This is a genomic window from Streptomyces sp. SirexAA-E (genome assembly GCF_000177195.2).
In the GTDB taxonomy this organism is placed as follows: domain Bacteria; phylum Actinomycetota; class Actinomycetes; order Streptomycetales; family Streptomycetaceae; genus Streptomyces; species Streptomyces flavovirens.
This window is the reverse complement of sequence record NC_015953.1, coordinates 4,680,539-4,737,664: the sequence shown is the minus strand read 5'-3', so window position 1 is coordinate 4,737,664 and position 57,126 is coordinate 4,680,539. Positions and strand designations below refer to the sequence as shown.

The following is a 57,126-nucleotide window of genomic DNA, read 5'->3' as shown; positions in this document are numbered from 1 at the left end:
CGCTGGGCGTCTCGGAGGGCGTCTCGCTCGGCGTCTCGGCCGGGGAGGACTCCCCGTCGCCCGGTGTCGTGCTGGGGCTCCCGGAGGGCGTCTCGGAGGGCGTCCTGCTCGGCGTCTCGGACGGGGACGTGGACTCCGACGGCGTGGTGGAGGGGGACCGCGTCACCGGCGGCGCCTCGCCGTGCTCCACGCCCTCCAGGTCGAAGGTGGCGTCGGAGCCGCCGCCGAGCGCGCCCAGCGTGTAGTCGGCCCAGATCCTCGCGGGGAAGCCGCCGCCGTTGGCCCGGCCGGAGTTGGCCGTACCGGTCAGGGTGACCTGGCCGCCGCCGTCCTTCGTGGACTCGCCGTAGAGGGCGACCACCGTGGAGAGTTCGGGCGTGTAGGCGGCGAACCAGGCGGCCTTGTTGTTCTCCGAGGTGCCGGTCTTGCCGGCGGCGTCGTAGGCGGAGGTGTCGGCCTCGTGGCCGGAGCCGAGGTCGACGACCTCGGTCAGCGCCTTCGTCACGGTGTCGGCCGACGCCCGGCTGATCACCTGGCCGCCGGTGCCGTCGACCGGCTCCATGGTGCGGTCGCGGTGCTCGGCGGACTTGACGATGGTCGGGGTGACCTTCTTGCCGTGGTTGTCGAGGGTGGCGTACACGCCGGCCATGTCCCAGGTGGAGGCGTTCATCGTGCCCAGGGTGATCGCGGGGCGCTCGGGGAAGTTCTTGTCCGGTACGCCCAGTTCGAGCGCGGTCTTCTTGACGGCCTTCGGGGTGACGTCCACGACCATCTGAGCGAAGACGGAGTTGATCGACTTGTCCATCGCGGTCTGGACGGTGGGGCGGTCGTAGCTGATGTCGTCCTCGTTCTGCGGGGCGAACGGGGTGTCGCTGCCGACCACGGGCCGCTTGCTGGTGCCGTCGTAGACCGTGTCGAGGCCGATCAGGTTGCCGTCCTGGGTCTTCGACCCGTTCTCCAGCGCGGAGGCGAGCACCAGCGGCTTGAAGGTGGAGGCGGGCTGGTAGTCCTGGCGGGTGGCGTTGGATATCCAGTGCTCGGTGGCCCCGACACCGCCGTACATGGCGACGACCTTGCCGGTCTTCGGGTCCACGGAGGTGGCGCCCGCCTGGACGGTCGCGTCGGTCTTGTTGTTCTTCCGGTCGAGCTGGCTCTCCAGCTCGCGGTCGACCGACTTCTCCAGCTGCTTCTGCTTCTTCCTGTCGATGTTGAGGGTGATGGTCCAGCCGCCGGCCTCGCGCATCTCCTCGGTGACGCCCTGCCGTGCCATCTCCTGGTTGGCGGCCTCGACGAGGTAACCGGTCTGGCCCTCCATGCCGGGGGCGGCCTTGGGCGACTGCGGGGCGGGGAAGGTCAGCTTGTCGCGTTCGGCCTTGCCGAGCCATCCCTCGTCGACCATGTTGTCCAGCGTGTAGCCCCAGCGCTCCTTGACGAGCTTCTTGCCCGTCGGGGAGGCGACCGCCCAGTCGTACTGGCTGGGGGCCTGGAGCAGGGCGGCGAGATAGGCGCCCTGGGCGACGTCGAGGTCCTTGGCGTCGACCCCGTAGTAGGCCTGTGCCGCCGCCTGGATGCCGCTCGCGCCGCGCCCGTAGTACACGGTGTTGAGGTACCCGGCGAGGATGTCGTCCTTCTTCATCCCCTGGTCGACCTTGAGCGAGATCACCAGTTCCTTCAGCTTGCGGCTGACGGTCTGGTCCTGCGTCAGGTAGTAGTTCTTGACGTACTGCTGGGTGATCGTCGAGCCGCCCTGCTTGCCCTTGCCCGAGAGGGTGTTGAGCAGACCGCGGGCGGTGCCCTTGAGGTCGACGCCCTGGTCCCGGTAGAAGGACTTGTTCTCGGCGGCGACGAAGGCGTGCTGGACCTTCTTGGGCACGACGGCGAGATCGACTATCTCCCGGTTGACCCCGGAGCCGGTGCGGGCGAGGAGGGTGCCGTCGCTGTACTTGTAGACGTTGCTCTGCTTCTCCGCCTGGGCGTTGGCCGCGGGCACGTCCACGTAGACGTAGAGCGCCGCGAAGGCGCCCATCACCAGCAGGCAGAGCCCGAAGAACGTGCCCAGCATCTTCCGCCAGGTGAAGAGCCCGCGTATGCCGCCGCTCCTGGCAGCCCGACGCGCATCCGCTCGACCCATCGCTGTGGTGCTCCTGTTCCTCTGCTCGAACCCGCTCCGGTCAGATCCGCCGGCTCACTCAGACCTGCCAGCTAACACCGAAAGCCTGGACAAAAGACAAGTGATCCGGTCTTTTCAGGACGTGAGAATCAGCACCCACCCCCTGGGGAACCGACGCGCGAGGGGTGCGCATGGTTGTGAGGACGAGTAATGTGTAATCACATTGCTAGCGCGGTGATAAGCCGCAGGAACGGGGGATCCATGTCCGTACCGCACGAGCGTCCCGACACCACCGACGCCGGCCCCGACCTCACACCGGACACGCCCGAGATGCCGGCTCCGCAGGTCAGGGAGGTGACGGCGCACTCCATCCCCGGCGGGCTGGGACTGCTGCTGACCGTCCTGGGGGTGATCCTCGGCGTCGGCCTGGCCATCCTGGGAGGCGTCGTCGGGTCGAACGGGAACAACGCCGTCGGCATCCCGGTCTGCCTCTTCGGGGTGCTGCTCGCCATCGTCTCGTTCTTCTGCATGTCCGGTGTGAAAATGGTCGCTCCGGGCGAGGCCCGGGTCATCCAGCTCTTCGGCAGGTACGTCGGCACGATCCGCTCGGACGGTCTGCGCTGGATCAACCCGCTGACCTCCAGCCGCAAGATCTCCACCCGCGTCCGCAACCACGAGACGGCGGTCCTGAAGGTCAACGACGCCTACGGCAACCCCATCGAGCTGGCCGCGATCGTCGTCTGGAAGGTGGAGGACACCGCGCAGGCGCTCTTCGAGGTCGACGACTTCCTGGAGTTCGTGGCCACCCAGACCGAGGCGGCCGTCCGGCACATCGCGATCGAGTATCCGTACGACGCCCATGACGAGGGCGGTCTCTCGCTGCGCGGGAACGCGGAGGAGATCACCGAGAAGCTCGCGGTCGAGCTCACGGCACGGGTCCAGGCGGCCGGCGTCACGATCATCGAGTCGCGTTTCAGCCACCTCGCCTACGCCCCCGAGATCGCCTCGGCGATGCTCCAGCGGCAGCAGGCCGGGGCGGTCGTCGCGGCCCGCCAGCAGATCGTCGAGGGTGCGGTGGGCATGGTCGAGATGGCGCTGACCCGCATCGCGGAGCAGGACATCGTGGAGCTGGACCCGGAGCGCAAGGCGGCCATGGTCAGCAATCTGATGGTGGTGCTGTGCGGTGACCGCGCGGCTCAGCCGGTCCTGAACACGGGCTCCCTCTACCAGTGACCGACCAGGACACGCCGTCGCCGGGCGCCACCGGGGACGAGGGGGCCGCCGCCGGGCCCCCTCGGTCCGGTGGCGCCGCCCGGCGGCAGCGCAAACAGACGCTGCTGCGACTCGACCCCTCGGTGCACGACGCGCTGGCCCGGTGGGCGGCGGACGAACTGCGCAGCGCGAACGCGCAGATCGAGTTCCTGCTGCGGCGGGCACTGGCGGAGGCGGGGCGCCTGCCGCGGGGGGCGGGGCCGATCCCCCGCCGCGGGCGGCCGCCGAAGGACGGGGCCGACGGGGCGGAGTGACCCGGCACCCGGGCCGCCCCACCTCCCGGGCCAGGGCACGGGCACGGGCACGGGCACGGGCACGGCCCGGTATACATGCGAGGTATACACACCATGTACAGTGCTCCGCATGTCAATCGGTCACACCCTGCTCGGACTCCTGGAGTCCGGCCCGCGCCACGGCTACGACCTCAAGCGCGCCTTCGACGAGAAGTTCGGCCACGACCGCCCCCTGCACTACGGGCAGGTCTACGCGACCATGTCCCGGCTGCTCAAGAACGGCCTGGTCGAGGTGGACGGCGTCGAGAGCGACGGCGGCCCGGAGCGCAAGCGCTACGCCATCACCGACGCCGGTATCACGGACGTCTCGGCCTGGCTGGAACAGCCCGAGAAGCCCGAGCCGTACCTCCAGTCGACCCTGTACACCAAAGTCGTCCTGGCCCTGCTCACCGGACGCAGCGCCGCCGATCTGCTGGACAACCAGCGCTCCGAGCACCTGCGTCTCATGCGTACCCTCACCGACCGCAAGCGCAAGGGCGACCTCGCCGACCAGCTGATCTGCGACCACGCGCTCTTCCACCTCGAAGCCGACCTCCGCTGGCTGGAAATGACCGCCGCGCGCCTGGACCAGCTCGCCGAGGTGGTCGCCCCGTGACCCCCGACGGCTCCCTGCTCGTCGCGCAGGATCTACACAAGACCTACGGTTCGACGCCCGCGCTCGACGGCGCCTCGTTCTCCGTCCACCCCGGCGAGGTCGTCGCCGTCATGGGCCCCTCCGGCTCCGGCAAGTCGACCCTGCTGCACTGCCTCGCCGGGATCGTCACCCCGGACGCGGGCACCATCACCTACGCCGGCCGTGAGATCTCCTCGATGTCGGACGCCCAGCGCAGCGCGCTGCGGCGCAGCGACTTCGGCTTCGTGTTCCAGTTCGGCCAGCTCGTACCCGAGCTCACCTGTCTGGAGAACACCGCGCTGCCGCTCCGCCTCAACGGCGTCCGGCGCAAGGCCGCCGAGCGCACCGCCCGTGAGTGGCTGGAGCGTCTGGAGGTGGACGACATCGCCGCCCAGCGGCCCGGTGAGGTCTCGGGCGGCCAGGGACAGCGCGTCGCCGTCGCCCGCGCCCTGGTCGCCTCCCCGAAGGTGGTCTTCGCCGACGAGCCGACCGGCGCGCTGGACTCCCTGAACGGCGAGCGGGTCATGGAACTGCTCACCGAGTCCGCCCGGTCCGCGAACACCGCCGTCGTCCTCGTGACCCACGAGGCACGCGTCGCCGCCTACTCCGACCGCGACATCGTCGTACGCGACGGCCGGGCCCGGGATCTGGAGTACGTCGTATGACCTGGCTGCGCGACCTGGGCCTGGGGATACGGTTCGCCGCCGCGGGCGGACGCGAGGGCTGGGCGCGGACCGCGCTCACCGCCGTCGGCGTCGGGCTGGGCGTGGCGCTGCTGCTGGTCGCCTCGTCCGTGCCCCACCTGCTGGACGAACGGTCCGCACGCGGCGATGCCCGCTACGAGGCGACGGACTCGCTGGAAGCGGAGTCGGCGAAGAAGTCGGACACCAGCGTCCTGCGGATCGACGCGGAGACCGAGTACCGCGGCCACACCGTCGGCGGGTACGTGATGCGCGCGGAGGGGGAGCACCCGCTCACCCCGCCCGGCGTCGCGGAGTTCCCCGGCCCGGGCGAGATGGTCGTCTCCCCCGCGCTCCAGGACCTGCTGGCCTCCTCCGAAGGGAAGCTCCTCAAGGAACGGCTGCCCTACCGGATCACCGGGACGATCGCCGACGCCGGCCTGCTCTCGCCCGGCGAGCTGTACTTCTACGTGGGCAGCGACACCCTCACCCAGGCCGCCGGCGGCCACCGGCTGACCGGGTACGGGATCGACCCCGAGCCCGAACAGATCTCGCCCGTCCTGGTCGTGCTGATCATCATCATCTGCGTGGTGCTGCTGGTACCGGTGGCCATCTTCATCGCCACCGCCGTGCGGTTCGGCGGCGAACGCCGGGACCGCCGGCTGGCCGCGCTGCGACTGGTCGGCACCGACATCCGGCAGACGCGCCGGATCGCGGCGGGCGAGGCCCTGTTCGGCTCGGTGGTCGGGCTGCTGGTCGGCGGGGCCCTCTTCCTGGTGGGCCGCAGGTTCGTGGGTGCGGTGGAGCTGTGGAACCACAGCGCCTTCCCGGCCGACCTGACGCCGGCCCCCTGGCTGGCCGTGCTGGTCGTCGTCGCCGTGCCGCTGTCCGCGGTGCTCGTCACGCTGGCCGCCATGCGCTCGGTGGTCGTCGAACCGCTCGGCGTCGTACGCCACGCGGGCGGCCGCAAGCGGCGGCTGTGGTGGCGGCTGCTGGTGCCCGTCGCCGGGCTCGCGGTACTGGGTTCGACGGGCCAGGTCGGGGAGTTCGACCCCGTCAACCCCTACCCCATCGCGGGGGGCGCCGTACTGGTCCTGTTCGGGCTGGCGCTGCTGCTGCCCTGGCTGGTGGAGGCGGCGGTGAAGCGGCTGCGCGGCGGCCCGCTGCCCTGGCAGCTCGCCGTGCGGCGGCTCCAGCTGAACAGTGGTGCGGCCTCCCGCGCGGTCAGCGGGATCACCGTCGCGGTCGCCGGCGCGGTGGCCCTCCAGATGCTGTTCGCGGCCATCGGCGACGAGTTCGACGAGAGTACGGGGCAGGACCCTTCCCGGGCCCAGTTCCACACCTACTCCCAAGTGGTCGACGGCGACGCGGCCGCGCGCACCATCGAGGCGTTCCGGGCGACCGAAGGGGTCCAGGCCGTCATCGGCACGGTCGAGACGTACGCGTTGAAGCCGGGCAGGCCGAAGGACCCCGACGACATGCAGCCCGTCACCTCCCTGACCATCGGCGACTGCGCCACCCTGAAGGAACTGGCCGACATCGGCTCCTGCCGGGACGGAGACGTCTTCGTCGCCCACCCCAGGAACGACAAGGAGCAGGCCGACTGGGTCGACGAGACCGCCCGCAAGGGCAAGGAGGTCGAGCTCAACTCCGAGTACGCGGACGTGCCGGGCGCCAAGTCCCAGCTCTGGACGCTGCCGGCCGACGCCCGCACGGTGCTGGCCGACCGCGATCCGCTCGGCACCGAGCGCTGGGGCATCCTGGCCACGGTCGGGGCGCTCGACCCCCGTACGCTGCCCTCCGCGCAGACGGTCGCGCAGATCCGGATCGACGAGAGCGTCCCGGACGCGGCCGAGCACGTGCGGAACACGGCGGCCAGGATCGACCCGGGGATGGAGGTCTCCACCGTGATCTCGTTCACCCGCGACCGGCAGTACGCGAGCGTGCAGACCGGGCTGCGGCTCGGCGCGGCGGCGACGCTCGCACTGATCGCCCTGTCGATGCTGGTCAGCCAGCTGGAGCAACTGCGTGAACGCAAGCGGCTGTTGTCGGTCCTGGTCGCCTTCGGCACCAGGCGCGTCACGCTGGGCTGGTCGGTGCTGTGGCAGACCGCCGTGCCGGTGGTCGTCGGCCTTCTGGTCGCGATCGCGGGCGGGATCGGGCTGGGCGTCGTCCTGACGTGGATGCTGGACAAGTCGGTGACCGAGTGGTGGCTGTTCCTGCCGCTGGCCGGGGTGGGCGGAGGGCTCATCGTGGCCGTCACCCTGCTCTCGCTGCCGCTGCTGTGGCGGCTGATGCGCCCGGACGGCCTGCGCACGGAGTGACACCCGGCGGGGTGGGCGCGTACCGGTCACCGCCGGGCCGTGCCCACCCCTTCGGCGTCCCGGTCACCACCGGGCCGCGCTCACTTCTGCGGCGTCCCGCCCTCGGGCGCCTCGCGCGATGTGCGCACGGGCAGGGCCTCCATCGCCTCGCGCAGGGCCGCCGCGAACTCCTCGAACTCCGCGTGCCGCGCGGTGCCCGCCCGCACCGCGAGTGCCACCCGCCGGGAGGGCGCCGGGTCGCTGAAGTACCCGGTGACCAGCGACTCGTTGCGCGCGGTCTCGACCGTCACCGCCGTACGCGGGAGCAGGGTCACCCCGAGTCCGCCCGCGACCAGCTGCACCAGGGTGGAGAGGCCGGCGGCGGTCGTCGTCACCGGAGCGCCCTGGGTGCGGCCCGCCTCCCGGCAGATGTCCAGTGCCTGGTCGCGCAGGCAGTGTCCTTCGTCGAGCAGCAGCAGCGGGAGGTCCCGGAGCGTCTCCCGAGGGATGTCCTTGCGCCCGCCCAGCTCGTGCCCCCGCTCCATGACCAGCACGAAGTCCTCGTCGAAAAGGGGTAGTTCGATGACCCCGGGCACTCCGAGCGGGACGGCGAGCAGCAGCAGGTCCAGCCGGCCGGCCGCCAGCCCCTCCAGCAGTGAGGAGGTCTGCTCCTCATGGACCTGGAGGTCGAGCTCCGGATAGCGCTCGTGGACCAGCCTGAGCACGGTCGGCAGCAGATAGGGGGCGACGGTCGGGATCACGCCGAGCCTGAGCACGCCGGTGAACGGCGCCCGCACCGCCTCGGCCTCCTCCATCAGCTCGCCCACCGCCTCCAGCACGGCCTCCGCCCGCACCGCGAGCCGCTCCCCGGCGGGCGACAGCAGCACCTTGCGCGTCGTACGCTCGATGAGCTGGACACCCAGTGCCACCTCCAGCGCGGACACGGCCCCGGAGAGCGCCGGCTGACTCATCCCGATTGACGCCGCCGCGTCCCGGAAGTGCAGATGCTCCGCCACGGCCGCGAAGGCGCGCAGCTGCGACAGGCTGGGCTGCTTGGCCTTGTTCGCCTGATTTACATACCCCACTGATAGGCACCTCCGATCACCACGCGCAAGTGTAGCTATTTCCGTGATCAATGCACTCTGTGCCAAGGTGGGCCCAGTCCAACCCTCAGGAAAACCCCCAAAAAGGGCCTTCCTATCCAGCAAGGAGTGCGCGTGCTCACTGTCGGTGACAAGTTCCCCGAGTTCGACCTGACCGCTTGTGTGTCGCTGGAGAGCGGCAAGGAGTTCGAGCAGATCAACCACAAGACCTACGAGGGCAAGTGGAAGATCGTCTTCGCGTGGCCGAAGGACTTCACCTTCGTGTGCCCCACGGAGATCGCCGCCTTCGGCAAGCTGAACGACGAGTTCGCCGACCGTGACGCCCAGATCCTCGGTTTCTCCGGCGACTCCGAGTTCGTGCACCACGCCTGGCGCAAGGACCACCCGGACCTGACCGACCTGCCCTTCCCGATGCTGGCCGACTCGAAGCACGAGCTCATGCGTGACCTCGGCATCGAGGGCGAGGACGGCTTCGCCCAGCGCGCCGTCTTCATCGTCGACCAGAACAACGAGATCCAGTTCACGATGGTGACCGCCGGTTCCGTGGGCCGTAACCCCAAGGAGGTCCTGCGGGTCCTCGACGCCCTGCAGACCGACGAGCTGTGCCCGTGCAACTGGACCAAGGGCGAGAACACCCTCGACCCGGTCGCGCTCCTCTCGGGCGAGTGAGCTGATACGGACATGGCACTCGACGAACTCAAGGCAGCCGTACCGGACTTCGCCAAGGACCTGAAGCTGAACCTCGGTTCGGTCATCGGGAACAGCGAGCTCCCCCAGCAGCAGCTCTGGGGCACCGTCCTGGCCTGCGCGATCGCCTCGCGCTCGCCGAAGGTGCTGCGTGAGCTGGAGCCGGAGGCCAAGGCCAACCTCTCCGACGAGGCGTACACCGCCGCGAAGGCCGCCGCCGCCATCATGGCGATGAACAACGTCTTCTACCGCACCCGGCACCTGCTGTCGGACCCCGAGTACGGGAACCTCCGTGCGGGCCTGCGGATGAACGTCATCGGCAAGCCAGGCGTGGAGAAGGTCGACTTCGAGCTGTGGTCGCTCGCCGTCTCCGCGATCAACGGCTGCGGCCAGTGCCTGGACTCCCACGAGCAGGTGCTGCGCAAGGCCGGCGTGGACCGCGAGACCGTCCAGGAAGCCGTCAAGATCGCCTCGGTGATCCAGGCGGTCGGCGTGACCCTCGAGGCCGAGGGCGTGCTCGCCGAGCAGTAGGGGCGGCACACGCAGTACCGTTGTACGAGAGGGGCCCCGCGGACGACCGACCGTCCGCGGGGCCCCTCTTGTCGTGCCCGGCCTCAGAGCCTGTCGGCCGGCTCCTCGCCGTCGTCCGGCTCGTGCCCCGTGGGGCGCCCCGCCTCCGGCATGTCCGCGCCGTCCTGGCGCCGGATGCCGGAGGCCTCGGTCGGTGAGAGGGCGATCGCGGTGGCGCCGTGCGGCTTGGGCGCGCTGCGCAGGGCGGTCTCCCTGCCGTACGCCCGCAGATAGCCGACCACCGTGTTGGTCACGGCGACCAGCGGTACCGCGACGACCGCGCCGCCGATGCCCGCGATCATGCCGCCCGCGGCGACCGACAGGACGACGGCCAGCGGGTGGACGCGCACCGCGCGGCCCAGGATGAACGGCTGGAGGATGTGGCCCTCGATCTGCTGCACGGCCAGCACCACGATCAGCACCATCAGGGCGGTGAAGACGCCCTGGGTGACCAGCGCGACGACCACGGCGAGCGCCCCGGAGACGACCGCGCCCACCAGCGGGACGAAGGCGAAGAGGAAGATGAAGACGGCCAGCGGCACCGCCATCGGCACGTCGAGGAAGTAGATCCCGAGCCCGATGAAGATCGCGTCGATCAGGGCGACGATCACCGTGCCCCGCACATAGGCGGTCAGGGTCCGCCAGGCACGCGGTCCGGCGCCCGCGACACCCGGCCGGGCCTGGGCCGGGACGAGCTTGAGGGTCCACTCCCAGATGCGCCTGCCGTCGTAGAGCAGGAAGAGCGTGGAGAACATCGCCAGCAGCAGCCCGGTCAGGAACTCCACCATCACGGTGACGCCCTGGAGGCCGGCGGAGGTGATCTCCTCCGTGTTGGTGCCGATGGTGTCGCTGAGGTTCTTGGCGATGTCGTTGATCTGCTGCTCGGTGACGTGGAACGGGCTGTCCAGCAGCCAGCGCTTCAGCTCCTCGATACCGTCGCGGACCCGGTCGGAGAGGGTGTCCAGGTTGTCCATCACCTGCCACACCACGAACCAGCCGACCAGGCCGATGACGACGAAGCCGAGCACGGCGGTGACGGCGGTCGCCAGTCCGCGGGGCAGCCCGAGGTGCTTGAGCCGTACGACGGTGGGCTGGAGCATCGCCGTGACGAGCAGTGCCGCGACGAAGGCCAGGACGACCAGTTGCACCGCGCTGATGACCCGCATCAGCACCCAGAGGGTGCCGGCCAGGACCAGCAGCCGCCAGCCCGCCTCGGCGGCGACGCGCATCCCCCAGGGGATCGAGGCGACCGGATCGGGTCTGGCGGCGACGGAGGGGGCGTAGTCGGGTGGGCGGGGCACCTGGTCGGCGACGGCGGCCTGGGCCGAGGGGTCCGGGCTCGCGGCGGCCACGTCCTCGTCCACCTCGCGCTCACCCTCGGCGCGGCGTTCCTCCAGGCGCGCCCCGACCTCGCTGAGTCCCGCGCCCAACCGGCCGAGCCACCCCGGAAGTTTAGACATGACTTTTCCCTTTCCCCCGCTTGCTCCCATCACTCCCCCGGAGCTGTTCGGACCGACCGTACACGCGTGGAGCCCCGCACCGTAGGACGGTGCGGGGCTCCACGAGGTTGAGAGCCGGGGGCTCCTCGCTCCTAGTACCAGCTGTTGGCCTGCCAGAAGGACCAGGCGCCGCAGGGGCTGCCGTAGCGGCCGTCCATGTAGCTGAGGCCCCACTTGATCTGGGTGGCCGGGTTGCTCTGCCAGTCGGCTCCGGCGGACGACATCTTGGAGCCGGGAAGGGCCTGCACGAGCCCGTAGGCGCCCGAAGAGGGGTTGCTCGCCCGGTAGTTCCAGCTCGACTCGTGGTTCACGATGTTGCTGAAGCACTGGAACTGGTCGGCCGGGATCATCTGGCGGGCCATCGCCTGGACCTCGGCCACGCTGTAGGAACCCTGCGCGGAGAACGAGGAGGCGTCCCGGACCGACGAGCGGCTGGCGCGCTCCTCCTCGGCCTCCTTGCGCTCCTTCTCCTTGCGCTCCTCCTCCAGCTTGTCCTCGGCCGCCTTCTTCTTGGACTTGGCGTCCTTGGCGGCCTGGATGCGAGCCGTCTCCTCGGCGGACTTCTTGGCCGCGGCGTCGGCCGCGGAGGCCTGCGCGTCGGCCTGCTGGGTCAGCGAGGCGGTCTGAACCTGGGCCTGCTGGCCCGCGGGGATGTCTGCGAGCAGCGTGGTGTCGGCTGCGGCCGCCTCGAAGTTGTTGTCGTCGGCAGCGGGAGTGCTGCCCGAAGCAACGCCTACGACGGCGCCTACGGTGGTGACCGCGGTGGCAGATGCCACGGCGAACCCCCGGACCGAGATCCGGCTCACACGGTGTCCTTCCAGCATCGCCCGCTTAGGTGACCTCGCGGGCGCAATCGTGCCCCTGGCACTGGCCTCCCTACTGCTTGGGTCACGGGAGGCACGGGCCCGGTGGGCGACTTCCTCTCGGAAGCGCCGCGTGGTGCTCGCGGGCGGCATACGGGCGACGTGTGTTGAGTTGTGTGGTGCGGGGCACCTGTGGAGGTGCGAGTGCCGTATGCGGGGCCTGACGGAAGCAAGACTCTGCCGGAGAGACACGCGCTGTTGCAATTCTGTGTCGCGTGGGAAAGGTCACACCCCGTTTGGCGCACGTCATTTTCGGAAATGACGGCGCGACACGACACCGCCCGGCTAAGCTCCTTCGCTCGCCGGGCGGCATCGGGTGGACGTTCCCTGTCAGATGTGGCCTTCCTCCAGCATTTCGGTCACCAGCGCGGCGATCGGCGAACGTTCGGACCGGGTGAGCGTGACGTGCGCGAAGAGCGGATGGCCCTTCAGCTTCTCGACCACGGCGACGACTCCGTCGTACCGGCCGACCCGGAGGTTGTCCCGCTGGGCGACGTCGTGGGTGAGCACGACCCGGGAATTCGCCCCGATCCGGGACAACACGGTCAGCAGGACGTTCCGTTCGAGCGACTGCGCCTCGTCCACGATCACGAACGCGTCGTGGAGGGAGCGGCCCCGGATGTGGGTGAGCGGCAGGATCTCCAGCATCCCGCGCCCCAGGACCTCTTCGATGACCTCGCGTCCGGCGACCGCCGACAGCGTGTCGAAGACGGCCTGCGCCCAGGGGCTCATCTTCTCGGCCTCGGTGCCGGGGAGGTAGCCGAGCTCCTGGCCGCCGACCGCGTACAACGGACGGAAGACCATGACCTTCTGATGCTGCCTGCGCTCCAGGACGGCCTCCAGGCCCGCGCAGAGGGCCAGGGCCGACTTCCCCGTGCCGGCCCGGCCGCCCATCGAGACGATGCCGACCTCGGGGTCGAGCAGCAGGTCGAGCGCGATGCGCTGCTCCGCGCTGCGGCCGTGGATCCCGAAGGCCTCCCGGTCGCCGCGCACGACCCGGACGTTGCCCTCGGCGGTGACCCTGCCGAGCGCCTTGCCGCGCTCGGACTGGAGGACCAGTCCGGTGTGCACCGGGTACTCGGCCGCCTCGGGGACGTACAGCGTCTCCTCGGTGAACAGCAGGTCGACCTGTTCGGCGGTCAGGGCCAGTTCGGCCATGCCCGTCCAGCCGGAGTCCGTGATGGCGAGCTCGGCGCGGTACTCCTCGGCGAGGAGGCCGACCGAGGACGCCTTGATCCTGAGGGGCAGGTCCTTGGAGACGACGGTGACGTCGTACCCCTCGGCCTGGAGGTTGCGTGCGACCGCGAGGATCCGTGAGTCGTTGTCCCCCAACCGGTAGCCGGCGGGCAGGACGCCGGGGTCGGAATGGTTGAGTTCGACACGGAGCGTCCCGCCCAGGTCCCCGAGCGGGATCGGGGCGTCCAGCCGGCCGTACCGGACCCGGAAGTCGTCCAGCAGGCGCAGGGCCTGGCGGGCGAAGTAGCCGAGCTCGGGGTGGTGCCGTTTGGCCTCCAGTTCCGTGACCACGACAATCGGCAGCACGACTTCGTGCTCGTCGAACCGGGACACGGCGTTGGGGTCGGCCAGCAGGACGCTGGTGTCGAGAACGTAGGTGCGCCGGTCGGGCATGCGGCGCTTGGTGCTGGTCACCACGGAAGGACGTACCCCCTCGGACGAGGTCGGGGAGTGCGACGGAGGTCGCGGAACTTCCCGAAGGAAGAGGACGGACCGGGTTCGGGCCCCGAGCGCGGGCCGAACACCGGCCCTCCGCGTCGGCCGCAGGGTGTGCGGTCCTTCGTGTGCAAAGGGCCTCCCGGGCGAGCTGGCCGGATGCCGCTCACTTGGCTGCGACGTCCGCCTGGCTGGTGACCGGACGTCGACCTGTCAGGGGTATTCCCAGCTGGTCGGCGGGTCATGCGGCCGATCGGGTGCGACCGGCGTACGGGTGACGCCCGGGGTGCGGGGGCCGTCCGGCCCGCACGGGAGGGGGGTGAGGGTGGTTCAGGCGCCGTAGCGGCGGTGGCGGGCCGCGTAGTCGCGCAGGGCCCGCAGGAAGTCGACCTTGCGGAAGGCCGGCCAGAAGACCTCGCAGAAGTAGTACTCCGAATGGGCGCTCTGCCAGAGCATGAAGCCCGACAGCCGCTGCTCCCCGCTGGTGCGGATCACCAGGTCGGGGTCCGGCTGGCCGCGGGTGTAGAGGTGCTCGGAGATGAGGTCGGTGGAGACGACCTCCGCGAGCTCCTCGAACGTCGTGCCCTTCGAGGAGTGCTCCAGCAGCAGGGAGCGGACGGCGTCCGCGATCTCCTGGCGTCCGCCGTAGCCGACGGCGACGTTGACGATTATCCCCTCGACGTCGGACGTGGCCGCCTCCGCCTCCTTGAGCACCAGCTGCGTCTGCGCGGGCAGCAGGTCGAGCGTGCCGACGTGGTGGACCCGCCACCGCCCGTCGGCCGCCAGTTGTCGCACGGTGTTCTCGATGATGCGGAGCAGCGGGACCAGCTCCGCCTCGGGCCGGTCGAAGTTGTCCGTGGACAGCAGCCAGAGCGTGACGACCTCGACGTCCGTCTCGCTGCACCAGCCGAGGAGCTCGGAGATCTTGTCGGCCCCGGCCTGGTGGCCCTGTACGGCCGATCCGCCCGACGCCTTCGCCCAGCGGCGGTTGCCGTCGAGGATGACTCCGATGTGCTTGGGCACCTGGGCGTGGTCCAGGCGGCCTCCCACCCGGCGTGCGTAGAGCCCGTACACCAGGTCGCGCAAGTTCACTGAAGTCACCCTCTCGGTTCCTTACGGGCCGCTGGCCCGCCCTCCCCGTCGCCGGGGGTCCGGGGCCGTCCCCGGGGGATCGCCGCACAGCCCGCACCCGTGTACGCACATCGCGGACCGGCTTTTCCCGAAGCCGCCACATTACTGCGGTCGGGTCACGGGGGCCCAACCCGGTCTGTCACAACTCCGTGATAAGGAGTGAAACGTGACTGAATCCCTCCGCCATCTTGCCGACGAGTCGCGTTACGACTCCATGGAATACCGCCGCACCGGCCGCAGCGGGCTGAAACTGCCCGCCGTCTCGCTCGGTCTCTGGCACAACTTCGGCGACGACCGCGCCCTGGGCTCCCAGCGGGCGATCCTGCGCCGCGCCTTCGACCTGGGCGTGACCCACTTCGACCTTGCCAACAACTACGGCCCGCCGCCCGGCTCCGCCGAGCTGAATTTCGGAAAGATCTTCCAGCAGGACTTCGCGCCGTACCGGGACGAGCTGATCGTCTCGACCAAGGCCGGTTACCTGATGCACCCCGGCCCTTACGGCGAGTGGGGTTCCCGTAAATACCTGCTGTCCTCGCTCGACGCCTCGCTGAGGCGGATGGGCCTGGACCACGTCGACATCTTCTACTCGCACCGCTTCGACCCGCACACGCCGCTGGAGGAGACGATGGGGGCGCTCGCCTCCGCGGTCCAGCAGGGCAAGGCGCTGTACGTCGGGGTGTCCTCCTACAACGCCGAGCAGACCTCCGAGGCGGCCCGGCTGCTCAAGGAGATGGGGGTGCCCGCCCTGATCCACCAGCCGTCGTACTCGATGGTGAACCGCTGGATCGAGGCAGACGGGCTCCTGGACACGCTGGAGGCGGCCGGTATGGGCTGCATCTCCTTCGCGCCGCTGGCCCAGGGGCTGCTCACCGGCAAGTACCTCACGGGCATCCCGGAGGGCTCACGGGCCAGTCAGGGCAAGTCCCTCGACCCGGGACTGCTCTCCGAGGAGATGGTCCGCCGGCTGCGCGGGCTGAACGACATCGCGGCGGCCCGCGGCCAGTCCCTCGCCCAGCTCGCGCTCAACTGGGTGCTGCGGGACAGCCGTATGACCTCGGCCCTGATCGGGGCGTCGAGTGTGAAGCAGCTGGAGGAGAACGTGTCCGCGCTCGGCGCTCCGGCGCTGTCGGCCGACGAGCTGAAGGAAATCGACACCTTCGCCGTGGACACCGCGAGCACCAACATCTGGGCCAACCGGGGCTGACGCCCGGCCCAGCGCCCGGCCGGCGGGCCGAGGGGCCGCCGAGGGCACAAAAAACGGGCCGGTCCGTGGGGGGGGTTACGGACCGGCCCGAGGGGGGGTTTCCACCATAACCCTTCGTAAGTGATGCTGCGTGCCACGCCACTCAATCATTACTCTCCGAATTCACCGGAATGCGCTGTGAGCACGATTCCCGGACTGTTTCCGGTCGGTAGTTCGAGGCGTAGAGGACGGGTTCTGGCACCGTCCACCGGCTGGCGGCCGGGAACATGCGCTGTGGACCGGCGCCTGTCGGCCGTACCGCCGGGGGCCGGCCTCTTCTCGGCGGACGCCCGGATGACACCGGATCAGGTGGGGGCGGTCCTCGTCGCCGTGGGTGACGCGCCGGACGGTGCCGGGCTGACGATCGACGAGGTCGTCGGCCGTACCGGTCCCTGGGCCGGGGACCTGGTGATGCCCGCGTTCCACGGCATGTGGCCGCGCCGGCGCCAGGTGCCGCATCCGGCGGGCCACCGGGGCGCCCTGTGTAACGGGCCGAACCGGGGGCGCAAGGCGGCGTACGACCGTGGCGGCGGCTCAGAGGCGCAGGAAGCGGACCGTCACGGTGTCACCGCCGAGGACCACGAAGTCGCCCTCCTCGCACCGGAAGACGGCCTCGTGCACCTTCTCGTGCGCGTCCCTGCGCTCGTGCGTGCCGACGACCGTCCAGGCCCCGGTGTACGGGGGCAGCGGAAGCTGGGGCAGCGGGCCGAACTCCCACTGGCCGGCGGGCACACACCAGTCGGGGAGGGCGGGCCAGGCGCCGGAGGTGATCCCCAGCGTGCCGTCGAAGGCGCAGGTGAGCAGGACCGAATCGCCGCCGTCGAGGACGAACTCCACGGCTTCCGGCTCCCCCGCCCGCCCTTCGGGCCGGTAGAACAGGCCGTGCACCGCGGTGATCCGCGCCCCGGTGAGCCAGTCGGCTCTGCTGTGGCGTCGACGGCCTGCCGGGCGGGTGGCCTCTCCGCCGGACGCGTCCCTTCCTACCGTCATGACCCGCTCCTTCGTTGTGCGCTCAACCAACAGGGTCGCACTACCCATGAGTAGGACGATGGAGCAGGTGATGGCGTTGCTTCTGGCGTGCGGGACGGGCACGTTGGCGCGTGAGGGCGTGAAGTCCTGCCTACCGTAAGGCTGTCGGGACAGTCACCGGGGTTTGCGGGCCTCGACGAGGAAGCGCGAGCTGTGGGCGACGAAGGGCCCGTCGGTCTCGATCTTCCGGTGCAGCGACCGCAGTTGGGGGAGGTACGCCTCTACGGTGAAGCCCGGGACCATCCAGATGACCTTGCGCAGGAAGTAGACGACGGCCCCGATGTCGAAGAACTCGACACGCAGCCGCTCCGTGCGCAGGTCGACCACCTCCAGCCCGGCGGCCTCCGCGTCGGCCGCCGCGCGCCGCGGGTCCCGGGCGGCGCGCGTCGCGGCCGGCTGCGGCCCCAGGAAGTACTCGACGAGCTCGAACACGCTGGCCGGTCCCACGTGTTGGGAGAAGTACGTGCCGCCGGGTGTCAGTACCCGCGCGATCTCGTCCCACCAGGTGGTCACCGGGTGCCTGCTGACCACCAGGTCGAAGGCGCGGTCGCCGAAGGGCAGCGGCGGCTCGTCCGCGTCCGCGACGACCACGGCGCCGCGCGGATGGAGCAGTTCGGTGGCGCGGGCGATGTTCGGCGGCCAGGACTCGGTGGCCACGGCCAGCGGCGGCAGCCGGTCCACGGACGCCAGGACCTCGCCGCCGCCCGTCTGGATGTCCAGCGCGGCGCGGGCCCGCGCCATGCGCTCCCCCATGGTCCTGGCGTATCCCCAGGAAGGGCGCTGCTCGGTGGCGCGTCCGTCGAGCCAGGAGAAGTCCCATCCGTCGACGGAGACGGCGTCGGCCTCCGCGACGAGGGCGGCGAAGCGCGCGTCGGATTCCGGGCCGGGGGTCGAGGAGGAGGGCACACGGGTGCCGGGCGGCGGAGTCATACGGGAAGCGTGGCAGCGGCACCCGCCGAACGCGACCGTATAACCGCGACACCCCGTGCCGTCGTCCGGCTCAGGCCGCGAGACCGCCGAGGAGGAGGCCGAGCAGTGCTCCCGCGATCATGAACGGGCCGAACGGGATACCGGTCTTGCGTCCCGCCCGGCGCAGCAGCAACAGCCCGGCCCCGTACACCGCGCCGAAGAGGAACCCGGCGAAGCCGCCCGCGAGGAGGATTGTCCAGCCGTACCAGCCGAGGGCCACCCCGAGGGCCAGGGCGAGCTTCACGTCGCCGAAACCCATGCCCTGGGGGTTGATGAGGAAGAGCAGCAAGTAGAAGCCGCCGAGCGTGGCCCCGCCGAGCAGCGCCGTGGTCCAGGAGCCGCCGTGCCCGGGGAGCAGGGCCGCGCCCCCGAGCAGCAGGGCCAGGGCGGCGGCGAGCGGCAGGGTCAGCGGGTCGGGCAGCCGGTGGACCCGGCGGTCGATGACGGCGAGGAGGACCGCGACGGGCGTCGCCGCCAGCCAGACGACGAGCTCGGGCCGGGGCCCGACGCCCCCGGCGAGGGCCGCGCAGACGAGCACGGTGACGAGGGGGGCGACCACGACGGGGGCGTAGCGGGGCCGTACGGCCGGTGCGGCGTCCTCCGGCGCGGCTTCCGGTTCGGTCCCGCCCCGGGGGGCGGGGACGGGCGCGGCGCAGTCGGCGCAGGTGACCGTGCCGAGCCAGCCGCGGCCGGGGCCGGTGAGCGCGTGCCCGGCCGGGCACGCCTCCCGCCACGGCTCCTCCGGTTCGACGGAGAACCGGTACGCGACCCGCGGCAGCAGCAGTCCGGTGGCGGCGCCCCAGAGCACGGCGACCGCAATCAGTGTGGCGTCCACGGAACGGACCCTAATCGGCCTTCCCCTCACGGGTCTTGGGCCCGGGGGCCCACTGCGGACCGTTGTGGACCCACCGCGGCGCTGTGCGGACTACGGTCGGTGCCCATGCGGACATGGCGCAACGGCGGCGGCACACTGACGGTCGACCCAGGCACAGGCACAGGCACAGGCACGGGTGCAGGCACGGGCACACGCACGGACGAGCACGTGGGCACCGGGCCGGGCCCGGGGCCGGTGGGCGCGGCGGCGCGGGAGATACCGCTGCGGATCGCGGCCTCGTACCGGGCGCGGGCGAAGGGGCTGCTCGGGGTGGACGGGGTGGACGGGGCGCTGCTGATCACCCCCTGCCAGAGCGTCCACACCTTCCGGATGCGCTTCACCATCGATGTGGCCTACCTGGACCGGAGGTTCAACGTCCTGGCCGTCCGCACGATGCGGCCCGGCCGGCTCGGTCTGCCCAGGTTGCGGGCCCGCCATGTGCTGGAGGCCGAGGCGGGGGCGATGGAGCGCTGGGGTGTGCGTCCGGGTGTCCGGGTGCGGATCTCGGCGGCGCCGCTCGGGGAGGCTTCGCCGCGCGGGCGGTGACGAGCGCGGCCGGGCACCTCGGGCATCGTGTCCGCGAGTCGGTGCCGCACCGGCGCGTGGACCCGTGGCCGCGGCTCAGGGCGGTCCCGGCCCCAGCAGGGTCCACGCCCCGTATCCGGCGGAGGCGAGCGCCAGGACGGTGAGCACTCCGGCCGTCCTGGCGGTGGTCCGCAGCCGGAGCAGGGCGAGCGCCGGCGGGAGGAGCAGCGGGAAGGCGGGCATCATCAGCCGGGGCCGGGACCCGAAGTACCCGGAGCCGATCAGCGAGACCACGACGACCGCGATGCCGTACACGAGCAGGGGCAGCGGCTGCCGCTGCCGTACGCACAGGACCACCAGCCACCCCAGCAGCCCCAGCGCGGTGCAGAGGCCGAGGGCGGCGGGCAGGGGCAGTCGGGCGATGAAGGCGGCCAGGGCCCGGCCGCCGTCGATGCTGTTGCCCCATTCGGCCTGGACCTCGAAGTAGGCGAACGCTCCGCCCTCGCGCACGGCGACGAACACCACGTACGCGAGCCAGCCCAGCGGGGCGAGGCAGACACCGAGCAGCATGCGGGCCCGCCGGCGCGGGAGGCCCGGGCGGGCGCCGGACCGGTACTCCCGTACGAGGGCGACGGCCGCGGTGACGGCGAGCGCGGCGATGAGGGCCGCCGCCGAGGGCCGGGTCAGCCCCGCGAGGACGCTCAGCACCCCGGCCACGACCCAGCGGTCCCGCAGCACCGCGTACAGCGCCCAGGCGGCGAGGGCGGTGAACAGGGTCTCGGTGTACGCCATCGACTGGACGAACGCCGTCGGGTACGCCCCCCACAGCGCGGCCAGCACCACCCCGGCCCGCCGTCCGTGCAGCCGCGCCCCGACGGCGTACACCCCCCAGGCGGCGCACAGCCCGGCCAGCCACGCGAGGGCGATCCCGGCGTCCCGCACGGTGAGCGGGGTCACCGCGGCGAGGGACCGTTCCAGGGCGGGCAGCAGCGGGAAGAACGCCAGGTCGGGGTGGAGGGTGCCGTCGGGGAGGGTGGCGGTGTAGCCGTAGCCGTTCTCGGCGATCCGCTGGTACCAGACGGAGTCCCAGCGCCCGCCGAGCAGGTGCCAGGCGTCCTTCCCGGCGGCCGAAGCCCAGACCTGGAGGACGACCAGCCCCACGGCCCTCACCGCCGCGTACGCCGCGAGGGCGGGGGCCGCGGCGGCGAGCGCGGCCCTGGCCCGGAGCCGCACGCCCGCGGGGCGGGGCGGTGCTCCGGAGGCCGGCCGGGGCAGGGTCTGGTTGTCGGGCATGGGCCCGATTATGACGACAGGGGTACGCCGGTCCACGCGGCGGGCAGTACCTCGCCGACCGGCCCGTGCCGCACACAGCGGCCGCCGTCGAACAGCGCGGCCTCCTCGGTCAGCGCCCGCACCGCGGGCAGGTCGTGGCTGACGAACAGCAGCGCGGTACGGGCGGGGGCGAGCAGGCGGGGCAGCGCGTCCATGACCCGCTGCCGGGAGACGGTGTCCAGCGCCGACGTCACCTCGTCGCACACCAGCAGGGCCGGGTGCGCCGTCAGCGCCCGTACCAGGGCGCAGCGCTGGAGCTGGCCGCCCGAGAGTCGGTCCGGGGTCCGGTGCAGCAGTTCCTCGTCGAGCCCCAGCACGCCGGCGGCCGTCCTCGCCTCGTCCGTCGCCTCCGCCTCCGGCAGGCCGCGCAGCAACCGCGCGGTGTCCGCGAGCTGCCCGAGGACCGGACGGTGCGCCTCGAAGGAATCGGCGCTGCTCTGGTGCACGTACTGGACGGCGCGGCGCTGGGCGGCCGTGCGCCGGTCGATGCGGCGGGGCAGCGGTCGGCCGTCGGACCGTACGTCGCCCAGGGTCGGTGCGGTCAGCCCGGCCAGCACCCGGGCGAAGGTCGTCTTGCCCGAGCCGGAGGGGCCGAGCAGCGCGGTCCTGCTGCCGGGCCGGAACTCCAGCGACACGGGTCCGGTGAGCGGGTCGCCGGCCCGTCGGCGTACGACGATCCCCGTGGCGGTGACCCCGCCGCCCTCCGGAGCCGGGGCGGCCGTGTCCGGGGCCGCGTCGCCGTCGGGGCGGGTGCCGTGTTCCGCCGCGAGCAGTTCCCTGGTGGCCCGGTGGCGGGAGGGGGCGGGCCCGGGGCCGACGGTGCGGAGGACGTCCGCCGCGGGCCCGCCGTCCACGGCCCGGCCGTGTTCCAGCACGACGGCCCGATCGGCCGTCTCCCGCACCAGCCGCAGGTCGTGGCTGAGCAGCAGCACGCCCGTGCCCCCGTCCGCGAGCGCCCGTACCGTGCGGCCCAGGGCATGGGCGAGCGCCGGGTCCAGGCCGCTCGTCGGCTCGTCCAGCACCAGCAGCCGGGCCCCCGTCACCAGCGCGGAGGCGAGGGCCAGCCGCTGTTGCTGGCCGCCGGAGAGCTGGTGCGGGAAGCGGCGGCGGACGGTCTCCCACTCCAGGCCGGCCAGGGTCAGGGCCCGGCGGGCGGCGGCCTTACGGGCGCGCCGGTCCGGATGTCCGAGGGCGGCCAGCTCCGTCAGCGTGCCGCCGGCCCGGCGGATCGGGTCGAGCACCGTCTCCGGGTGCTGGGGCAGGTGCGCGGCCCGGCCCGCCCGGGCCCCGGGACGCCGGGAGGGCGGCAGGAGCAGCAGGTCCGTGTCGCCCAGGAGGACGCGTCCGGCGAGCCGTACACCGCTCCGGGAGGCGCCGAGCGCGGCCAGGCCGAGGGTGGTCTTGCCGCTGCCCGAGGGACCGACGACGGCGGTGACGGTGCCTGCGGGGACGGTCAGTGCGACCCGGTCCAGCAGGGGCCGCCGGGCGCCGTCGGCGTACGCGGAGATCTCCTGGACGTCCAGCAGCGGGCTGTCGGCCGTGCCGGTCACCGGCCCCTCCTCGCGCGTGCGAGAGTGCGGTCCACGAGCAGGTTGCCGCCGACGCACAGCGCGGTCAGCAGACCGGCGGGCACCAGCACCGCGGCGGGCTGGGTGAACAGGGCGTCGCTGTTACGCTCGATGAGCACCGCCCAGTCCGGCGAGGACGCGGGCAGTCCGAGGCCGAGGAAGTTGGCGGACGCCAGCAGGTAGAGCACCACGGAGAACCGGCCGCCCGCGTCGGTGGCCAGCGGGGCGGCCAGCTGCCGTGCCAGGTGCCGGAGATGGATGTAGGCCCAGCCGCGGCCCTGCATCCTCAGCGCCTCGACGACCGTCCGGGAACCCGGTGCGAGCGCGGCCCCGCGTACCAGCCGTGCGACGGCCGGGATCTGGAGGACCCCGGCGACCGCCACCAGCCAGTACCGGTCGCGGTGTCCCGTCGCGGCCAGGGTCATCAGCACCAGCAGCCCGGGGAAGGCGAGCAGCAGGTCGAGCCCCCGCATCACCGCCTCGTCGAGGCCGCGCCGCGGGCCCGCCGCCAGCAGCCCCAGCGGCACCCCCGCGGCCATGCCGACCGCCAGGGCGGCCAGGGCACTGCCCAGCACCGAGGCGCCGCCGTGCAGGACGAGCCAGAGCACGTCACGGCCCAGGACGTCCGTACCGAGCGGATGCCCCGCACCGGGCGGCCGCGACGGCAGCGCGCCCTCGGCCGAGGGCTCGCCCCCTGCCGCCCACGGGCCCAGCAGAGCGGCGAGCACCGGCACACCGAGCAGGACCAGGGCGGCCCATGGGCGGCGGGACCGTCCGATGCGCACGGCGTCGGCCGCCTCACGTGCCTTCGCGGCATCGGCCGTCCCCCGTGCCTTCTCGGCATCGGCCGTCTCTCGTACCTTCGCGGGGCCGGCCGTCCCCTGTGCCCTCACGCCGTCGGCCGTCCCTCGTACCTTCGCGGGGCCGGCCGTCCCCTGTGCCCTCACGCCGTCGTCCTCCTCCCGTACCTTCACGCCGTCATCTCCCGGCGCGGTGCCAGCCGGTGGGCGGCCAGGTCGCCGATGAGGTTCACCGCGACGGCGGTGCCCGCGAACAGCAGCGCGTACGTCTGCACCTGGGGCAGGTCCCGGTTCTGCACCGCCTCGACGAAGCCGTCGCCCAGCCCGCGGAAGCCGAACACCGCCTCCACCAGCACGGCACCGCCCAGCAGCCCCTCCACGCAGCGGGCGAACTGCTGCGCGGCGGGTCCCAGGGCCCCGGGCAGCACATGGCGCAGCACCACCGTCCGTTCCCGCACCCCCAGCAGCCGCAGATGCGCGGCGACGGCGCCGTGTCGCCCGGCCGCCACCCCGGCGCGGATCTGCCGTGCCAGGTCACAGAGGTGACGAGCCGTCAGTACGGTGACCGGCAGCACCAGCACCGCCGGCTGCGCCAGCAGCGCCTCCGTGTCCATGCCGATGGCGGTGGCCGGCAGCAGTCCGGCCGCCAGTGACACCGAGGCCACCAGCAGCAGCCCGAGTACGAACTCGGGGACGGCGTGCAGCACGACGGTCGCCGCGTTCAGCGTCCGGTCCAGACGGCTGCCCTCCCGGAGTCCGGACACCGTGCCCAGCAGCGGTGCCAGTACCGTGACCAGCACCAGCGCCGGCACGCCCAGCAGCAGCGTCACGCCGATGCGGCGCCCGATGTCGTCGCCCACGGGCAGACCGGTCGTCAGGGAGTTCCCGAGGTGGCCGGTGAACAGGCCGCCGAGCCAGTGCCCGAAGCGGGACCAGGCCGGCTCGTCCAGCCCCAGCCGCGTGCGGAGCGCCGCCACCTGTTCGGGCGTGCCGAGTTCGCCGCGCAGCACATCGGCCGTGTCGCCGGGCAGCAGCGCACCGACGGCGAACACGGCGACCAGGACGACCAGGCACTGGAGGACCGCCAGCAGGGAGCGCCGCAGGAGGTACGCACGCACGTCAGCCGACGCGGACCCGGTCGAACCGGGCCCAGTCGTGCGAGTTCGGCGGTGCGGCGCGCAGGCCTTCGACGGAGGGGCCGATGGCGTCGTTGGCGTCGGAGAACGCCCACACCAGCAGCCCGGACCCGTCCCGGGCGATCTTCTGGGCCCGGGTGAGCAGCGCAAGCCGGTCCTGCTCGTCGCGGGTGGTGCGGGCGCGGTCCAGGAGCGCGTCGAACTCCTTGGACGCGTACTGCGTCTGGTTGCGGGCCGCTCCACCGCGGACCCGTTGCTGGAGGAAGTCGGACACGGGCAGGGTCGAGGTGGTGTTGTAGGCGGCGACGCCCTTGGTCTTGATCTCGCTGAAATAGGTGCTGGAGGCGCGGGTGTTGGCGGTCAGCTTCAGCCCGACCTCGGCCAGCTGGCGTGCCATCAGGTCGGCGGCCGGCTCCCACGCGGCGTCGACGGAGCTGGTCTCCACGGTGATGCGCAGCCCCCGCGCACCGGCCTCCTTCACCAGTTTCCGCGCCTCGTCCACGTCACGCTCGCGGGGTGCCAGGTCCTCCGGGTAGCCGCGCAGGCCCATCCCGAACAGGTCGTTGCCGACCTCGCCGTGTCCGGCCAGCGCGACCCGGACGAGCGCCTCCCGGTCGATCCCCAGCTGCACGGCCCGCACCAGCCGCGGGTCGTCGAACGGCTTGCGGCCGATGCGCAGCAGCAGCTGCTGAGCGGTGGCCCGCCGCGCGGTCAGCAGCCGGGTCGAGCCCTCCTTCTTCAGCCGCTCCACGGAGGCGCCGGCCATGTCGGCGGCGTAGTGGACCTGTCCGGACAGCAGGGCGTTGAGCCGCGCTGACTCCTCGTTCGCGGGGACGATCTCCAGCTCGGCTATGTGCGGGGCGCCGTCCCAGTGGTCGGCCCAGCGCCGGTAGCGGGCGGTGCCGCCGGGGGTGAAGGAGACGTAGGTGAAGGGCCCGGAGCCGACGGGCTCACGGAAGTCCTTCGTCCCGTCGGGGATGATCTCGGTGCCGGGGCCGGCGAGGACGGTGGGGAACTCGAAGTCGGGGGCTTTCAGCACGAGGACGAGGGAGCGTTCGCCGTCCGCCCTGGAGGCGTCGAAGTCGATCGCCGAGAGCAGGACCTGCGAAGGGGAACCGGTGGCGGGGTCGGCGGCCCGGCGGTAGCTGTAGAGGACGTCCTTCGCGGTGACCGGTGCCCCGTCGTGGAACGCGGCCGTACGCAGACGTATGCGCCACCGGGTGCCGGAGGTGTCGCTCTCCCAGGACTCGGCGAGCCGCGCACGGACGGACATGTCGTCCGCGTACGTGCCGAGTGTGTCGTACAGGGCCTTGGCGCGGGCCTGGTCGACGAAGTTCGGGGCGACGTGGGGGTCGAGGGTCTCCTGCGAACCGCCGGCCGTGAAGGCGGCGCGGAAACGGTCGCCGCCTCCGCCGTCCTTGCTGTCCCCGCCGCAACCCGCGAGCAGGCCGGACGCGGCCAGCGCCAGGGCGCCTCCGGCGGCCAGCACGCTCCGCCTGCCGGGTTCCGCGCGATTGCCGAGCTCCGGCCGACGGGGCGGCTCCGTCCGGGCATGCGTCGTCACAGTCGATCCTCTCCGGGGTTTCCTCGCCCCTGCTGTCGGACCGGCGACGGGTCAGTCTCCTGGCTCCCGGATCGTCGCTCTCCTCCGCCTTCCCGTCCGCGGCTGCGGACGGTGGCATGCGGGAGGACCGCTCCCCGGTCACAGTGGCGGGACCGCGCCGGACTCGCACCGGCTTCCTGATCCCCGTCGCCTCGTGCGCCCATTGTGGCGCACGGGCCGGGAGGGGCCGGACCCGGTGCTCGTGCGCGGCTGTACCTCCGGGCTCACCCCGCGGCGGGGTGTCAGACGCTGAGAGCCGCGCTCCCGAAGACACGCCAGGGCGACCGGTCCACGGATTCCAGCGCGGCGAGCTGCGGGTGCCGGGCTGCGATGTCCTCCCGTACGGCGACGGCGTCGGGCCAGCCGTCCAGGAGCGCCGTCCCGGCGACGACCAGGCCGTCCCAGTCGGCGCCGGTGCTCACACCCGTACGGTCGAGGACGAACCCGATGCACAGGACGGACGCCCGCCCGACGGTGAGCCGGATGGCCCGTACGGCTCGCTCCCGCTCCGGTACGGGGAGTCCGCCGAGCCCGAACTCGACTGCCACGGCGCGGTCCCCCGCCCGCCGTATCCGCATCAGCACGTCCAGGTCGGGGCGGACCCACAGGCGCACCCCGACCGCGGGGAGCCGTTCCAGCCCGGACAGGGAGAGGAACTGCTCCCGCGTCACCACGGACCGGGTCCCGCCCGTGCCCTTCGGCGAGGAGGGGTCGTGGCTGTCGAGCAGGACGCGCCCGGTGACCGGGTGCGCGATCCGCAGGCCCGCCGCTTCGAGGTCGGCGAGCAGGGTCAGGGCGTCCGCCCGGGTCCAGCCCAGGTGGTACGAGTGGAAGAAGCCGGGACCCATCGGAACGCCTCACCCCATCTCCGCGCGCACACGCCGTCCGGCACCGGTTCGCCGGTTCGCCGATTCACCGATTCACCGATTCACCGATTCACCGATTCACCGATTCACCGATTCACCGATTCACCGATTCACCGGCGAGCGTACGCAGGAGCCCCTCGCGGGTGCGTGGGCCCAGGGGCCCATCGGCGGCCCCAACCGTCCCGCCGGGAGGGCAAGGCGGGACCGGGGCTTCTACCCGACGGGCGTCGATGCCGTGACGAGGACGAAGAGCACGACCGGCTCCTCCTGGTCCATCTGCCCGACGCCGACCCCGACCTCGCGCCCGTCCACGTGCCAGACCTGTAGGTCGCCGTAGTACCCCAGCTCGAAGAGCCCCGCACAGAACGGGGGTACCGGCGTGCCCTCCTCGTCCTGTTCGGCGTACGCGTCCAGGGCGAGCGGGCGGTGCGGCCCCCAGCGCTCGTCCAGCGCGAGGACCACACCCCAGCGTTCGGTCTCGAACGCCTCGTACGCCGCGCCCACGTTCTCACCGTCGTCCCCGGCGGCGTAGAAGTCCTGGCTGGTCCGGAGGGCGACGATCGCGTAGTCCTGACCGGCGGCCGAGCGGCCCGGATCCGCGCAGCCCGCCCACGGAGGCGTGTACGGGCCCGTGCGCAGAGCCTCGATCGCCGCGACGTCACCGCTGACCCTGGCCGTGAACTCCGGGGCCCCGCTCACCACGTGGGCCGCGGTGCCGGTACGGGCAGGGGTTCCAGCGCGCCCGCGTCGGTGAGGATCCGGTGCGCGGCCATGACCGCTTCCGTGGAGTGCCCGGCGTTCAGCACCAGCCCGCCGTCCGCCGTGGCGTGACGCGGGCCGGGCAGCTCCTCGGGCACGAGGGCGGCTCGGTTCGCGGAGAGGTACGTCGACCAGCCGCAGCGCGGCTGCGAGTTACGGAGGCCGAAGGCGGCCTTGACCGTGCGGAACAGCTCGCGGTCGTACGTCAGCCCCGTGTCCGGCTCCCAGCACTCGGCGAAGGCGGCGAGTGCCTCGGGCAACCGGTCGCTGAACGGTGCGGCCGAGCCGGCTCCCACCGCCGATCCGAGCTCCGGCGCCGGGAACAGCTGCAGCGTCGCGGTGAACGGCGTGTACTCGTCGCTGCCTCCGCCCTTGGCCCTGACGTACGCGTATCCGCCGTCCGGCCACCGTCCGACGACGGCGGCCGACCAGCCGATGATGTCGGCGTCCTCCTCCGGTCCTCCGGCCTCGACGACGGCGGCGAAGTCCTCGGCCTTCTCCGGGACGAGGTCACCCACGCCCCCGCCGTCCACGTCCCGGCGCCAGACGACGGGCTTCCCGGCCGACAGCTCCGTCAGCCGGCCGAGCGTCGCCGTCCAGCGTTCCGCCAGTTCCAGGGGGGACTCGGGGCGGGGGCCCCAGGACACCTTCACTACCAATTCGCCGGACATGCGCGTCTCTCCGCCCTCGTGCGTCCGCTGCCACTACTTCTCTACCGCAGTGTGCTTCACGATCACGTCCACGTCCGCGTCGTCGAACGCTTTCTGTGCCGCGTCGGCGACCTTCTTGTTGGAGAAGTTCCATTCGACCGGCTTGCCCCCGGCGGCACGCAGCTGGCGCTGTGCCTGCTCGACGAACTTCGCCGCCTGTCCCGGTTCGAGGGTGCCGTCGGCGCGCACCTTCCTGCCGTAGCCGAACTTGGCCTCCTTGTACGTCTGGGTCGCGGAGTCCCAGCCGTCGAAGTCGACGTCCCGGCCGGTACGCGGGTCCTTCACCGCGTACTCCTTGCCCCGCTTCACCCCGGAGACCTGCTCCTGGTAGCGCATCCAGCGCTCCGTGCCGGGCCAGTACGCCACGGACTTCTTCGACTTCCACTGTCCGTCACCCAGGTCCTTGGAGCCCTTCCGCGGGTTCTTCAGGTCGCCGTGCCAGGAAGGCTTCGACCACTTCGCGACCTTCTTGCGGCTGGCCTCCTTGGCTGCCGCCTTGGCCGCCTCGGCGTCCTTCTTCGCCTGCTCGGCGGCTTCGACCTCCTCCTTGCTGACCCCGTCGCACTCCTTCGCGGCGAAGAGGGCGACCGGGGTGCCGTTGACGCGGTACGCCACGGTGGTGCGCGCCGCGGCGTTGAGACCGCCGGAGTACACGGGTGGCGGCTGCCCGCCGCCGGAACCGGAGGGGATCCGCTGCCCGCCGCCGGAGCCGAGGGGGATCCGCTGCCCGCCGAGCGGTCCGGAACTGATCAGGCAGCCCTTGTCGGCCAGCTTCTCGGCCGCGTCGTCGGCGTGCCGCTGGGCTTCGTCCGCGGCCTTCCTCGCCCCGGCCACGTCGCCCTTCTCGGCGGCCTTGCGCGCCCGCTCGGAGGCCTTGCCCGCTTTCTGGGCGGCCTCCCCGAGCTTGCCGAGCTTCCCCAGCTTGCCGAGCTTCCCCAGCTTGCCGAGTTTGCCCAGCTTCTGGGCGACCTTGGCCTCGCCGTATCCGGGGATGATGAGCGAGCCGATGTTCCAGACGGTGCCGGTGACGGCCCGGGTCTTCTGGCCGTTGTTCCACTGGTCCTTGATCTCGTCGCCGATGAACATGTCGTCCAGGACGGTGAGCCCGGTGTCCACCGAGGCCCCGCCCCAGTCGGTCAAGGCGTCCCAGTAGTCGCCCTTGGCCCACTTCTCACCGGCGTTCTTCGTCCCCTCCGACCACGCGTCGCCCAGGGAGCTCCCGTAGTCCTTCAGCCCGTTCCAGGTGCCGGGAAGATCGGTGACCGTGTCCCAGATACCGGTGAGGTCGCCCCAGACCCCGTCGACGAAGAGGCCGCCTCCGACCTGCGAGATCTGGTCGCCGGCGCACGAGAAGAACGCGCCGAAACCGGAGAAGCACCCTTCGTCGTCCCCGTCGCCGGCCTCCGCCTCGTCGTCCTCCCAGCCCGGCTCGTCCTCGGCGGCCTCGTTCCGGTCCTCGTCGGTCTCCTCCCACAGGCTGCTGACGGGGTCGGTCTCCGTGCCGCCGGTGCCGCCACCGGCGTCTCCTGTGCTGCCTGTGCCTCCCGTGCTGCCTGCGCCCCCTGTGCTGCCGCCGGTGCCTTCGCCGCCGCCCGACGCACCCCCGTCCAAGCCGCCGGACGACGGCCCGCCGGTGTCCGCACCCCCGCCGCTCGTACCCGCGCTGCCCGAGTCACCGCCGCCGGTGGTCCCGCCGTCCTCACCGCCGTCGGCCGCATCGCCGCCGGCCTCCGCCACCTCGGTCCCGTCCCCCGTACCGGGACACGCGCTGCCGGTCACCGCGCAGACGGCGGACCGGAAGCCGTCGGCCACCTGCCCTCCGACACCGCTCAGCAGGAGGGCCAGGATGATGGCCACCACCAGGGTGAGCAGACCGACGTACTCCACCGTCGACTGGCCCCGGTCCCGGCGCCACGTGATCATCCGGGACAGTGAGAACCGGGGCGGTTCGTGGACCTCGCGCTCGCGTACGTCCAGGCGGAACCACTGACGGCTCTCCACCCGGCTCAGGAAGAGCAGGATCACCAGCGGCAGGAACATCTGCGTGAACCCGCGCAGGGAGCCGTCCCGCAGGCTGGAGAACGCACCGAGCAACAGCCACGCCTGGACGCCGACGAGTCCGCGCCACACCCACACCCCGCCGGTCCACGCCCTGCGGGCCAGGACCCAGCCGGTGACGCCGGGCGCGGCACCGTACAGCGCGAGCGCGAGCAGGGTGCCGTCCAGGGCGTCGACACTCGCCGCCGTCAGGAGCAGGCCCACACCACCGAGGACCGTGACGGCGAACAGGATGTGGACGAGGACGCGGGACACGCGCAGCAGTTGCGGCATCTCCCGGCGCCCGGCAACAGGCGGCTGCCAGGAACCGCCGAAATCAGAAGTGGACCCCACGGTGGACATCGCCGACCTCAACTCGCGTCACAACACCGCCGATTGGGTCATCACCGTAGAACGCCGAGGGGGCCGGACGCCTGGGCCCACGGGCCCAATCGGGACCCAGCCGGCCCTCCACCGAGTCGCGGGACTTCATCCGCGCCGTCTCACGTCACCTCTGCGGAACTGCGTCGTGGCTGGCATCGACTGACCAAGACCCCTGTTGCGGTGAGGCAGGACCACCTGCTCCGGTCCGCGACAGCCAGAAGCCCGCCCCTGCCGACACGGCGGGACGGGCTTCTCGTGTTCGCGGGGGTCACCCCTGGGAGCCCTCCGTCCTCTGGAATGAGACCTCCACACGGCGATTCTTCTTGCGGCCTTCTTCGGAGCTGTTGTCGGCGATCGGGTACTGCTCGCCGTAGCCCCGGATCTCGAACGTGATGCCGGTGCCGGCCAGCGACGCGTCCAGGACGTTGTGCACGGCCTCCGCGCGCTCCTTGGAGAGGACGTCCCCGTGCTCGGAGGAGCCCAGGTTGTCGGTGAACCCGAAGACCCGGACCTTCTTGGCGTCCTGATTCTTGATCTCGGCGGCGATGGCGTTGATGCGGCTGTTCGCGTCGGAGCTCAGCTTCGCGCTGTCCTTGCCGAAGAGGACTTCGGCCTGCAGGGCGAACTTGATGTCGGCGTTGGTGTCCTCGCGCCGTTCCTCGCCACCCAGATCCTCGACCACGGATTTGATGTCGAGGACTTTGGGAGGGGCGAGGGTCGCACCCTCGGGCAGTTTCAGGTCCGAGTCGTTGGCGTCGACCTCGACAGGCGGTTCCGCCGATGCAGAGGGGTAAGGACTGTCATCGGCGACGGCCTGCGGGATGTCTCCACCCCCGATTGCGAGTGCACTGACCACAACGGTCAGCGCCACTCGGGTCTTCGCTCTCCGAGCAGAGGCGGCGGCACCCATCAGGAGATCTCAATCGTTGCGTTCGGGAATCCCGGGAACTGGAGGTCCACCTGCGAAGTGGAGTTCGGCGGGGAAGGGAACTGCGCGAAGAAATTCATACTCTTCCCGGCCTCGATACTCGAAGTGTACTTGCTCGTGGTGAGCGGCCGGTTGTCCGTATCGCGCAGTACGTAGTAGCGCTTCTTCCCCGCGGAGTCCACCAGCGTCATGCCCGCCAGCGAGGGGCCGGTACTACTGACAGCCTGCTCGGGACCGCTCCACTCCAGCGGAGTGGTAAACCCTTCACCACTTGCATTCTTGAAGTCCCCACTGACGGTGAGGAACCCTCCACTGTCGCGCTTGGCCGAATAAACGACCATTTCGATGCCCTTGTCGTTCTTGAGTGTAGCGAGCGTCTCACTCCTGTCCGGCAGCGTCTCGCCTTCAGGAGCTTCCACCCCTTCGTCCTTCGCGGTGCCTGACGAGGCGGCCGGCGCTTTGGCCTCTCCACCGTCGTCTCCGCCACATGCGGCAACGGAGAACACCAGCGTCGATACCAGGAGGGCGGCAGCCCAAGCCCGGCGCACATTCCTCACGTGCCGGTTGTCCATGCGAAATCCTTTGCGTTCATTCGTCGGTCAGTCTTGAGCCAGTCGAGCGGTGAACAGGTCGGCCATGTCGGGCACGAGGTCGAGATGCTCGGGGTCGATGACCCAGTCCTTCATGTCGTCGCACACGAGCTTGCCGGGAGACGGCTTCTCCTCGTCATCCGCCTCGCCGGGATCAAGCGGAGGATCATCCGCTTCCTCATTAGGACGGAATACACAGCGGGGCTCGACCACGGCCACGGCCGTGGCCGTGGCACGCTTCCCCTCCACGCCCGGAACCAGGCCGGCACTCATCCCTTTGTTCGATTCAACCTCGACCCTGAATCCCCAACGGTTCGATTCCATCGAGCACTGCACGTGCCCGGCGTCATTCCGCGCAGCAAACCTTTGGGCCTGCCCACAACCGCTGTAAGTCCCCAGGAAATCTCCGCTGAAAATCTCCTGGAGGTAAGAACCGTCGAGAAGGTTGCTCATCAGCGCTTCCCTGAGTGCGTCGCGCGACTCCTGTGCCGCTGCCAGGGCGGCGGCGTCGGCCGCGCTCTGAGCGCCGTTGCGTTTGACGTCAGCTTCACCGAACGCAAAGAAGATCAACGCAAGAAAGAGCAGGCCTGCCACCGCTGTGATGTACAGCGGGGCGGCCTGCCCGGACTCGCGGTGAGTCCGCGAACTCACTTGTTGAGCACCGAGTTGATCTTCTCCTTGAACTTGTTGCCGATGGTGGTACCCATGTCGGTGCTCAGCAGCGCCACCACGATCGCCACCACGAGGATGGTGATGCCCACGTACTCGATCGCGCCCTGGCCCTTGTCCCGGCGGCGCTGCATGTGCGCGACGGTGGTCTTCGCCCAGCTGTTGACGTAAACCTGCGTCGTGGCGGCGGCCTTCAGGGTGATGTTCGACATGGTGGTCCCCTCCGAGTTCGGCCGACCGGAGACCGGCCGACGCTGCTGCGTACGTCTTCGTGCCGTCCGCGCTTCCGGCTTCCTCCTGGCCGGTCTCGCCTTCGACAGGAGAAACGTACGTCGAAGCCGCCCCCGTGCACATGGGCCTCCGGACCCAACTCCGGGCCCATCGCGCCAGTTGGGTCTTCCGGCCCAGGGTGCGGTCAGCCATGTCCCGTCGACCCCCCGGACGACAGGCGGTGCCACAGGGCGATGGCCTCGCCCCGGCTGCCGGCGTTCAACTTGGCGAAGATGCGGTTGATGTGGTTCTTGACGGTCTTCTGGCTGATGAAACAGGTGGCCGCGATCTGCTGGTTCGTCATGCCGGATGCGATCAGACCCATCACTTCCCTCTCCCGTTCACTCAGCTCGTCGACCAGGCCCCAGGCCGCCGGCACGGAAGTACCAGAGCTCGAATGTGCCACAGAAGGTTGCGCGAGCGAAGGGTTTTGAGCGAACTGCGACGGTGCCGGATTCGCCCCGGCACGCGCTGCCTGCGGGGTCGGTGCCAATGCGGAGTTTGCCCGGTCCTGCGTGATGTGTGCGGATGCAGATGCCGGGCCCGGTAACGGAGCAGGCCGATGGCCCTGGCCGGTGAAGGCCGTGCCGAGGCCTTCCGGGAGGTCCGGGACGGCCGGGGTGACGGGCCCGGCGCCCCGTACCGACTCCAGGAGCGCGGTGGAGGCCGAGTACGTGAAGTGGGCCCGGCCCTCCTTCGTGTCCCGCACCGCCGCTACCAGCTCGTCCGCGGTGAACTCGCCGTGCACGAGGTAGCCGCCGGCCCCGAGCCGCAGGGCCTCGTGGACGATCTCGCTCTCGCGGCTGTACGTCATCATCAGCACCGGAGCGATCCGGACCAGGTGGGGCAGTGCCGAGATGCCGTCGACACCGGGCATGCGCACGTCCAGCAGGATCACGTCCGGGCGCTGCCGGACGGCCATGTCGTAGGCCTCACGGCCGTCACCGGCCTCCGCCACGACGTCTATGTCCTCGCGCCCCTGAAGCAGGACCGTCAGTCCCGCGCGGACCACCGGGTTGTCGTCCGCCACCACCACGCGGAGCGGCACGGGGGGAGGCATCGGGGCGGGCCCGGGTAAGGGCGGGAACTCCCCGGACGGTACCGGCGGCGGTACCGATGCCGATGCCGGTACCGGTACCGGTACCGGCGGCGCGACGGACGGGGAGACGGACGGTGCGGCACCTGAGGTGGGGTGCGAGCTGAGTGAGCTGGGGTGGGAGGACGTGTGCTGCGAGGCGTGCGGGCGCTGGGTCCACTGCTCGCCGGCGGTACGGGAGTTGTCGACCGGCATGGTGCGGGCCTCCTCTCTCGGAGGTGGGGACGGTGGTGTGACGGCGGACGTCTCGAGGTCAGTCGCGGCTCCGGGAACGCTGCCCCGGGATCCGTCCGAGCGGGGGCGGACGGCCGGGGGACGTGGGCGGGGCGGGTGGTGCCAGGCCCATGGCGGCGAGGGAGAGGTCGAGGCGCACCTCGGTCCCCCGGGCCGCCTTGCCCCGGCCGATCCGGATGCGAGCGCCGACGGAGGCGGCGCGTTCGACCATGCCGACGAGGCCGAAGTGCCCGGCCTTCTTCAGGCCGGCCAGCGAGGTGCCCGCGGGTAGCCCCTCGCCGTCGTCGTAGACGCTGATGCGCACCACGTCGCGGACGAGCCCGGCGGAGACCGCCACATAGTTCGGGTGCGCGTGGCGGTGGGCGTTCTCCATGGCCTCGGTGGCGATCGTGAGCGCGTGCCGGGCCACGGCGGGCGGGATGAGCGGTACCGGGCCCGTGCCCAGCCGGCTGAAGCCCGCCTTGACGCCGTACCGGCGGGCGAAGTCGGCGGTACGCGCCTCCAGCTCGTCCAGCACGTCCACGCCACCGTCGAGCCCGGACTCCCGGCGGAGGTCGGACAGCAGTTCGCGGGACTCGGCGGCGGCCCGGCGGGCGGACCGTGCGACCAGTTCCGCCTGGTGCTTCACGGTGAGCGGGTCCATACGGTCGGCCGTGCCCGCCAGTCCGTCGGCGGCGAGGGCGAGCCCGTGCAGGGTCTTGGCCACGGAGTCGTGCATCTCCCGGGCGAGCCGGGCCCGCTCCTCCTCCACCGCGCCACTGACCGCGAGGCGGGCCCGGGTCTCGGTCAGTGCCTGGGAGGCCGCGCCGAAGCGGAGGAGCAGCCCGCGCAGACTGTTGCCGACGGCCCCGGCCATGATGCAGAGCCCCACCACCAGCAGTGCCGACGCGTCGGCCTCGGCCTCCTGGCTGACCCCGTACGCGGCTGCCAGCAGCACGGTCTGGAGCACGGCGAAGACCGCCCCGCCGCGCCAGCCGTAGACGAGGCCCGCGAGCAGCGGGGTGCAGACGGTGACGTACGACAGGGTGGAGCCGGGGGTGGCGGCGAAGAGCAGCAGCGCACCGAACAGCATGTCCGCCCCGAGCAGTGTGGGGTGGCGCAGGAGGACCGGCCCGAAGCGCTCCCAGTCCCGCATGAGGATGTACGACACCATGACGGTGACCAGGACCGCGGCCCCCACCAGCCAGCTGCCGAGTTCGTCGTCGACGCCGGTGAGTGCGAAGGGGGCGGCCAGGGCGGTCATGGCGAGCCGGAAGCCGAACAGCTGCCGGCACAGGGCTTGGAGCGCGTTGACCTGGATGGGCAGGGCGGGGACGTGGCCGGGCGTGCCGACCGGCGTGGCGGCGTCGGGGCCGCCGGTCAGCGCGGGGCCGGTCGGTCGTGGTCCCATGGTTCTCTCCCCCTCTCGTCCCTCGCTGCCGGTCGGGCGCCTGGCGGTGTCGCTCCCGGGTGGTACGTCAGGTCCCGGGTGGTGTTCGCTCCCGGGTGGTACGTCAGGCCCCGGGTGGTGCGTCAGGTCCCGAAGACGTCGCCGATGTTGACGTCGGCCGCGTAGTAGAAGCCGACGGCGATGAGGATCATCGTTCCGGGGAGCATGAAGCTGGTGACGATGAGCGTGGCCTTCGGCACGGCCTTGGCGGCTTTCCGGCGGGCGTTCTGGGCGTCGGTGCGCCGCATGTCGTTCGCGATCTGGATGAGGGTGTCGACGATGGGCGCGCCGAGCTCCTCGCCCTGCTGGAGGGCGGAGACGAACATGGACACCTGTTCCGACTCGTTGCGCTTGCGCAGCTGGTCGAAGGCCTCGCGTCGGCTCACGCCCATGTCCATCTGGCGCAGGGTGATGCGCAGTTCGTCGGCCCACGGGCCGGAGTACTTCTCGGCGACCCGTTCCAGCGCCTGGCGGAAGCCGAGGCCGGCGGAGACCACGACGGCGAGGACGTCCAGGAAGTCGGGGAGCGTCCGGTCGATGTCGTCCTTGCGGCGACTGATGGCCGACCTGATGATCACATCGGTCCAGAAGTAGCCGTACACCCCGAACAGGACCGCGAGGACCGTCTGACCGTTCATGAGCATGGACAGGGCGGCGATGCCTCCCAGGCCGGTGTAGACGGCCCGGCGCGCCGCGTAGCGGTCGACGGTCATACCGCCGGGGTTCCCGGCCATGTCCAGCTTGCGGCGTACCTTGTCGACCCGCTTGGGCCCCATCATGCGCAGCACCCGGGGTGCGTACCGCATGCCCATCCGGTCGATCGCGGAACCGGTGACCGTGGTGCGGCTGGCGCCGACCTCCAGCGCGACGGCCAGGTCGCCGGGGAGCTCGGCCTCGGCGCGGTACATGCGGATGCCGTGGAAGGCCCCGTAGACGGCGAGTCCGAAGACGGCCGCGATGAGCAGCTCCATGGTGTCGCCCCTTTCCTTGTCGTCGGGCCGTCAGATACGGACGCGGGTAAGCCGGTTGATGAAGAAGAAGCCCGCCGCGTACAGGCCGGCCGCGACGACGACGGCGATCCGGCCCGGTGTGGACCCGGTCATGTCGTCCAGCGCCCCGGCCCGCATCCCGTTGATGATCAGCAGGAAGCCCAGGCCCAGGATCGGCACCGCGACCGCCGTGACCTTCACCTGCGACAGCAGGGTGGTGACCTCGCGCCGGGTCTCCTTGCGCTCCTCCAGCGTCTCGGTGAGGTTGCGCAGGGAGGACACGATCGTGCCGCCGGCCCGGTTGGACAGGATGAGCGTGGAGACCAGCACGGTCAGTTCACGCGAGGGCAGACGTTCGACCAGCTCGTTGAGCGCGTCGTCCAGCGAGTGGCCCACGGCCAGCCGGTCGGCCACCCGGCGGAGCTCCTCCTGGGCCGGGTTGTCCAGCTCCTCCACCGCCATACCGATGGCGGTACGCAGCGCGAGCCCGGCCTGGGTGGCGTTGGCCAGGACGCGGGTCAGCTCCGGCAGCTGGTTGATGAAGGCCTCGGTGCGCTTGCCGCGCTGCCAGTTGAGGAAGGCGTTGCCGCCCCACAGGCCGATGAGTGCGGCGAGCAGACCGAAGAACGGCGCGAAGACCGAGCCGACGACGAAGTACAGGGCGAGCAGGGCGGCCACCACGTAGACGGCGTACTCACCGGGTGTCAGGTCCAGGCCGGTCGAGGCGATCTTGCGCTCGATGCGCTTGCCCAGCGCCGTTCTGCGGAGCCGCCGGTCGATGCCCCGGAAGCGCCGGGTGCGCCCGCCGACGGTGATCTGGCCCGTCTGGGACATCCGGTCGAAGAGGAGTTGCCGCTGCGCCCTGCCCGCCGTGTAGCCGTGCACGCCGAGCACGGCGAACAGGCCGGCGAGCAGCGTGACGCCGATCGTCAGGAGCGGAAGATTATCCATGTCGGGCGGGACCTTCTCGGTGAGCGGCGGGCGGTGGCGGTGGCGGCGGGCGGTACGGGGCGCGGGGGCCTCAGGCGGTGGAGCGGCGCATGACCAGCTGCTCCTCGGACCGGGCGACCCCGAACGCGGCCGGGATGGCCTCGTTCGTCATGTAGAGGCGCTCGGCGACCCGGCGCGGCAGCGGGTAGTACTCGAAGGCACCGTGGACCCGCCCGTCGGGGCCGATCGGGAGGGCCCTGAACCGGCACACGGAGACGATGCGGTAGTCCTCGCGGCCGTGCGAGTCGACGACGGCGATCTCGGTGATCCGCCGGGAGCCGTCGGCGTGGCGGGTCAGCTGGACGATCACGTCGACGGCGCTGTTGATCTGGTCGTGGATCGCGACGAACGGGATCTCGACCTCGGACATGGAGCTGAGGGTCTGCAGACGCATCAGGGCGTCCTCGGCGCTGTTGGCGTGGACCGTGGCGAGCGATCCGTCGTGACCGGTCGACATCGCCTGGAGCATGTCAAGCGTCTCGCCGCCTCGGACCTCACCGACGATGATGCGGTCGGGACGCATGCGCAGGGAGTTGCGGACCAGGTCCCGGATGGTGATCTGGCCCTTGCCCTCGACGTTGGACGGCCTGCTCTCCAGGGTGATCACGTGGGTCTGCTGGAGCTGGAGCTCCGCGGAGTCCTCGATCGTGACGATGCGCTCGCCGTTCGGGATGAGCCCGGACAGCGCGTTGAGAAGGGTGGTCTTGCCGGTGCCGGTCGCCCCGGAGACGATCACGTTGAACTTGGCCCGGACGAGCCCCGCGAGCAGCATCAGCATGTGCTCGTCGAGCGAGCCGAGGCCGATCATCTCCTGGAGCGTGAAGGCCCTCGGGAAGCGCCGGATGGTGAGGATCGGGCCCTTCAGGGAGAGCGGCGGGATGATCACGTTGACGCGCTCGCCCGAGGGCAGGCGCGCGTCGACCATCGGGTTGGCCTCGTCCACGCGCCGGTTGACGGTGGAGACGATGCGCTCGATGGTCTGCATCAGCTGGTCGTTGGAGGAGAAGCGCATCGGGAGGAGTTCCAGGCGCCCGCCGCGCTCGACGTAGACCTGTTCCGGCCCGTTGACCATGATCTCGCTGATGGAGGCGTCTTCGAGCAGCGGTTCCAGGATGCCGAGGCCCAGGGCCTCGTCGACGACCCGCCGGATGAGCTGCGAGCGCTCCACGGAGGAGAGGACCGGGCCCTCACGGCTGATGATGTGGCCGAGCACCCGTTCCAGGCGGGCACGGCGCTCGGCGGCCGCGAGGGCCGACATCTCCGCGAGGTCGATCTCCTCCAGCAGCTTGGCGCGGTAGACCCCGACCAGGCGGCCTTCTTCGCTCACCCCGTTCGCCGGTTCGGGACCGGTGATGCGCGCCCGCAGGCTCATGTCCTCAACTCCCTGATGTGGTGCGGTGGTACGGCGGTCAGTCGCGCGGCATGGTGGCGCTCTTGGTGACCGACCCGAAGCTGAACATGGGGAGCAGGGTGGGGATCGGGACCTTCACGGTGACGGTCATCGCGTCGCCGCTCACGGACGGCGTGAACGACGCGTCGTCCGCGAGCCAGCCGCTCATGGCGGCCCGGCCCGCCTGGTCGTACCTGCCCTCCTGGCCGTCGAACGAGGCGACGCGGGCGGCCGCCCGTGAGGCGGTGCCGGCCTGCTGGGCGGCGTAGACCGCGATGCCGAGCTGGACGACCGCGAGGGCGACGACCAGGAGCAGGACGAGCACACCCACGTACTCGATGGCCGCCTGGCCGCGCTGTCGGGTGGCGGTGCCGGTCGTGGCCGCGGGCCCGCCCCGCCCAGGGCGTGTTTCGGAAGTCCCGCCGGTCCGGCGACGCCTGGCACGCACGCTCGCGGCGTTGTCGGACCCGCCCGTCGGGCGGACGGCGCCGTTTCCGGGACACGCCCTCGTCGGCGTCACCCTCCCGGCCTCTCGACTGCGGCGGCGGCCTCGGCCGGCACCGTGAACGGCAGGTTGAAGGCGCCGGGGAAGAGCAGCGGCACCTTCAGCGCGACCTCGGCCCTCACCATGTCGCCGTCCCGACCGCACGAGAAGTCCGCCGCCCACGAACCCGGCAGGTCCTCGCGCCCCGCCCGTACGCAGGCCGCCTGGCGGCTTCCGTCGGTGGTCGTGGCCGCGCTGACGGCCTTGTCCACCGCGTTGCCCGCGAGGGTGAAGGCGTACCCGATCACGGCGGCCTGCCAGAGCAGGGCGAGCGTGACCAGGATGAGCGGGAGAGTACCGGTGAACTCGATCGCGGCCTGCCCGCGGTCGCCCCGGCAGCCGTGGCGCTCGGCGTGGATCGCGGGCGCGGCGCCGTGCGTGCCGTCCCTCGCCGCGCTTCCCGGGCCGGTCGCCGGCCACGTTCCTGGAAGTCTCATGGTGCAACTGTCCCCCTCGGTCGTACGCCTCCGCTGCCGGTTTCACCGATCGCCTCGCCCGCCCTCGCGCCGTGCCCCGCCCCGTACGTCATCTGCCCCGCCCCCGCCGGCCGCCCACCGCACCGCGGTCGCCCTTGAACCGGCCCTGCTTCTCGGCGGCTTCGGCGCTCCTGACCAGGCCCAGGTCGCCCGCGAGCGACCACAGCGCCTGCTTCACCGTGGACTTGGCCTCCAGGTCCTGCATCCGCCCCGCGTCCACCGCGCCGTGCAGTTCCTTGAAGTTCGCGGGGACGGCGATCCGGGCCACCTTGGTCGCCGTGATCTTCTCGATCAGCGGCGGCTGGATCTCGGTGTTGCGGGTGTGGCGGTTGACGACCGTGACCGTCTCCTCGGCCTTACGGATCTGGAGCCGGTTCCAGAGCCGGACCATGCGCTTGGCGGCCCGTACCGTCACCACGTCCGGGGTGGTGACCAGCAGGGTCCGGTCCGCCATCTCGATCGCGGCGGCGTTGGCGGAGTTCATGTGCGTACCGCAGTCGACGACCACGACCTCGAAGCGGTGCCGGAGCGCGCTGACCGTCTGGCGTACGACGCGGTCGCTGACCTCCTCGCCCCGCTCGCCGTCGCCCGGGGCGAGCAGCAGCGCCATGCCGGTGTCGTGCTCGAACAGAGCGTCCTGGAGGACCCGGGGTGAGATGTCCTGGATGGTGGAGAGGTCCACGATCGACCTGCGGAACTGCACGTCGAGGTAGGAGGCGATGTCCCCGGACTGGAGGTCCAGGTCGACGAGCGCCACCGAGTGCCCGGACGCGTTGGCCGCCAGCGCCAGCTGCACCGCGACGACGGTCGTGCCGACCCCGCCCTTCGCCCCGCTCACCGTCACGACGGTGCCGCCGGGCCCCGTGAAGACCTCGGCGCCCTGCCCCAGGTGACGGCGCACACCGACGGACCAGCCGGCCGCCGCCTGGACCCGCTGGGCGAGTTCCTCGTACGAGAGGGGCAGGCCGACCAGGCCGCGTGCGCCGGAGTCCATCGCCGCCGAGTAGAGCCCGGGGCTCGCGTCGGCGGTGACCAGGACGACCCCGACGGCCGGGAAGCGGAGGGCCACCTCCCGGATCAGTTCGAGGGCGGGTACCGGACCGATCCGTTCGTGGACCAGCACGACCTCCGGCAACTCGTCCAGCGATTCGGCCGCGAGCCCGGCGAGAGTGTCGAGCAGCGAGGTCGAGTCGCCCAGCGGCCCGGCCGGCTCCGCGTCGGGGAGCTGGCTGAGCAGCGTGGTGATGGATCGGGCGGCGTCGGGGTCGCCGACGGCCGGGAGGATTCTGGTGCTCATCCGGCCCTCACTTGTTCTTGTCTTCGTCGAGGCTGTAGCTGCCCTCGCCGGGACGCAGGGTGGTCGGGCTGTTCTCGGGCAGCAGGGCCAGACGCACGTGTTCGGCGAAGGACTCGGCGTAGGCGACGCGCTGGGCGTCGGTGGTGTTGAGGGCGAAGGTGATCGGAACCGCCTCGGTCAGGCCGCTGCCGCGCTGGTCCTTCTTGGGTTCCAGGGCCGTCAGCTCGCCCACGTCGATGACCTTGGCGTTGGGGACGATGACGCGGGAGGTGGCCTTCTCGCCCTCGTTCTCCCCCGCGAAGGTGGCGAAGATGTTGACGAGGTTGCCGGGCCGGATCTTGCCCGCCACCCCGGTCGCCGCGTCGATCATGATCGCTATCTCCTGCTCACCGTTCTCCACCCTGGGGCGCTTGACGAGCATGTCGTCCTGGAGGAGCGACCCGGCGTGGAGCCGGGTGACGGCGATCTTGCCGTTGATGACCGCGAGGTCGGTGACGGCGTTCCTGGACAGCCAGCGCTTGGGCATCGTGACCTTCTCGAACTGCCCCGGTTCGAGGGTGGTGTACGGAGCCACGTCCGTCTTCACCTGGTAGGCGGCGACCTCGGGACCCACCTTCGCGTTGACGTCACTGATCACCGACAGCACACCGGCGAACGCGCCGAAGGCGCACAGAACCGACAGGAGCAGCAGGATGACGCCGCGGCGTTGCCGTGAATTCATGAGCGGAGCAACCTCGTTGGGAGATATGGGCCGATGGGTGTGCGGGGGTCGTAAGGCACCGGTGCTGTCGGGAACCGGTGCGGCGGGACGCGGGGACGTCGGCTTTCCGTGTCGGGGCCGCTGCTTTCGCCGTTCGGGAATCGCGGCCGGAAGGTGCGACGCGGTCGTCAGCCGCTCTGCCGGACGGCTGTTCCTCGGGTCAGGACACCTGAAGTGTGCCTTTGGTTCTCCTGCGTGCGCAGCGGAACGGAACACAACCCGCAGCGGTCACCGAGGAGTTCATTGCCGCACCAGGTGCACACCTCCCGGCGGACCGAGGAGACCAGCTGGTAGACGACCGAGATGTCGGGCAGAAAGGCGGCGAATTCGATCATCTTCCCCGTGCCCCACCAGCCGGGTGAATCCGCCGGAAGGGCCGCCTCGTGCACGGCCTGGACCTGCCAGGCGGGCGCGATGGTCTCCGTCACCCAGTCCGACTGGAGCTGCCCCTTGGCGACCAGCAGATGGGTCGCGAAGTCCGGCCCGGCCAGCTCCCCCGTACCCACCTTGATCAGCTGTGGGCGGGGGTTGGCCAGCACCGCGAACTGCGAGCCCGGCACCCATGACCTGGCGTGCGTCTTGAGGCTGACGGGGACCCGGTCGAGCTTGGTGACCGAGTTCAGCAGGGCGCCGGTGTGGATGTAGTGGGTCAGCAGCCTGGCGGCGGACGCCACGACGCCGGCGCTGAAGTCGCAGATGGACAACTGCCGCAGCTGGCGCACCAGGACGCCCACGGCCAACGGCGGGAGGTCCACCTTGAGCAGGGCGATCCGGTCGCTCTCCAGCACCGAACGGATGGTGTGCAGCCGCCGTTCGTGGGCCGGGGCGATGTTGGCCGGATAGACGGCGATGACGTATCCGTGCTGGTCCAGCAGTAATTGCATGTCGGACAGCGCCAGGTCCAGCGTCTGGTCGCCCGGCGCCTGGAGGACCACGGCCGGTGGCGTCTGCTGGTCCGTGGGCGGTAGGACCAGGTCGGCGCTGGTCACTGCTATAGCGGTCGGCACGCTGTTCCCCGTTCGGCTCCGGCCGCCGCCTGCCGTCGGCCGCAATCGCTCCTGCTCCGTGCTCCTGCACTTTATCCAGCTACCCGGATGCAGAGAACACCTCGCAGTCCCCAGTAAGACAGGCCACGGCACTTCCGCACAGGGCCTGTTGTCCGCGAATCGGCCAGGTTTCCCGCTTGTTGAATTCCATAGCAGTCGGAGGTTTAATCGCGGACTTTCCGGATCGGCCTGATCGAGTTCCCGTTTTCCCACGTCAGCACGGTGAGAGCGCTCCACCATTTCCCCTCCTGGGGCATCTGTTCGGGCCCAGATGGCGCTGTGGGCCCGGATTGGGGCCCCAGGGCCCACGCCCCGCCCCGTCCCTCTCCGTAGTCTCCGGGTCCGGCCGGCGGTGGCAGCCGGGCGCGAAGGGAGCTCTGCGAATGGATCAGATCGGGCGAATACCGCCGGTCGCCGGGCGCCGGGGCGGCAGGGAATGGTACGGCCTGCCGTTCGACGACCGCGGCGCCACCGCCACCGAGTACGTCGGCGTGGTCGTGGTGGTCACCTCGATCGTGGGCGCCCTGACGGCGACCGGCGTCGGCGGGCGTATCGCCGAACGCTTCCGGTGCGCGGTCACCTTCGGCGACTGCGGCGGCGGCCGGGACACCGCCGCGCCCCGCACGGACGCCGACTACGAACCGCCGCTCTGCCAGCTCTCCTCCGTCTCGGACAAGGCCGGCGCCAAGGGCAGGGTGCTGTTCGTCGAGTGGGGCGAGGAGTACGGCTTCCAGCAGCAGACCTTCCGGTCCAGGACGGACATGAACGGGGACGGCACGGTCGACGAGAAGGACCAGCGGATCACCATGACCTTCACCGACGCCGCCTCCGTCGCCGCCAGGAAGGACTGGAAGCCCGGCGCCGAGGTCGGCCGGTTCGGCGCGGACAAGGTGGAGCTCGGGGCCGGCATCAAGGTCACCGACGGCGACACCTGGGTCTTCGCGAGCGAGGAGGAGGCCAAGGCCTTCCGCGACGACATCGAGCTGCTCAGGACCTACGAGCTGACGAACCGTCACTCCGGCGCACAGGGCGGCGGACTCGGCAACGGCATCCTCGCCCTCTTCGGCAAGGGGCCCATAGCCGAGGAGGACAGGCTCCGCGAGAGCATCGACGAGAAGCTCGGCGACCGGCACATCAGCTACGGCAAGGTCGGGCTGGAGGCCAGCGCCTCGGCCGGCATCAAGATCGGCGCCGGCGACGAGAAGAAGCTCGGCGCGGCCCTCGGCGGCAACTTCAGGTTCTCCCCCGAGGTGACCTGGACGGACAACGACTTCGCGGGCACCAAGGCGTACACCTACTCGGCGGCGGTCGAGTACGGGACCAAGGCGTCCTACGAGGCCGGGCCGTTCGGCGGCGACGCCTCGGCCTCCACCACCCGGACCGGGTCCATCACCGTCACCCACGACAAGAAGACCGGCGAGCTCCTGCGGATCGACATGACCCGCACCGTGGAGAAGGGCGGCACCAGGGACGGAGTCAGGGCCGGCGTGGACAACGGCGCGTCCGGTGACGGCAAGCGGGGCGGCGGCGGCAGCGTCAAGGGCGGCGACACGGAGAGCGGCATCGAGGTGGTGACCGACTCCGTCGTCCTGAAACCGGGCCCCGAGGGGGACGCCGACCGCCGGACCGCACAGGAGTGGCTGGACGGTGGCGGGCAGTACGGCATGCCCTTCGGCTACATGTTCGGCGACCGCGCCCCGACGACGCGGCCCGGCGCGGACGACCCGTTCGGGCAGCTGCTCTTCGACTCCGGGCTCTCCAGCCGGACGACGTACACCGGCCGGACCGAGGCCGCCGAGTACGGGTTCGAACTGAACCTGGGGCTGAGCGTCGGGTTCTCGGTGTCCACGGAGAAGAAGGAGGAGACGCTGGACGGCGCGGAGTTCCTCGGGGCGCCGAACGGGGGCAGCCGTGCGTACGTCCCGTACACCTACTGTGCCGACTGATCACCGCCGACAGGAGCGACCAGCCATGAACAGCACCGGAATCCGGCCCGGACACCCCCGTACGCGGGGCGTGCGACGCCCTCTCGCCGCCGCCTGCGTCCTCCTCGCCGTCGGGCTCATCGCGGCGGGCTGCGCAGACGACGAGGCCGCCGGCCAGGCGCCCGAGGGGTGGGGCGAGCTGACCACCGCGTCCGTCTCCGTCGCCCACCCGCCCTCCTTCCGCGCCCGGAGCGACGCCGAGCGCGACCGGCACAACGCGGCCGAGGCCAGGCTGACCGAGGACGGCCGCACGGTGGGCACGCTCACCGTGCAGCTGGACTTCACCGACGCGGACTCGGCCGAGCAGGCCGCGATCGGCGCCGAGGCGGGCGTCGCCCTCGGATCGAGGCTGACGAAGCAGTCGGACGTGCGGGTCGAGGGCCCCGAGGACGTACGGGACGCCAAGCGCGTCGACTTCGAGTTCACCTCGGGCGGCGAGGGTGACAACCCGCCGAAGGGCACCCGGGTCTCCGGTGTGATCATCACGGGTCTGGACACGCACCGCAAGACCTACGCGGTCCGTATCGACGCCGCCGAGGGGGCGCTTCCGGCGGCGGACCTGGACCGGATCGTCGAGAGCGTCACGGTGCGGTAGCCGCCCGGACGTCACGGTGCGGTAGCCGCCCGGAGCCGGACCGGCCGCCGCCCCTCACCCGCCGACACGGAGGCAGACCCGCATGACCCGCTACGGCCACCCCGGGGGCCCCGCCCGCCGCGACGACGAGCCGGGCGCCGCGCTGTTCGCCCTGGCCCGCGCCTGGGCCGCCGGCATCGTCGTGCTGGTCGCGACCGAGTACGTCCAGGCGACCGTGGTGTACGAGCACGTGGCGACCCCGGAGCGGATGGAGACGTTCGGCGGGCGGCTGCTGCTGATCCACATACCCGACGCGGTGTGCCTGGCGCTCGCGACGTGGGCCGCCTGCCGTGCGCACCGCGAGCCGTTCCGCCGTTCACCGCCCCGGCACCTGGCCGCCGCCGTAGCCGTACCGGTCGCGGCCCAGCTCCTGAACATGGCCGTCCAGTGGGAACACCTGGCCGCCGAGGGACTGCTCATGTCCAACGTGGTGACGGCCGTGGGATGCGCGGCGGGGTACCTGGTGTCGCGCCTGCGGGACGACGTCTGAGGCCCCCTCGCGGGCGCCGTCCTCGCGAAAGCTGACGCCAGAGGTCTTGACAACTCGATTGGTCTGGACCAGTTTATGCGCCAACGGTGGCCACCGTTCCCCCGCCCGCACTCCCCGACTCCCCCACCGGAGGCAGCAAGTGGAACGCTCCGCAGGCAGCAGACCCAGAAGACGTCGCTCGCGTCCCGTCCTCGGCGGAGCCGTGGCCGCCCTCGCGGCCGGCGCCCTGACCGTGACCGGTCTGGTCGGCACCGCACAGGCGGCCGACATCAACGTCGCCAAGAACGCCGGGTTCGAGAGCGGCCTCAGCGGCTGGACCTGTACCGGCGGCAGCGGCGCCACCGTCTCCTCCCCCGTGCACGGCGGCTCCGCCGCCCTCAAGGCCACCCCGAGCGGCCAGGACAACGCGAAGTGCACCCAGACCGTGGCCGTGAAGCCCAACTCCACCTATGCGCTCAGTTCCTGGGTGCAGGGCGGGTACGCCTACCTCGGGGCGAGCGGCACCGGCACCACCGACGTCTCCACCTGGACCCCCGGCAGCACCGGCTGGACCCAGCTGCGCACGAGCTTCACCACCGGCCCGTCCACCACCTCGGTGCAGGTCTACACCCACGGCTGGTACGGCCAGGCGGCCTACTACGCGGACGACGTCGCGGTCACCGGACCCGACGGCGGCGGCGGTACGGAGGAGCCCGGCCCGGCGATCCCCGGCGCCCCCGCCGGTCTGGCCGTCGGCACCACCACGTCCTCCTCGGTGGCCCTGTCGTGGAACGCGGTCTCCGGCGCCACCGGCTACACCGTCTACCGGGACGGCACCAAGGCGACCACCACCACCGGCACCTCCGCGACGGTGAGCGGCCTGGCCGCCGACACCGCGTACCAGTTCTCGGTGAGCGCCACCAACGCCGCCGGTGAGTCCGTCAGGTCGGCGACCGTGAGCGGACGTACGGCCAAGAAGGACGAGACCGGCCCGGGCCCCTCGACCTCCGTGCCCAAGCACGCCGTGACCGGCTACTGGCAGAACTTCAACAACGGCGCGGCCGTCCAGAAGCTCAGCGACGTGCCCGCGAACTACGACATCATCGCCGTCTCCTTCGCGGACGCCGCCGGTACCCCGGGTGCCGTCACCTTCAACCTCGACTCGGCGGGCCTGAACGGCTACACCGTCGCCCAGTTCAAGGCCGACATCAAGGCCAAGCAGGCCGCGGGCAAGAACGTCATCATCTCCGTCGGCGGCGAGAAGGGCACCGTCTCGGTCAACAGCGACGCCTCGGCGAACGCGTTCGCGGACTCGCTGTACACGCTGATCCAGGAGTACGGCTTCAACGGCGTCGACATCGACCTGGAGAACGGCCTCAACTCCACCTACATGACGAAGGCCCTGCGGTCGCTGTCCTCGAAGGTGGGCTCCGGTCTCGTCATCACGATGGCGCCGCAGACGATCGACATGCAGTCGACGTCGGGTGAGTACTTCAAGACGGCGCTCAACATCAAGGACATCCTGACCGTCGTCAACATGCAGTACTACAACAGCGGTTCGATGCTGGGCTGCGACGGCAAGGTCTACTCGCAGGGCTCGGTGGACTTCCTCACCGCGCTCGCCTGCATCCAGTTGGAGGGCGGCCTCGCCCCGTCCCAGGTCGGCCTCGGTGTGCCCGCCTCCACCCGCGGCGCGGGCAGCGGCTACGTCGCCCCGTCGGTCGTGAACGCGGCCCTGGACTGCCTGGCCAAGGGCACCGGCTGCGGTTCCTTCAAGCCGTCCAGGACGTACCCGGACATCCGTGGTGCGATGACCTGGTCGACGAACTGGGACGCCACGGCGGGCAACGCCTGGTCCAACGCGGTCGGCCCGCACGTCCACGGCCTTCCGTAACCCCTCCCACCCCGATGACCCGCAGCGCCGCCGCTCCCCCGGCGGCGCTGTCGGCGTCCCGGGCCCGTGCCGCCCACGTCACCAGGGCAGGTCGCGGACCTGCTCGACGCACAGCACGAGGAACAGCAGGCCGGCGGCGCCGAGCATGCCGTTGCTGAGCCAGCTGTTGCGCCACCGGGCGGGTGTGCGCGAGGAGTTGAGCAGCCAGAGCAGGGTCACGGACAGGAACGGCATGAAGAACGCGCCGAGCACTCCGTACCCGATGACCAGACCGAACGGCTCGTCCAGCCAGAGCAGGGCCATCGGCGGGAAGGTCAGCCAGAGCAGGTACCCCCGGAACGCCACGGAGCGCTCCTGCCGGCTGACCGCCGCCCTGCCCGCCGGCTCTTGGCCCTCGGCGCGCCGTCCCGCCCGCATCCGCTCGACGAAGTCGGCGAACATCAGGCTGACCCCGTGCCACACGCCGATGAGCGACGAGAACGAGGTGGCGAAGAAGCCCACCAGGAACAGCTTCGCGGTGGCCGTGCCGAAGCGCTCCTCCAGGACCAGCCCGAGGTCGATCAGCCCCCGGTCCCCCGTGCTGAGAGCGATGCTCGACGAGTGCAGCAGTTCGGCGCCGACGACGAGCATCGCGACGACGAAGATGCCGGTGGTGAGGTAGGCGATCCGGTTGTCGATCCGCATCACCTTCATCCAGGTGGAGTCGGACCAGCCCTTGGCGTTGACCCAGTAGCCGTACGCCGCCATCGTGATCGTCCCGCCGACGCCGCCGATCAGCCCCAGGGTGTAGACGAGCGAGCCGTCCGGGAGCACGGGCAGCAGCCCCGCGAAGGACGCCCCGAGGTCCGGCACCACCCGGACCGCCACGTAGACCACGACGACGAACATCACGCCGACCATGACCGTCATGACCTTCTCGAAGACGGCGTACCGGTTGAACCAGACGAAGACGAGGCCGACGAGGCCGGTGACGATCGCCCAGGTCTTCAGCCCGGGGCCGTCCGGGAAGAGCGCCACGACGGGCAGGGCGCTGGAGGACATCGCCGTGGCGCCGTACACGAAGCCCCAGATGACGACGTACACCGCGAAGTATCCGGTGGTCCAGCCGCCGAGGGAGCGCCAGCCGTCGAAGAGCGTGCGGCCGGTCGCGAGGTGCCAGCGGCCCACCGCCTCGGCGAGCGAGATCTTGACCAGGCAGCCGATGACGGCCGCCCACATGAGGGTGTAGCCGAACTCGCTCCCCGCGATGAGCGTCGCGACCAGGTCCCCGGCGCCGACCCCGGTCGCGGCGACGACGATGCCGGGGCCGATATAGGTCCAGCTGGACCTGCGCGCCCCTGCCGGGGGCGGCCCGGCCGCCTCCGCGACGGGCTCCGCGTCCGGGCCCGGCTCCGCGTCGGGACCCGTACCTGTGGTTCCGCTTGTCTCCGCCATGCCGATCAACGAAGCGCAAAGCGGGCCTGCGCACAAGAGGGCGCGTCACGGCCGTGCCGGGGCGGCGCCGCGATGAGGCGCCGCCCCGGCCCGGCCCGAACGGGTCCCTAGATCACCAGGCTCAGCGCCGCCGCGACCACGAACCCGGCGACCGACAGGACCGTTTCGAGGACCGTCCACGACTTCAGGGTGTCGCGTTCGGAGATGCCGAAGTACTTCGAGACCATCCAGAAGCCGCCGTCGTTGACGTGCGAGGCGAAGATCGAGCCCGCCGAGATCGCCATGATGATCAGCGCCAGGTGCCCCTGTGACATGTCCTGGCCCTCGACCAGCGGGAGGACGATGCCGGCGGTGGTGACGATCGCGACCGTCGCCGAGCCCTGCGCGACCCGCAGCACGACGGAGATCAGCCAGGCGAGCAGGATGACCGGCAGGCCGACGTCGTTGAAGGTGTCGGCGAGCGCGTCCGCGATGCCGCTCCCCTTGAGGACGGCGCCGAAGATGCCGCCCGCACCGACCACCAGCAGGATGTTGCCGACCGGCTTGAGCGAGGCCGTGGAGACCGCTTCGAGGGACTTGCGGGACCAGCCGCGCCGGATCCCCAGCAGGTAGTACGCCAGCAGCAGGGCGATCGTCAGGGCGACGAACGGGTTGCCGAAGAACTCGATGACCGAGCGGAGCGTGGAGGGGTCGAGCGCGATCGAGGAGAAGGTCGCCGCGAGGATCAGCACCAGCGGGGTACCGATGATGGCGAGCACGGTGCCCAGCGCGACGGGCTTCTCGTGCGGGGTGACCCCGGCGGCACGCTGCTCGGCGACGACCGCGGCCTTCGACTCGGCGGCGGCCTCGACCATGTCCTGCGGTACGTCGACGAAGATCCGCTTGCCGATCCAGGCGGCGTAGGCCCAGGCGGCGAGGACCGACGGGATGCCGACGAGGGCGCCCATCAGGATGACCCAGCCCAGCGAGACGTCGAACAGTCCGGCGGCGGCGACCGGCCCGGGGTGCGGGGGCAGGAACGCGTGGGTCATGGAGAGGCCGGCCAGCAGCGGCATCGCGTACAGGAGGATCGATTTGCCGGACCGTTTGGCGGCGGCGTAGACGATCGGCGCGAGGACGAAGATGCCGACGTCGAAGAAGACCGGGATTCCGAAGATGAGGCCGGTGAGCCCCATGGCGAGCGGGGCTCGCTTCTCCCCGAAGAGGTTCAGCAGGCGGGTGCTCAGCACCTCGGCGCCGCCGGAGACCTCCAGGATCGCGCCGAGCATCGTGCCCAGCCCGATGATGATCGCGACATGGCCGAGGATGCCGCCCATGCCGGACTCGATGACGGAGACCGCCGCGGATTTCTGGACCGTGCCGAAGAGTTCGGTGACGGAGAGCCCGGCACCCAGGCCGACGGCTATGGAGACGGCGAGCAGCGCGACGAACGGCTGGAGCCTGACCTTGATGATCAGGACGAGCAGGAGGGCGATGCCGAGGACGGCGACGGTCAGCAGACCCGCCGTGCCGTCGATGAACAGGAGCAGTCCACCGGTGTGCGGTGGCGCCTCGGGGGTGGCCGGTGCGGCGACTGGGAGCATGATCGGTCAACTCCGGTGAGGGTTTCGGGGCAGGGGGGACCGCGGCACGGCGCTCCCGTGCGACGGGGTCGGGGCGCCGTGCCGTGAGGCGGGGTGGGGTGCTGCGAGGGGTGGGGCAAGCGGCTCAGGGGGTCGGAGGGTGCGGGGACCAGAAGGGCGCGGCCCGGGGGCCGGGTGTCGCGGTCAGCCGAGGACGGCGAGGGCGTCGATCTCGATGAGCAGGCCCTTGGGCAGGCCCACGTAGACCGTCGTACGGGCGGCGGCGGGTGCGGTGAGGTGCTGCTGCTCGAAGTACTCGTTGTAGATCGCGTTCATCTCGGCGAAGTGGTCGACGTCCGTGAGGTAGACGCGCATCATCATCACGTCGTCCCAGCTCGCGCCGCCCTCTTCCAGGATCGCCTTGACGTTGGCGAAGGTCTGGAGGGTCTGCTCGCGCAGGGTGGGGCCGGCCGGGGTGGGTGCCTGGCCCTCGACGGCGGGCAGGAAACCGACCTGGCCGGCGACCTGGAGGATGTTGCCCTTCTTCACGCCGTGCGAGAACTTCGCGGGCGGCGTGGTGTGGGTGCTGGGGGTGAGAGCGGTCTTCTCGGTCATGGCGGTTCAGGCTTTCTTCGCGTGGGTGGTACCGGAGTACTCCCGGCTGATGGCGTCGGCGGTGCGGCGCACCAGCGGGAGCAGGGTGAGGAGTTCCTCGGCGGTGACGACCACGTTCGGTGCGGACACCGACATGGCGGCGACGACCCGCCCGTCGGCGCCCCGGACGGGGGCGCCGACGCAGTTGATGGACTCCTCGTGGCCGCCGAGGTCGGTGGCCCATCCCTGTTCGCGTACGACGGCGAGTTCCTTGAGGAAGGCACCGGCGTTGGGGGTCGAACGGGACGTGTACAGGGGGTAGTCGAGGCGTTCGGCGATCACGCGCCGCTCGGGCTCGGTCAGATCGGCGAGGAGGAGCTTGGCGACCGCGGCGACGGTGATCGCGACGGGTTTGCCGATCCGCGAGTACATCCTGACCGGGTAGCGGCTCTCGACCTTGTCGATGTAGAGGACCTCGTTCTCCTCGTACACGGCGAGGTGGACGGTGTGCCCGCACTGCTCGTTGAGTTCGACGAGGTGGGTGTGGGCGATCTCGCGTACGTCGAGGTTCTCGACGGCTTCCTGGGCGAGGGCGAAGAGCCGGGCGCCGAGCCGGTAGCGCTGGTCCTCCTGGCGGTAGACGAGCCCGTGCTCGTGGAGCGTACGCAGCAGGCGCAGTGCCGTGGACTTGTGGACGCCGAGCCGTTCGGCGACCTGGCCGAGGTCGGCGGGGCCCTGGGCGAGCAGCGGCAGGATGCTCAGCGCGCGGTCGACGGTCTGGCTCATGTGACTGGTACCTCCTCGTTCGCCCCGTCGTCCGTCCAGCCGGGGCCGAGACGAAGTGTGCCCCAGGCGGTGTCGTCCAGGGCCACGAGGCGGTCGGCGTGCGGGCGGGAGGGGGGTGCGGTGAGGTCGCCGGGGACGGTGAGGACGGCGGCGGCCATCAGGTGCCCGTGGCGGGCCCGGTCGCGTACGGGCAGGCCGCGCAGGGTGGCGGAGAGGAATCCGGCGGCGAACGCGTCCCCGGCGCCGACGGGTGCGACGACGTCCACGTGGAGGGCGGGGACCTCGGTGACGGTGTCCTGCCGTCCGGGGCCGGTGCGGGAGTAGACGGTGGCACCGTCCGCGCCGCGCTTGACGACGAGGACGTCCGGTTCGGGCAGCGCCGCGCGGATCGCCTCGGTGCCGTGCACGCCCCAGGCCGACGCCGCCTCGTCTTCCCCGGCGAAGACGAGGTCGCAGCGGCGGGCGAGGTCCAGCAGCACCTTCGGCCCCCGGTCGCCGTTCCGCCACAGGCCGGGCCGGTGGTTGACGTCGAAGGAGACCAGGGGGCGGCCGGGGCGGGGGGCGGTGAGTGCGTGGAGGAGGGCCAGGCAGTCGGCGGAGAGCGCGGCGGTGATGCCGGACAGGTGCAGGACGCGGCCGCCGAGCAGGGCGTCGTGGGGGACGTTGTGCGGGGACATCGCGGAGGCGGCGGACCCGGCGCGGTAGTAGGCCACTTCGTGGACGTCGGTGTCCCGGTCCGTCGCCGTGCGGAAGTAGATGCCGGTGGGCCGGTCCGGGTCGCGGCGTACGGCGGAGGTGTCGACCCCGTACGCGGCGACGGCCTCGACGAGGTGGTCGCCGAAACCGTCGGCGCCGACCCGGCTGACCCACTTCACGCGGTGTCCGGCGGCGGCCAGCGCACAGGCGACGTTGGACTCGGCGCCGCCGATGCCGCGGGAGAAGGCGGGGACGTCGGCGAGGCGGCCGGGCCGCGAGGGCAGGAACGTCACCATGGACTCACCGAGGCAGACGACGTCCGTGTCCACGGCGGGTGTCCTGGCTGCGGATCCGGGCACTGCGGGCTCCTCCTGGTCGGCCGTGGGCGCCGGTGGGGACCATTGACCCGGCATCGGCTCGGATGTTAGACAGCGTCAAGCGATATACGCAATGCCCGTTGCACATGATGCAACACCCGATCTCCGAGGAGGCTCCCTTGGCCGCCGAGCAGCAGCCCCCAGGCCCGTCCGCCGGACCGTCCGCGGGCCGGACCACCGACGGGGCCGTCGCGGCGCTCGCCGACGAGCGCGTCGACCACCGCTTCAAGGCGCTGCCGCCGGACGCCGAGGGCCTGACCGTCGGCGCCCTGGCCGCCGAGCGCCGCAACCTCTTCACCGGCGGGTTCACCACCCCGGTGCTGGCACTGTCCGCCGAGTCCGTCGAGGCCAACCTCGCCCTCCTGGAGACGTACGCCGAGCGGCACGGGCTGGCCTTCGCCCCGCACGGCAAGACGTCGATGTCCCCGCAGCTCTTCGCCCGCCAGCTGGAGCACGGCGCCTGGGGCATCACGGCCGCCGTCCCCCACCAGGCGCGGGTCTACCGGGCCCACGGCATCCGCCGGATCTTCCTGGCCAACGAGGTCGTCGACCCGGTCGCGCTGCGCTGGCTGGCCGGTGAGCTGGACGCCGACGCGGACTTCGCCTTCGCCTGCTACGTCGACTCGGTGCGCGGTGTCGAGCTGATGGACGAGGCCCTGCGCGCGGCCGGGGCCTCACGCCCGGTCGACGTCGTCGTGGAGCTGGGCGCCGGGCAGGGTGCGCGCACCGGTGCCCGCACCGAGGAGGACTGCGCGGCGGTCGCCGACGCGGTGGCCGCCGTGTCCACGCTGCGCCTGGTGGGCGTCGCGGGGTACGAGGGCGAGGTGCCCGACGCCTCCCCCGAGCGCGTCCGCGACTGGCTGCGCCGACTCGTGGCGCTCGCCGCCTCCTTCGACGCGGCCGGCCGCTTCGACGCGCTCGCCGCAGGCGAGGAGATCCTGCTCAGCGCGGGCGGCAGCGCCTGGTTCGACGCGGTCGCCGAGGTCTTCGCGGACGTCCCCGCGCTGAGCCGCCCCGTGTGCAGGCTGCTGCGTTCGGGTGCGTACGTCAGCCACGACGACGGCCACTACCGCCACCTCACCCCCTTCAACCGCGTCCCCGAAGAGGGCACGCTGCGACCGGCGTTCCGGCTCTGGGCCCAGGTCGTGTCCCGGCCCACCCCGGAACAGGCCTTCGTCAACGCGGGCAAGCGCGACGCGGCCTACGACCTCGACCTCCCCGAGGCGCAGGCCGTCCGCTCCGCCCGCGACGGCTCCGTGCGCCCCGCCACCGGCATCACCGTCACCGGCCTCTCCGACCAGCACGGCTGGGTCCGCACGGACGCGGACGCCGAGCTGGAGGTCGGGGACTGGGTCGGCATGGGCCTCTCGCACCCCTGCACCTCCTTCGACAAGTGGCAGCTGATCCCGCTGGTCGAGGCGGACGGCACGGTCACCGACTACCTCCGCACCTTCTTCTGAGAGCTCCCCGAAAGGCGGGACACCCCATGGACCTGGTCATCCGCGACGCCCGCGTCGTCGACGGCTCCGGCGCGCCGTCCTACCGCGCCGACGTAGGCATCACGGACGGCCGGATCGCCGAGATCCGCCGGGAGGGCGACGGCCCGCGCCCCACCGCCGCCCGCACCCTGGACGCCGACGGGCTGGCGCTCTCCCCGGGCTTCACCGACATGCACGCGCACAGCGACCTGGCCCTGCTGCGCGACCCGGACCACAGCGCGAAGGCCGCCCAGGGCGTCACGCTGGAGGTCCTCGGCCAGGACGGGCTGTCCTACGCCCCGGCGGACGACCGCACCCTCGCGGAGGTGCGCCGCGCCATCGCCGGGTGGAACGGCGACGGCTCCGACATCGACTTCGACTGGCGCACCGTCGGCGGCTACCTGGACCGCCTCGACCGCAACTTCGACGGCCAGGGCATCGCGGTCAACGCCGCCTACCTCGTCCCGCAGGGCACCGTCCGGATGCTCGCGGTGGGCTGGGAGGACCGGCCGGCCACCGAGGCGGAACTGGTCCGGATGAAGGACCTGGTCGCCCAGGGCATGACGGAGGGCGCGGTCGGGATGTCCTCCGGGCTGACGTACACCCCCGGGATGTACGCGAACGACTCCGAACTCGCCGAGCTGTGCCGGGTGGTGGCCCGCTACGACGGCTACTACTGCCCGCACCACCGCTCCTACGGCGCCGGGGCACTGGCCGCGTACGAGGAGATGGTGCGGCTCACCCGCGACGCCGGCTGCGCCCTCCATCTCGCCCACGCCACCATGAACTTCGGCGTGAACGAGGGGAAGGCCCCCGACCTCCTCGCCCTCCTGGACGACGCCCTCGCGGCGGGCGCCGACATCTCGCTGGACACCTATCCGTACACCCCGGGCTGCACCACCCTCGTGGCGATGCTGCCGAGCTGGGCCGGGGAGGGCGGGCCCGCGTCGGTCCTGAACCGGCTCGCGGACGACGCGACCGCCGAGCGGATCCGGCACCACCTGGAGGTCGTGGGCTCGGACGGCTGCCACGGCGTCCCGATCGAGTGGGACACCATCGAGATCTCGGGCACCGGCTCCCCGGAACTGGCCGGCTACGTGGGCCGTACGGTCGCCGAGTCCGCCCGGGCCCACGGTGAGGCGCCGTGGGTGACGGCCCGTCGGCTGCTCACCGAGGACCGGCTCGGCACGACGATCCTCCAGCACGTCGGCCACGAGGAGAACGTCCGCCAGATCATGCGCCACCGGGTCCACACCGGCGGCAGCGACGGCATCCTCCAGGGAGACAAGCCCCACCCGCGCGCCTACGGCACCTTCCCGCAGTACCTCGGCCGGTACGTCAGGGAGCTGGGCATCCTCTCCCTGGAGGAGTGCGTCGCCCACCTCACCTCCCGCCCCGCCGCCCGCCTGCGCCTGGCGGACCGGGGGTACGTCCGCGAGGGCTACCGCGCCGACCTGGTCCTCTTCGACCCCGGCACGGTGGCGGCCGGCTCCACCTTCGACGAACCGCGCACCCTGCCGGTCGGCATCCCGCACGTCCTGATCGACGGCCGCTTCGTCATCGAGGACGGCCGGCGCACCTCCGTCCTCGCGGGCCGCGCGGTCCGGGGCCCCGGGCGGCCCGTACGGCCGTGATCCACGCCCCCGGCACAGCCCACGTCGGCGCGGCCCGTCCTCCTTGACGGATCGGCGCACAGCGTCGAATACGGGCACCTCGACACGCGGCGAGGTCCCGTAGCCGTCGTCGCACGCCTGCCGGACGGGACGGGACGGCGCTGGGTTCCCGAATGATGCTTGGCCGTCCTGCCTCCCAGCGGGCTATTTCTGCCGGTAGCAAGCCGATTCGACGGTGACCTCCAAGAGGTCCGGCGCATTTCCGA

General features: G+C 71.5%; 53 protein-coding genes, 1 pseudogene and 1 riboswitch (2 of these 55 only partly in view). Of the genes and pseudogenes, 16 read left to right on the top strand and 38 right to left on the bottom strand.

Features of this window, described 5'->3' with window-relative positions:
• On the bottom strand, positions 1-2,131 hold the 5' portion of the coding sequence (locus SACTE_RS21320; protein WP_014048086.1) for a transglycosylase domain-containing protein. 83 nt of this gene lie to the left of the window's left edge; only the first 2,131 of its 2,214 coding nucleotides appear in the window; it begins with the start codon at positions 2,129-2,131; the stop codon falls past the left edge of the window.
• Positions 2,132-2,371: 240 nt separating this feature from the next.
• On the opposite strand from SACTE_RS21320, the gene SACTE_RS21315 reads away from it, so the two are divergent.
• The 5 genes from SACTE_RS21315 (at position 2,372) to SACTE_RS21295 (ending at position 7,292) form a co-directional block, all read left to right on the top strand.
• On the top strand, positions 2,372-3,343 hold the full coding sequence (locus SACTE_RS21315) for an SPFH domain-containing protein (protein WP_014048085.1): 972 nt from the start codon (positions 2,372-2,374) through the stop codon (positions 3,341-3,343).
• A complete protein-coding gene (locus tag SACTE_RS21310) occupies positions 3,340-3,636 on the top strand; it encodes a hypothetical protein (RefSeq protein WP_014048084.1) in 297 nt (98 codons plus the stop codon). The genes SACTE_RS21315 and SACTE_RS21310 overlap by 4 nt, the downstream gene beginning before the upstream one ends.
• A gap of 109 nt (positions 3,637-3,745) precedes the next feature.
• The gene (locus SACTE_RS21305; RefSeq protein ID WP_014048083.1) at positions 3,746-4,270 is read left to right on the top strand and encodes a PadR family transcriptional regulator; all 525 of its coding nucleotides are present in this window, start codon (positions 3,746-3,748) and stop codon (positions 4,268-4,270) included.
• Positions 4,267-4,953 carry an ABC transporter ATP-binding protein gene (locus tag SACTE_RS21300; RefSeq protein ID WP_014048082.1) on the top strand — a complete coding sequence of 229 codons (687 nt, stop codon included), beginning with the start codon at positions 4,267-4,269 and terminating at the stop codon, positions 4,951-4,953. Before SACTE_RS21305 ends, SACTE_RS21300 begins: the two co-directional genes overlap by 4 nt.
• On the top strand, positions 4,950-7,292 hold the full coding sequence (locus SACTE_RS21295) for an FtsX-like permease family protein (RefSeq protein ID WP_014048081.1): 2,343 nt from the start codon (positions 4,950-4,952) through the stop codon (positions 7,290-7,292). The genes SACTE_RS21300 and SACTE_RS21295 overlap by 4 nt, the downstream gene beginning before the upstream one ends.
• 80 nt (positions 7,293-7,372) lie before the next feature.
• Here the strand turns inward: SACTE_RS21295 and SACTE_RS21290 are convergent, their stop codons facing one another.
• A complete protein-coding gene (locus tag SACTE_RS21290) occupies positions 7,373-8,356 on the bottom strand; it encodes a hydrogen peroxide-inducible genes activator (protein WP_014048080.1) in 984 nt (327 codons plus the stop codon).
• Between the two features lie 132 nt (positions 8,357-8,488).
• Between SACTE_RS21290 and SACTE_RS21285 the strand changes: the two genes are divergently transcribed.
• Both SACTE_RS21285 and SACTE_RS21280 read left to right on the top strand, forming a co-directional pair.
• Positions 8,489-9,043 (top strand): peroxiredoxin, encoded by a 555-nt coding sequence (locus SACTE_RS21285; protein WP_014048079.1) that lies wholly within the window; start codon positions 8,489-8,491, stop codon positions 9,041-9,043.
• A gap of 12 nt (positions 9,044-9,055) precedes the next feature.
• On the top strand, positions 9,056-9,592 hold the full coding sequence (locus SACTE_RS21280; RefSeq protein ID WP_014048078.1) for an alkyl hydroperoxide reductase: 537 nt from the start codon (positions 9,056-9,058) through the stop codon (positions 9,590-9,592).
• 83 nt (positions 9,593-9,675) lie between these two features.
• On the opposite strand, the gene SACTE_RS21275 is transcribed toward SACTE_RS21280, so the two are convergent.
• The 4 genes from SACTE_RS21275 to SACTE_RS21260 form a co-directional block, all read right to left on the bottom strand.
• Positions 9,676-11,091 carry an AI-2E family transporter gene (locus SACTE_RS21275; RefSeq protein ID WP_014048077.1) on the bottom strand — a complete coding sequence of 472 codons (1,416 nt, stop codon included), beginning with the start codon at positions 11,089-11,091 and terminating at the stop codon, positions 9,676-9,678.
• Between the two features lie 131 nt (positions 11,092-11,222).
• Positions 11,223-11,936: a hypothetical protein gene (locus tag SACTE_RS21270; RefSeq protein ID WP_014048076.1), complete on the bottom strand. Its 714-nt coding sequence runs from the start codon at positions 11,934-11,936 to the stop codon at positions 11,223-11,225.
• Between the two features lie 387 nt (positions 11,937-12,323).
• Positions 12,324-13,646, bottom strand: a complete 1,323-nt coding sequence (locus SACTE_RS21265) for a PhoH family protein (protein ID WP_014048075.1) — start codon at positions 13,644-13,646, stop codon at positions 12,324-12,326.
• A gap of 348 nt (positions 13,647-13,994) precedes the next feature.
• Positions 13,995-14,756, bottom strand: coding sequence for an isoprenyl transferase (locus tag SACTE_RS21260; protein ID WP_019993807.1), 762 nt, complete (start codon positions 14,754-14,756; stop codon positions 13,995-13,997).
• Between the two features lie 205 nt (positions 14,757-14,961).
• Between SACTE_RS21260 and mgrA the strand changes: the two genes are divergently transcribed.
• On the top strand, positions 14,962-15,999 hold the full coding sequence (mgrA, locus tag SACTE_RS21255; RefSeq protein WP_014048073.1) for an L-glyceraldehyde 3-phosphate reductase: 1,038 nt from the start codon (positions 14,962-14,964) through the stop codon (positions 15,997-15,999).
• A 271-nt stretch (positions 16,000-16,270) separates the two neighbouring features.
• Positions 16,271-16,557, top strand: a pseudogene (locus tag SACTE_RS35150) (winged helix DNA-binding domain-containing protein); the annotation flags it as partial.
• Between the two features lie 15 nt (positions 16,558-16,572).
• On the opposite strand, the gene SACTE_RS21250 reads toward SACTE_RS35150, so the two are convergent.
• From SACTE_RS21250 to SACTE_RS21240, 3 genes are all read right to left on the bottom strand, one after another.
• Positions 16,573-17,028: a hypothetical protein gene (locus SACTE_RS21250; protein WP_014048072.1), complete on the bottom strand. Its 456-nt coding sequence runs from the start codon at positions 17,026-17,028 to the stop codon at positions 16,573-16,575.
• A 153-nt stretch (positions 17,029-17,181) separates the two neighbouring features.
• A complete protein-coding gene (locus tag SACTE_RS21245; protein WP_014048071.1) occupies positions 17,182-17,997 on the bottom strand; it encodes a class I SAM-dependent methyltransferase in 816 nt (271 codons plus the stop codon).
• Positions 17,998-18,067: 70 nt separating this feature from the next.
• Positions 18,068-18,871: a prepilin peptidase gene (locus tag SACTE_RS21240; protein ID WP_014048070.1), complete on the bottom strand. Its 804-nt coding sequence runs from the start codon at positions 18,869-18,871 to the stop codon at positions 18,068-18,070.
• Between the two features lie 207 nt (positions 18,872-19,078).
• Between SACTE_RS21240 and SACTE_RS21235 the strand changes: the two genes are divergently transcribed.
• Positions 19,079-19,456 carry a DUF192 domain-containing protein gene (locus tag SACTE_RS21235; RefSeq protein ID WP_014048069.1) on the top strand — a complete coding sequence of 126 codons (378 nt, stop codon included), beginning with the start codon at positions 19,079-19,081 and terminating at the stop codon, positions 19,454-19,456.
• A 75-nt stretch (positions 19,457-19,531) separates the two neighbouring features.
• Here SACTE_RS21235 and SACTE_RS21230 read toward each other — a convergent pair whose 3' ends face one another.
• From SACTE_RS21230 to SACTE_RS21120, 23 genes are all read right to left on the bottom strand, one after another.
• Positions 19,532-20,728, bottom strand: a complete 1,197-nt coding sequence (locus SACTE_RS21230) for a glycosyltransferase family 39 protein (RefSeq protein ID WP_014048068.1) — start codon at positions 20,726-20,728, stop codon at positions 19,532-19,534.
• A gap of 8 nt (positions 20,729-20,736) precedes the next feature.
• Positions 20,737-22,317, bottom strand: coding sequence for an ATP-binding cassette domain-containing protein (locus SACTE_RS21225; RefSeq protein ID WP_014048067.1), 1,581 nt, complete (start codon positions 22,315-22,317; stop codon positions 20,737-20,739).
• Entirely contained in the window at positions 22,314-23,309 is a 996-nt protein-coding gene (locus SACTE_RS21220) for an ABC transporter permease (protein WP_014048066.1), read from the bottom strand. Before SACTE_RS21220 ends, SACTE_RS21225 begins: the two co-directional genes overlap by 4 nt.
• Positions 23,306-24,253 carry an ABC transporter permease gene (locus tag SACTE_RS21215; RefSeq protein ID WP_014048065.1) on the bottom strand — a complete coding sequence of 316 codons (948 nt, stop codon included), beginning with the start codon at positions 24,251-24,253 and terminating at the stop codon, positions 23,306-23,308. The genes SACTE_RS21220 and SACTE_RS21215 overlap by 4 nt, the downstream gene beginning before the upstream one ends.
• Position 24,254: 1 nt before the next feature.
• A complete protein-coding gene (locus tag SACTE_RS21210) occupies positions 24,255-25,835 on the bottom strand; it encodes an ABC transporter substrate-binding protein (RefSeq protein WP_014048064.1) in 1,581 nt (526 codons plus the stop codon).
• 52 nt (positions 25,836-25,887) lie between these two features.
• Positions 25,888-26,016: riboswitch (cobalamin riboswitch) on the bottom strand.
• 100 nt (positions 26,017-26,116) lie between these two features.
• Positions 26,117-26,722 carry a hypothetical protein gene (locus tag SACTE_RS21205; RefSeq protein WP_014048063.1) on the bottom strand — a complete coding sequence of 202 codons (606 nt, stop codon included), beginning with the start codon at positions 26,720-26,722 and terminating at the stop codon, positions 26,117-26,119.
• Positions 26,723-26,953: 231 nt separating this feature from the next.
• On the bottom strand, positions 26,954-27,442 hold the full coding sequence (locus tag SACTE_RS34405) for a hypothetical protein (protein WP_019993809.1): 489 nt from the start codon (positions 27,440-27,442) through the stop codon (positions 26,954-26,956).
• On the bottom strand, positions 27,436-28,170 hold the full coding sequence (locus tag SACTE_RS21195; RefSeq protein WP_014048061.1) for a hypothetical protein: 735 nt from the start codon (positions 28,168-28,170) through the stop codon (positions 27,436-27,438). The genes SACTE_RS34405 and SACTE_RS21195 overlap by 7 nt, the downstream gene beginning before the upstream one ends.
• A gap of 33 nt (positions 28,171-28,203) precedes the next feature.
• Entirely contained in the window at positions 28,204-30,609 is a 2,406-nt protein-coding gene (locus SACTE_RS21190) for a Tox-REase-5 domain-containing protein (RefSeq protein WP_014048060.1), read from the bottom strand.
• A 289-nt stretch (positions 30,610-30,898) separates the two neighbouring features.
• A complete protein-coding gene (locus tag SACTE_RS21185; RefSeq protein ID WP_014048059.1) occupies positions 30,899-31,540 on the bottom strand; it encodes an OmpA family protein in 642 nt (213 codons plus the stop codon).
• Positions 31,540-32,130 (bottom strand): hypothetical protein, encoded by a 591-nt coding sequence (locus SACTE_RS21180; RefSeq protein ID WP_014048058.1) that lies wholly within the window; start codon positions 32,128-32,130, stop codon positions 31,540-31,542. The genes SACTE_RS21185 and SACTE_RS21180 overlap by 1 nt, the downstream gene beginning before the upstream one ends.
• A gap of 27 nt (positions 32,131-32,157) precedes the next feature.
• The gene (locus tag SACTE_RS21175) at positions 32,158-32,799 is read right to left on the bottom strand and encodes a pilus assembly protein TadG-related protein (RefSeq protein WP_014048057.1); all 642 of its coding nucleotides are present in this window, start codon (positions 32,797-32,799) and stop codon (positions 32,158-32,160) included.
• Positions 32,796-33,029, bottom strand: a complete 234-nt coding sequence (locus SACTE_RS21170) for a hypothetical protein (protein WP_014048056.1) — start codon at positions 33,027-33,029, stop codon at positions 32,796-32,798. Before SACTE_RS21170 ends, SACTE_RS21175 begins: the two co-directional genes overlap by 4 nt.
• 203 nt (positions 33,030-33,232) lie before the next feature.
• Positions 33,233-34,378 carry a response regulator transcription factor gene (locus SACTE_RS21165; RefSeq protein ID WP_014048055.1) on the bottom strand — a complete coding sequence of 382 codons (1,146 nt, stop codon included), beginning with the start codon at positions 34,376-34,378 and terminating at the stop codon, positions 33,233-33,235.
• A gap of 58 nt (positions 34,379-34,436) precedes the next feature.
• Positions 34,437-35,807, bottom strand: coding sequence for a histidine kinase (locus SACTE_RS21160; protein WP_014048054.1), 1,371 nt, complete (start codon positions 35,805-35,807; stop codon positions 34,437-34,439).
• A 122-nt stretch (positions 35,808-35,929) separates the two neighbouring features.
• Complete coding sequence (locus tag SACTE_RS21155) at positions 35,930-36,817, bottom strand: DUF5936 domain-containing protein (protein WP_014048053.1); 888 nt, start codon at positions 36,815-36,817, stop codon at positions 35,930-35,932.
• 30 nt (positions 36,818-36,847) lie between these two features.
• Positions 36,848-37,786, bottom strand: coding sequence for a type II secretion system F family protein (locus tag SACTE_RS21150; protein WP_014048052.1), 939 nt, complete (start codon positions 37,784-37,786; stop codon positions 36,848-36,850).
• 70 nt (positions 37,787-37,856) lie between these two features.
• Complete coding sequence (locus tag SACTE_RS21145; protein ID WP_014048051.1) at positions 37,857-39,197, bottom strand: CpaF family protein; 1,341 nt, start codon at positions 39,195-39,197, stop codon at positions 37,857-37,859.
• Positions 39,198-39,234: 37 nt separating this feature from the next.
• A complete protein-coding gene (locus tag SACTE_RS21140; protein WP_050986416.1) occupies positions 39,235-39,555 on the bottom strand; it encodes a TadE/TadG family type IV pilus assembly protein in 321 nt (106 codons plus the stop codon).
• Between the two features lie 176 nt (positions 39,556-39,731).
• A complete protein-coding gene (locus tag SACTE_RS21135) occupies positions 39,732-40,196 on the bottom strand; it encodes a pilus assembly protein (protein WP_014048049.1) in 465 nt (154 codons plus the stop codon).
• Between the two features lie 88 nt (positions 40,197-40,284).
• Positions 40,285-41,532 carry an AAA family ATPase gene (locus SACTE_RS21130; RefSeq protein ID WP_014048048.1) on the bottom strand — a complete coding sequence of 416 codons (1,248 nt, stop codon included), beginning with the start codon at positions 41,530-41,532 and terminating at the stop codon, positions 40,285-40,287.
• Between the two features lie 7 nt (positions 41,533-41,539).
• Positions 41,540-42,253: a Flp pilus assembly protein CpaB gene (cpaB, locus tag SACTE_RS21125; protein ID WP_014048047.1), complete on the bottom strand. Its 714-nt coding sequence runs from the start codon at positions 42,251-42,253 to the stop codon at positions 41,540-41,542.
• 167 nt (positions 42,254-42,420) lie between these two features.
• A complete protein-coding gene (locus tag SACTE_RS21120; RefSeq protein ID WP_019993814.1) occupies positions 42,421-43,281 on the bottom strand; it encodes a hypothetical protein in 861 nt (286 codons plus the stop codon).
• Between the two features lie 440 nt (positions 43,282-43,721).
• Here SACTE_RS21120 and SACTE_RS21115 point away from each other — a divergent pair, with 440 nt between their 5' ends.
• The 4 genes from SACTE_RS21115 (at position 43,722) to SACTE_RS21100 (ending at position 48,320) form a co-directional block, all read left to right on the top strand.
• Positions 43,722-45,284, top strand: a complete 1,563-nt coding sequence (locus SACTE_RS21115; RefSeq protein WP_014048045.1) for a hypothetical protein — start codon at positions 43,722-43,724, stop codon at positions 45,282-45,284.
• Positions 45,285-45,309: 25 nt separating this feature from the next.
• Positions 45,310-45,918, top strand: coding sequence for a hypothetical protein (locus SACTE_RS21110; protein WP_014048044.1), 609 nt, complete (start codon positions 45,310-45,312; stop codon positions 45,916-45,918).
• A gap of 82 nt (positions 45,919-46,000) precedes the next feature.
• On the top strand, positions 46,001-46,447 hold the full coding sequence (locus SACTE_RS21105; RefSeq protein WP_014048043.1) for a hypothetical protein: 447 nt from the start codon (positions 46,001-46,003) through the stop codon (positions 46,445-46,447).
• 139 nt (positions 46,448-46,586) lie between these two features.
• Positions 46,587-48,320 (top strand): glycoside hydrolase family 18 protein, encoded by a 1,734-nt coding sequence (locus SACTE_RS21100; RefSeq protein WP_309251015.1) that lies wholly within the window; start codon positions 46,587-46,589, stop codon positions 48,318-48,320.
• A 78-nt stretch (positions 48,321-48,398) separates the two neighbouring features.
• On the opposite strand, the gene SACTE_RS21095 is transcribed toward SACTE_RS21100, so the two are convergent.
• The 5 genes from SACTE_RS21095 to SACTE_RS21075 form a co-directional block, all read right to left on the bottom strand.
• Positions 48,399-49,754: an Nramp family divalent metal transporter gene (locus SACTE_RS21095; RefSeq protein ID WP_014048041.1), complete on the bottom strand. Its 1,356-nt coding sequence runs from the start codon at positions 49,752-49,754 to the stop codon at positions 48,399-48,401.
• 107 nt (positions 49,755-49,861) lie between these two features.
• Complete coding sequence (locus tag SACTE_RS21090; protein ID WP_014048040.1) at positions 49,862-51,337, bottom strand: gluconate:H+ symporter; 1,476 nt, start codon at positions 51,335-51,337, stop codon at positions 49,862-49,864.
• Between the two features lie 183 nt (positions 51,338-51,520).
• A complete protein-coding gene (locus SACTE_RS21085; protein ID WP_014048039.1) occupies positions 51,521-51,931 on the bottom strand; it encodes a RidA family protein in 411 nt (136 codons plus the stop codon).
• Between the two features lie 6 nt (positions 51,932-51,937).
• The gene (locus tag SACTE_RS21080) at positions 51,938-52,696 is read right to left on the bottom strand and encodes an IclR family transcriptional regulator (RefSeq protein WP_014048038.1); all 759 of its coding nucleotides are present in this window, start codon (positions 52,694-52,696) and stop codon (positions 51,938-51,940) included.
• A complete protein-coding gene (locus SACTE_RS21075; protein ID WP_014048037.1) occupies positions 52,693-53,751 on the bottom strand; it encodes a sugar kinase in 1,059 nt (352 codons plus the stop codon). Before SACTE_RS21075 ends, SACTE_RS21080 begins: the two co-directional genes overlap by 4 nt.
• Positions 53,752-53,858: 107 nt before the next feature.
• Here SACTE_RS21075 and SACTE_RS21070 point away from each other — a divergent pair, with 107 nt between their 5' ends.
• A complete protein-coding gene (locus SACTE_RS21070; RefSeq protein WP_176724340.1) occupies positions 53,859-55,229 on the top strand; it encodes an alanine racemase in 1,371 nt (456 codons plus the stop codon).
• Between the two features lie 26 nt (positions 55,230-55,255).
• A complete protein-coding gene (locus SACTE_RS21065) occupies positions 55,256-56,881 on the top strand; it encodes a D-aminoacylase (RefSeq protein ID WP_014048035.1) in 1,626 nt (541 codons plus the stop codon).
• 183 nt (positions 56,882-57,064) lie between these two features.
• Here SACTE_RS21065 and SACTE_RS21060 read toward each other — a convergent pair whose 3' ends face one another.
• Positions 57,065-57,126 carry the 3' portion of a hypothetical protein gene (locus SACTE_RS21060; RefSeq protein WP_202435154.1) on the bottom strand. 397 nt of this gene lie beyond the right edge of the window, so 62 of the gene's 459 nt are visible here — the last part of the coding sequence; its start codon lies beyond the right edge, outside the window — the gene reads right to left on this strand; it ends in the stop codon at positions 57,065-57,067.

Coding starts and splice junctions, on each gene's coding strand:
- SACTE_RS21160 (WP_014048054.1), bottom strand. CDS start 35,807: ATGGGACCACGACCGACCGGCCCCGCGCTGACCGGCGGCCCCGACGCC.
- SACTE_RS21070 (WP_176724340.1), top strand. CDS start 53,859: ATGCAACACCCGATCTCCGAGGAGGCTCCCTTGGCCGCCGAGCAGCAG.
- SACTE_RS21230 (WP_014048068.1), bottom strand. CDS start 20,728: ATGCCCGACAACCAGACCCTGCCCCGGCCGGCCTCCGGAGCACCGCCC.
- SACTE_RS21150 (WP_014048052.1), bottom strand. CDS start 37,786: ATGGATAATCTTCCGCTCCTGACGATCGGCGTCACGCTGCTCGCCGGC.
- cpaB (WP_014048047.1), bottom strand. CDS start 42,253: ATGAATTCACGGCAACGCCGCGGCGTCATCCTGCTGCTCCTGTCGGTT.
- SACTE_RS21280 (WP_014048078.1), top strand. CDS start 9,056: ATGGCACTCGACGAACTCAAGGCAGCCGTACCGGACTTCGCCAAGGAC.
- SACTE_RS21195 (WP_014048061.1), bottom strand. CDS start 28,170: ATGTCCGGCGAATTGGTAGTGAAGGTGTCCTGGGGCCCCCGCCCCGAG.
- SACTE_RS21245 (WP_014048071.1), bottom strand. CDS start 17,997: ATGACTCCGCCGCCCGGCACCCGTGTGCCCTCCTCCTCGACCCCCGGC.
- SACTE_RS21170 (WP_014048056.1), bottom strand. CDS start 33,029: ATGTCGAACATCACCCTGAAGGCCGCCGCCACGACGCAGGTTTACGTC.
- SACTE_RS21190 (WP_014048060.1), bottom strand. CDS start 30,609: ATGTCCACCGTGGGGTCCACTTCTGATTTCGGCGGTTCCTGGCAGCCG.
- SACTE_RS21305 (WP_014048083.1), top strand. CDS start 3,746: ATGTCAATCGGTCACACCCTGCTCGGACTCCTGGAGTCCGGCCCGCGC.
- SACTE_RS21110 (WP_014048044.1), top strand. CDS start 45,310: ATGAACAGCACCGGAATCCGGCCCGGACACCCCCGTACGCGGGGCGTG.
- SACTE_RS21250 (WP_014048072.1), bottom strand. CDS start 17,028: ATGACGGTAGGAAGGGACGCGTCCGGCGGAGAGGCCACCCGCCCGGCA.
- SACTE_RS21130 (WP_014048048.1), bottom strand. CDS start 41,532: ATGAGCACCAGAATCCTCCCGGCCGTCGGCGACCCCGACGCCGCCCGA.
- SACTE_RS21295 (WP_014048081.1), top strand. CDS start 4,950: ATGACCTGGCTGCGCGACCTGGGCCTGGGGATACGGTTCGCCGCCGCG.
- SACTE_RS21065 (WP_014048035.1), top strand. CDS start 55,256: ATGGACCTGGTCATCCGCGACGCCCGCGTCGTCGACGGCTCCGGCGCG.
- SACTE_RS21145 (WP_014048051.1), bottom strand. CDS start 39,197: ATGAGCCTGCGGGCGCGCATCACCGGTCCCGAACCGGCGAACGGGGTG.
- SACTE_RS21155 (WP_014048053.1), bottom strand. CDS start 36,817: ATGGAGCTGCTCATCGCGGCCGTCTTCGGACTCGCCGTCTACGGGGCC.
- SACTE_RS21085 (WP_014048039.1), bottom strand. CDS start 51,931: ATGACCGAGAAGACCGCTCTCACCCCCAGCACCCACACCACGCCGCCC.
- SACTE_RS21090 (WP_014048040.1), bottom strand. CDS start 51,337: ATGCTCCCAGTCGCCGCACCGGCCACCCCCGAGGCGCCACCGCACACC.
- SACTE_RS21095 (WP_014048041.1), bottom strand. CDS start 49,754: ATGGCGGAGACAAGCGGAACCACAGGTACGGGTCCCGACGCGGAGCCG.
- SACTE_RS21080 (WP_014048038.1), bottom strand. CDS start 52,696: ATGAGCCAGACCGTCGACCGCGCGCTGAGCATCCTGCCGCTGCTCGCC.
- SACTE_RS21165 (WP_014048055.1), bottom strand. CDS start 34,378: ATGCCGGTCGACAACTCCCGTACCGCCGGCGAGCAGTGGACCCAGCGC.
- SACTE_RS21275 (WP_014048077.1), bottom strand. CDS start 11,091: ATGTCTAAACTTCCGGGGTGGCTCGGCCGGTTGGGCGCGGGACTCAGC.
- SACTE_RS21205 (WP_014048063.1), bottom strand. CDS start 26,722: ATGGGTCCCGGCTTCTTCCACTCGTACCACCTGGGCTGGACCCGGGCG.
- SACTE_RS21115 (WP_014048045.1), top strand. CDS start 43,722: ATGGATCAGATCGGGCGAATACCGCCGGTCGCCGGGCGCCGGGGCGGC.
- SACTE_RS21180 (WP_014048058.1), bottom strand. CDS start 32,130: ATGGACAACCGGCACGTGAGGAATGTGCGCCGGGCTTGGGCTGCCGCC.
- SACTE_RS21185 (WP_014048059.1), bottom strand. CDS start 31,540: ATGGGTGCCGCCGCCTCTGCTCGGAGAGCGAAGACCCGAGTGGCGCTG.
- SACTE_RS21315 (WP_014048085.1), top strand. CDS start 2,372: ATGTCCGTACCGCACGAGCGTCCCGACACCACCGACGCCGGCCCCGAC.
- SACTE_RS21105 (WP_014048043.1), top strand. CDS start 46,001: ATGACCCGCTACGGCCACCCCGGGGGCCCCGCCCGCCGCGACGACGAG.
- SACTE_RS21135 (WP_014048049.1), bottom strand. CDS start 40,196: ATGAGACTTCCAGGAACGTGGCCGGCGACCGGCCCGGGAAGCGCGGCG.